This window comes from Marinactinospora thermotolerans DSM 45154 (assembly GCF_900167435.1).
In the GTDB taxonomy this organism is placed as follows: Bacteria; Actinomycetota; Actinomycetes; order Streptosporangiales; family Streptosporangiaceae; genus Marinactinospora; species Marinactinospora thermotolerans.
Window position 1 is genome coordinate 285609 of record NZ_FUWS01000006.1, and the last position, 57671, is coordinate 343279.

A 57671-nucleotide genomic window follows, 5' to 3' on the forward strand; every position below is an offset into this window, starting at 1 on the left:
TGATCGCGTTCGCGCCGTGCCCGGAGGGGAAGGAAACCCCGCCCTCGGAGAAGAACGACGGGTCGTAGGTACGCGGGTGGCTGCGGGCGAGCAGCAGCTTCATCGAGGCGACCAGGCAGATCATGCCGAAGACGCCACCGGCGCCGAGGATGATCGGCCGCCAGGAGCGGTGGTGGTAGGCCAGGTGCAGTGCCACGACGGTCAGCACGGGCAGTGCGACGAATCGCGAGGCGACCGTGTCAGGCCATAGGATCAGGAACACCCTGATCTCATCCCAGAAGGGGCGTGGCAGGGTGTTGATGAAGTTGTCGACAGGGTGCAACGGTCCCGCCGACAGCACCGTCATCGTCACCAGCGCCACGGCCAGGAGGATGGCGATCTTGTCCGACGCCAGTCCCCAGGCGATCTCGCTGACGGTCGGCCAGGTGACCCGCTTGGGTCCGTCCCTGTCGGGACGTGGGCCGTTGGAGATGGTGACGGGACCACCAGAGGGGTACCCGGACCGACGGAACGCGTGGTTGGAATGCCCGGCTCGGTTTGGCGGCTTGGGCCGGATCCGCGATGTGTGCATCATGTGCTCAGTGCTGTCTCACGTGGTGTGGGCTGGCCTGCGGCACGGTCGTGCGTAAGGGGGACGGGCTCGCCGCTGGGTCTGTCTCGGTGGGGTCGTAGGGGTTGGGGAACGGGCGCGCCCTTGTACGCGCCCGCGCAGCCGGGAAATACCGCGTTCCGTCAAGTCGACATGAGGAGCGCCATCGTGACGGCTCCCGGGCGCCACGGCGGACCGTGGCTCCCACCGCGCTCCGGTGACCGTTGTTGGGGGCGGTCCTCCCGAGGCGGCAGCCTGCTTTTCAGAACATTTCCGACAGGAGAGCATAGCGCGCCGGGCCACCTCGACATGCCCCGACCTGTTGAAGTCGGTCCTTCTACCTCGCACTTTCCGCCGCGGACAGCTGCCGGGCGCGCATCGGACGACCAATCGGCGCGACATGTTCATCCAGGTGGCCGGAGGAGAGGGGACACGGGAGGGCGGCCGGCCGCATGCCGGTGAACGCGCCACGATGTGGCACTCTCGTTGATGCCCTCCCCCACCCCGTACTCCGAGCAGAAAGGCCGTCGATGGTCGACCTCCCCGAGAGGCCGGACGACTCCTCCCGGCTGGCCCGTAACCCGTTACGGGAACAGATCCGCCGCGTCCTGGTCGACGGCCTGCTGGCCGGTCGATGGCAGCCCGGGGAGCGCATCGTCGAGCGGCGCATCGCCGCCGAGCTCAACGTGAGCCAGGCGCCCGTGCGCGAGGCGCTGCGCGAACTGGAGACGCTGCGGCTGATCGAGTCGGTGCCGAACAAGGGGGCGCGGGTACGCGACTTCGGCGTCGAGGATATGGCGGAGATCTACCCCGTGCGGGCCGGGCTCGAACTCGTCGCGGCCGAACTCGCGGCGCCGAGGCTGGCCGAGGACATCCGTCCCCTGGAACGCGAGGTCGAGGAGCTCAAGCGGGCGACCGCCAACGGGGACGTCGAGGAGCAGATCAAGCACAGCGTGGACTTCCATCGCGAGATCGTGCGGGCGGCGCGCAACAGCGTGCTGCTGCACACCTGGGAGTCCCTGGGCGTGGAGGTGTGGACGGCGCTGTCGGTGCGCTGGCTGAACATGGAGTTGCACGCCAAAGCCGCCGACCACCACCAGATCACCGAGGCGTTCCGCCGCCGCGACCCCGAGGTGGGCCGGATGCTCAGCGACCACGTGCTCAACTATGTCGAGGCCGCGCTGAAGACACGGGACGCCATCGGGTGATCCGACGGGAGGGAGACCGCCTCCCCTCTCGCATTACCGCCCCTTCTGCGAGGAAAGTCCAGGATCTCCCTTAAAGTCGTATTGATCGATCATCGATCAGTACGTAGAGTGTGCGCGACGAACCTCACATTGAACATCGCAGCCACCCCGCGCGCCCGCCGTTGAGCCCGGTTCCGGCGCGCGGCCCGTGACGAGGCGCCACCGCGCGTCACGGAGCGGCCCCCGGACCCACCGGCCCGGACCGGCCGAGCCCGCACGTAGAAAGGCACCACCATGGCTGACACGGCCAAGCCGAAGGGCGGCGGCACTGCCAGGAGCACTGGCGGCCGCCGGCGGAGCCGCAAGGACACCGCGCCGAACATCGCCGACGAGCAGCCGAAGACGCTGCTGGACTACTACCGGCAGATGCTGCTCATCCGCCGGTTCGAGGAGCGCACCGCGCAGGCCTACACCCAGGCCCGTATCGGCGGCTACTGCCACCTGAACCTGGGCGAGGAGGCCACCATCGTCGGCCTCATGACCGCCCTCCAGGAACGCGACTACCTCTTCACCAACTACCGCGAGCACGGCTACGCCATCGGCAAGGGCATCAGCCCGCGCAGCGTCATGGCCGAGCTCTACGGCCGCTCCACCGGCGTGTCCAAGGGGTGGGGCGGGTCGATGCACATGTTCGACACCCAGACCCGGATGCTCGGCGGCTACGGCATCGTGGGCGGCCAGCTCCCCCTGGCCACCGGCGCCGCGCTCGCCATCTCCTACCGCGGCGGCGACGAGGTCGTCATGTGCCAGATGGGTGACGGCACCACCAACATCGGGGCCTTCCACGAGTCGCTCAACATCGCGGCGCTGTGGAACCTGCCCATCGTGTTCGTGGTCGTCAACAACTTCACCGGCATGGGCACCACCGTGGAGAAGTCCTCGGCCGAGCCCGAGCTCTACAAGCGCGGATCGTCCTACCGGATGGAGGGCGTGCGCGTCGACGGCCAGGACGTGCTCGCCGTCCGCGACGCCGCCACCGACCTCGTCGAGCGTGCGCGCGCCGAGCAGAAGCCGTTCCTGCTCGAGGCGATCAGCTACCGGATGAAGGGCCACTCCGTCGTGGACCCGGCCAAGTACCGCACGGCCGAGCAGGCCGAGGAGGCCAAGGCCAACGACCCGGTCCTCGCGTTCGAGCGCCAGCTCGAAGAGGCCGGCATCCTCACCGAGGAGATCAAGCAGGAGATCGCCGACTCGGTCCGCGACGAGGTGACCGACGCCGCCGACTTCGCCGAGAACAGCCCGCACCCCGAGGTGTCCACGCTGTTCGACTACACCTACGCCACCCCCGTCCCGAACGAGTCGCGCCGCATGCCCGCCGACCCGGTCTTCGCCGAGTAGAGAAGGAGCGGTCATGTCCGTTATCACTTACCGCCAGGCACTGCGCGACACGCTCCGCGCGGAGATGCACCGCGACGAGAACGTCTTCCTCCTCGGTGAGGAGATCGGTGTCTTCGAAGGCTCCTACAAGATCACCGAGGGGCTGCTCAAGGAGTTCGGCGAGCGCCGGGTGCGCGACACCCCGATCGCCGAGGAAGGGTTCGTCGGCGCCGCGATCGGCGCGGCGATGCTGGGCCTGCGCCCGGTCGTCGAGATCATGACGATCAACTTCTCGCTGATCGCGATCGACCAGATCATCAACCACGCCGCGAAGATCTACGGCATGTTCGGCGGTCAGACCAGCGTGCCGATGGTCATCCGGACCCCGGGCGGCGGCGGGCAGCAGCTCGGCGCCACCCACTCGCAGAACATCGAGCTGTTCTACTCCTTCATCCCGGGCCTCAAGGTGCTCGCCCCCAGCACCCCCGCCGAGGCCGCGTCGATGCTGCGGGCCGCCATCCGCGACGACGACCCGGTCCTGTTCCTGGAGAACCTCGGTCTGTACAACACCAAGGGCGAGGTTCCCGACGGTGACGAGAGCGTCGCCGAGATCGGCCGCGCCGCGGTGACCCGCGAGGGCACCGACATCACGCTGATCGGCTACTCGCGGATGGCCATGGTCGCCGGCCAGGTCGCGGAGAAGCTCGCGGCCGAGGGCATCAGCGTGGAGGTCGTCGACCTGCGCAGCCTGCGCCCGCTGGACCGCGACACCATCGTGGAGTCGGTCCGCAAGACCGGCTGCGCCGTCGTCGCCGAGGACGACTGGCTGACCTACGGCATCGGCGCCGAGATCGCGGCCTCGATCCAGGAGGGCGCCTTCGACTACCTGGACGCCCCGGTGCGCCGGGTCGCCATGGCCGAGGTTCCCATGCCCTACGCCAAGCCGCTGGAGACGGCCGCGCTGCCGTCGATCGATTCGATCACCACCGCCGTCAAGGAGACCCTGAGCGCCGTGGGCCGGCGGGTCGGATAAAGGGGATAACCACACGATGTCTGAGATCTACATGCCGCGCCTCTCCGACACCATGGAGGAAGGCGTCATCAGTAGCTGGGTCAAGAAGGTCGGCGACAAGGTGGCCCCCGGCGACGTCCTCGTCGAGATCGAGACCGACAAGGCCGTCATGGAGTACGAGGCCTACGAGGAGGGCTTCCTCGTCAAACAGTCGGTCTCCGAGGGCGAGACCGTGCCGATCGGCGCGGTGATCGGCGTCATCGGCGACAGCCCCGACGCCGTGCCCGACGAGTCCGGCTCCGGCGACGCCGCGCCCGCGCAGGAGGAGGCTCCCGCGGAAGAGCAGCCGAAGGCCGAGGAGAAGGCCGAGCCCAGCGCTGCGACCGGTCCGGCCGACGGCGCGCCGCGTCCGCGTTCCTCCCCGCTGGCCCGCCGGCTGGCCCGCGAGTACGGTCTCAACCTCGACGACATCGAGGGCTCCGGTCCCAAGGGCCGGATCGTCCGCGCCGACATCGAGGCCGCCGCCAAGAAGCAGTCCGCCTCCGCGCCCGCCCAGCAGGAGGCGCCGCGGGAGCAGCCGAAGGCCCCCGCCCCGCAGGCCGCGCCGCAGGAGAAGTACGACGACGGACGCGACTCCGAAGAGGTGCCGGTCAACAACGTCCGCAAGGTGATCGCGCGCCGCCTGCTCCAGAGCAAGCAGGAGGTCCCGCACTTCTACCTGCGGCGGACGATCGACGCCGAAGCGCTCAAGGCGTTCCGCGCCGAGGTCAACGAGCGTCTGGCGGACACCGGCGTCAAGATCAGCTTCAACGACCTCATCGTCAAGGCGGTGGCGACCACGCTGCGCCGCCACCCGGCCGTCAACTCCTCCTGGGTGGACGACCGGCTGCTGCGCCACGGACGCATCAACGTCGGCGTGGCCGTCGCGGTCGACGCTGGACTGGTGGTCCCGGTCCTGCACGACACGGACAAGACCCCGCTGTCGGAGATCTCCACCAAGACCAAGGAGCTCGCCGCCAAGGCGCGCGACGGCAAGCTGAAGCCGCAGGAGATGAGCGGCGGCACGTTCAGCGTCAGCAACCTCGGCATGTTCGGCGTGGACAGCTTCGCCGCCGTCATCAACCCGCCGGAGGCCGCGATCCTGGCGGTGGGCGCGATGAAGCAGGAGGCCGTGGTGCGCGACGGCGAGATCGTCGCCCGCAACACCATCGCGCTGGAGCTGTCGGTGGACCACCGCGCGGTCGACGGCGCGGTCGGCGCGGCCTTCCTCAAGGACCTCGCCGAAACGCTGGAGGAGCCGATGCGGATCATCCTGTAGGACAGGAACCGCTTGGATCACCTCGTCGCCCGCTCCGGCCGCCTGGCGTGCCGGAGCGGGCTTCGTCGTCATGGACCGGCGACCCCGGGTCGACGGTCCGGGGAAACAACCACAGGGAGAACAGCAGTGCCGCTCGATCCGCCCACCCGCCCCGACGCCGATGTCCGCGAGGCGACCACCGACGACCTTCCCGTCATCGCCGACACCCTCGCCGACGCCTTCGCCGACTACCGGTGGACCCGCTGGGTGCTGCCCGCCGACGACTACGAACGCCGACTGCGGGCGGTGCAGCTCTACTACGCCGAACGGGTCGGGCTTCCCCACGGCCGTGTGTGGGTGGCCCGCGACGGTGCCGCCGTGGCCGTGTGGACCCTGCCCGATGTCGCCCTGCCCGAGGAGCTGTTCACCGCTGCGGAACTGGTGGAACTGCACGGCGACCGCGGCGCCGTCATGGCCCGGGCCGAGGAGCTCCTGGCCCCGCACCGCCCGCAGGAGCCCTGCTGGTTCCTCGCCACGGTCGGGGTGCGGCGCGCGGACCAGGGCAGCGGTCTGGGACGCGCCGTCCTGGCCCCGGGGATCGCCGCGGCCGAGGCGAGCGGCCATCCGGCCTTCCTCGAGACCGCGGACGAGGGCAACGTCGGTTTCTACCGGAGCCTCGGCTTCGAGGTGACGGCCGAGGTCGCGCTCCCCGGTGACGCGCCGCGCGTGTGGTGCATGCTGCGGCGACCACGCGCGGACAAGGTCGCCGGATCCCTGGAGGAGCGGTCGCGCGGCGTGTTCTAATGCCGCATGGCCTCCCCGCCCCTCCCCCGTTCCGTCCACGTGGGTTACGGCCTGGGTTCCCTGGTGACGGGTTCCTTCGCCACGGTTCCCGGCCTGGTGCTGCTGTACTACCTCACCGACGTGCTGGCGGTCTCCGCGGGGGTGGCCGCGCTCGTGGTGTTCCTCCCCAAGGCCTGGGACGTCCTCGCCAACCCCTGGATCGGCGGGCTGTCCGACCGCACCCGTTCGCGCCTGGGTCCCCGCCGGCCGTGGCTGCTGGCCGGGGCGCTCACCCTGCCGGTGTCGTTCGCTGCGGTCTTCCTGGCCCCACCGCTGGACGGGACGGGCGCGGCCCTGTACGTGGCGGTGGCCTTCCTGGTCGCGGCGACCGCGTTCGCGGTGTTCCAGGTGCCCTACGTGGCGATGCCCGCGGAGATGACCGACGACCCCGGTGAACGCTCCCTGCTGATGTCGTGGCGCATGGCCTTCCTCGGCGTGGCGATCCTGCTCTCGGGGGCCGTCGCCCCCGCGATCGCGCAGAGCCAGGGCGGAACCGCGGAGGGGTACCGGCTCATGGGGATCGCGGTGGGCGGCCTCCTGCTGGTGGGCACGCTCGCGGCGTTCCTCGGCACCCGCCGCGCCCCCCTGACCGGCCGTCTGGAGTCGGAGGGGCGGCTCCGGGAGCGGATCGCCGCCGCCCGGTCCAACCGCCCCTTCGCCCTCCTGTTCTGCGCGTTCGTCCTCCAGGCGATCCCCGCGGGGATCATGCTGGCCGGCGCGCCCTACTTCGCGACCTACACGCTGGGGGCTGCCTCGGCCGTCACCCCGCTCTTCGTCTGCCTGGTCGGTCCGCTCATCGTGACGATGCCGCTGTGGCTACGCGCCTCCCGCCGGCGTGGAAAACGCTCCTGCCTGTTCGCCGCGGCCGGGTTCTTCCTGGTCGGAGCCGCGGCGATCGCCGCCACCCCGCTTCTCCCCGCCGCCTGGGCGGCCTCCTACGCCTACGGCTGCGTGGCCGTGGTCGGGATCGGTTACGCCGGGACCCAGATGCTGCCGTTCGCGATGTTGACCGACACGCTCGCCCTGGACGCCGCGGTGTCGGGACGGCGCCGCGCCGGCCTGTTCACAGGGCTGTGGACGGCGGGCGAGACGCTGGCCATGGCGGCCGGCAGCGGGATCTACGCCCTCGTCCTCGCGCTCGGCGGGTTCGTCTCCTCCGACGCGGCCGTCCAGGTGCTCCAGTCATCGAGCGCCCTGGCCGGGATCGTCATCGGAATGAGCCTGCTACCGGCCGCCCTGATCGGCGTGAGCCTGCCGTTCGTGCGGTGTTACGACCTCACCGAGGAACGGCTGACCGCCCTTCTGGCCGGCACCCGTGAAGGTTCCACGTGAAACACCGGAGAGCGCCCCATGCCCAGTGACGACGAGATCCTGGCCGAGCTCACCCGCCTACGCGCGCACGACGCCCCGACCCGCGGCGGACGCACGTTCGCCTACGTGTACGAGGCCGGGCTTCCCGGCCTGGACGACCTGGCGGCACGCGCCTACGCGACGTTCGCGACCGTCAACGCCCTCGACATGACCGTGTTCCCCAGCGTGGTCCGGCTGGAGAACGATGTCGTGGCGTTCGCCGCCCGGCTGCTCGGCGGGGACGACGCGACTCGTGGCTCCTTCACCAGCGGTGGCACCGAGTCCATCCTCCTGGCGGTGAAGGCCGCGCGCGACCACGCCCGCGCCACCCGGGGCCTCACCGACCCCGCGATCGTGCTGCCCGCCACCGCGCACGTCGCGTTCCGCAAGGCGGCCCACTACCTCGGACTGCGGGTCGTCACGGTCCCCGTGGACCCCGTGACGCTCACCCCCGACCCCCGCGACATGGCCGGGGCCGTCGGCGAGCGGACCGCGCTCGTGGTCGCCTCGGCCCCCTCCTACGCCCACGGAGTGTTGGACCCGGTCGCCGACATCGCCGCCCTGGCGCGCGAACGCGGTGTGTGGTGCCACGTGGACGCCTGCGTGGGCGGCATGGTCCTGCCCTACCTGCGACGGCTCGGCCGCGACATCGCCCCCTTCGACCTGTCCGTGCCCGGTGTCCACTCCCTCTCCGTCGACCTGCACAAGTACGGTTTCGCCGACAAGGGCGCCTCCGTGGTGCTGTACCGCGACGCCGCGCTGCGGCGCCACCAGTACTTCGCCTCGGCGGCCTGGCCGGGGTATCCCGTCGTGAACCCCACCATCCTGGGAAGCAGGTCGGCCGGGCTGCTGGCCTCGGCCTGGGCGGTACTGCGGCACGTCGGGGACGACGGGTACGCGGACCTGGCCGCCGCCGCGCTGCGCGCCACCGAGGCCGTGGTGGCGGGGGTGGAACGGATCGACGGGCTGCGCGTCCTGGGCAGCCCCGCCTCGACCCTGGTGTGCGTGGCCAGCGACATCACGGACCCCCTGAACGTCGCGGACGAGATGCGGGAGCGCGGCTGGTTCCTCCAGCCGCAGCTGTCCTTCGGCGGGTTGAACCGCACCCTTCACCTGACGGTCACACCGGCCACCGGGCCGCGTGCCGCGGACATGCTCGCCGACCTGGCCGAGGCGGTGCGCGTGGCGGCGGACCTCCCCTCGCCCGACCCCGATCCCGACGTGGCGGAGGCGATCGCCGCGCTGAATCCGGCGGAACTCGGCCCCGAGGACATGGCGGCGGTCCTGGCCGCCGCCGGCATCGTCCCCGGGGAGGGGGTGCCGGCACGATCGGCGCCGGTGTTGGCGCTGCTCGACGCGGCTCCCCAGGAGCTGAAGGAACTCTTCCTGGTGGAGTTCGTCGGCTCCCTCTTCTCGGCCTCGGGCGCCTGAGCCGCCTCCCGGTCCCGGCCCACGCACGCGGACCAGGGATCGGTCCACCGGGCACCGCCGGCGGGACAGGCCCGGAGTGCCCGCGACACAGGCGCGACCAGCGGCGACGTTCACCGTGCCGCGTCGGCCCCGCCCCGGCCGGGTCGGGCATCGGACGGTTGGAATTCCAACGGTGCCCAACCGACCGCGCTTTGTCACCGGCCGCGCGGAGGATCTGGGCACCGGTAACAGCGATCCAGGAGGTCCCCGTGACCCACGGCACCCGACGCACCGCCCCTCCCGACGACGGCCCCGCCAACGGCGAAGAGGGGTCCTCACCCGACGGCTCGGCACCGGACGGTGAGCAGCACGAGACTCCCCCGGCCCTCGCCACCCGCTGGTGGCGGACCCACGACGACGAGCTGGCCTCGGCCCGTTGGACCGGGATGGTCCGAAGACTGCCCACGCTGGTGGGCCAGGCGGTCCGGCTGGCCTGGACGGCCAGTCCCCTCGACACCGCCGCGACCATCGCCCTCAACCTGGCCGCCGGGGTGTTCACCGCGATCGCGCTGGTCGCCACCGCCGGCGTACTGGAGGAGCTGTTCGCCTCCGGCCCCACCCCCGACCGGGTCCGCGCCGCGGCCCCGTCACTGATCCTGGTGGCGGGCTCGGCGGCGTTGCGCGGGGCCCTGTCCTCGGCCGCCGGCTGGACCCAGTCGCGGCTGGAACCCCAGGTCGAGCGGATCGCCGAACTGCGGCTGCTCCGGCTGACCGGACGGATCGACCTGGTCGCCTTCGACGACCCCGCCTTCCACGACGCGGCCCACCGCGCCCGTCTGCGCGGGATCCGCGAGGCCCAGTACGTGGTCTCCCACACCGTGAACGTGCTGACCGGTGTCACCGGTCTCGTCTCGGCCGCCGGCGTCCTGGGCGTGCTGCACCCGGTGCTGCTGCCCCTGCTCCTGCTGGCGGTCCTCCCCGAGGGGTGGGCCGCGGGCAGGGCCGCGCGCATGCGCCACGCCCTGCTCGTCGCGCTGTCGGACCGGCACCGCCGCAAGTGGATGATCTCCGACCTGCTCGCCGAACGCGAGACGGCCGCCGAGGTGCGTTCGTTCACCATGCGCGACCTGCTGCTCGACGACTTCGACCGGGTCGCCCGCTACGAGCGCGACGCCCACCTGCGCCTGGCCCGGCGCCAGGCGCTGGTACGGGCCGGTGGCGAGGCCGCGACCGGCGCGGCGACCGTCGTCGTCTACGTCGCCCTGGCCACGCTGCTGGTCACCGGCGGCATGCCGCTCGCCGTGGCCGGAACCGCCGTGATCGCCATCCGCAGCGGCCAGTCCGCGCTGGCCAGCACGATCGTGGCGATCAACAGCTGTTACGAGTCGGGGCTGTACTTCAACGACTACGTCGAGTTCTGCGCGTCGGCCCGCGCCCACCTCCCCGCACCGGCCTCGCTGACCGCGCCCGCCGAATTCGACCGGATCTCCGTCGAGGACGTCGTCTTCCACTACCCCGGCCAGGACACCCCCGCCCTGGACGGGGTGACCGTCGAGATCCGCCGCGGCGAGGTGATCGCCCTGGTCGGCGAGAACGGATCGGGCAAGACCACCCTGTCCAAGCTGCTCGCCGGCCTCTACTCGCCCCGGTCCGGACGCGTGTGCTGGGACGGCACCGATCTGGCCGACGTCGATCCCGACACGCTGCGCGACCGGATCGCCGTCATCGCCCAGGACCACACCCACTGGCCGATGACGGCACGGCGCAACGTCGTCATGAGCAACGACGACGACCCCGCGCGCCTCGAACGCGCGGCGGCGCTCTCGGGCGCCGACGCGGTGGTCGCCGAGCTTCCCCACGGCTGGCAGACCCTGCTCGACCGCAGGTTCGCCGACGGTCACGAGCTGTCCGGCGGCCAGTGGCAGCGTGTCGCCGCGGCCCGCGGCTTCTACCGTGACGCGCCCCTGCTCATCTGCGACGAGCCGACCGCGGCGCTGGACGCGCGCGCCGAGCACCGTCTGTTCGAGTCGATCGGCCGGCACGTCGCCGCCGATTCCGGGCGCACGGTCGTGCTCATCACCCACCGGCTCGCCTCGGTGCGTCTGGCGGACCGCATCTACGTGCTCGATCACGGCCGTGTCATCGAACAGGGCACACACGAGGAGCTGATGCGCCAAGGTGGGCACTACGCGAGCCTGTACGGATTGCAGGCGAGCGCCTACCACGCCGATATCGACCCGGCGGGCGGCCGGCCGGCCGCTCCCTCGGTCACCCGACCATCGGCCCACCACGAAAGGACGGACTCCTCCGCATGACGGTCGCCTCGAACCAGTCCAGCGAGACCGAGATGATCATGACCGCCGTGGCCATCGTTCCCGGCCCCGACGGGACCCTGACGTTCGTGCTGCAGAACTGCGGCGCCTACATCGGGCACTGGCTGCTGCCCGGCGGGTACATCGACCCCGGTGAGACCCCCGAGCAGGCCGCTCGGCGCGAGGCCGCCGAGGAGGCGGGGGTGGACGCCGGCGCGCTCGCGCCCTGCGGGGTCTACGACCTGTACGGACGCTTCAAGGACGAACCCTACGCGTTCCGGTTGCACGTCTACCGGGCGTCCGAGCCGAGCGTGGTGCGCGAGGGGTTCGCGTTCGACCCCGAGGAGATCTCGGGGATCTGCCAGGCCCGTCCCGACGAGATCCTGCCCCACCCCACCGACATGCGGATCCTCAACGACGTCGGCCTCGCCGACTACGACGAGGAACTGATCGACAAACTGCTCGACACCGACGAGGTCACCATGATCCGCCGGCCTGACCTCCAGGTGCCATGACCCCCGGCGAACCCACCGCCGGCCACGAGGCGACGTGGCCGGCGGGCCGGCCGGAGGGGCCGGTGGTCGACCGCGAGCGGGTCCGCGCCCTGCTGTTCGACGGTCGCGGGTCGGTGGTGCTGTTCCGTCGGGTGATCGCGGACCACCCGGTCTACTGGAGCCTGCCCGGCGGGGGGATCGAGCCCGGCGAGACCCGCCTGGAGGCCCTGCGGCGCGAACTCGACGAGGAGCTGCGGGCGGTCGCCACCCGTTTCACCCCGCTCACCTCCGTCGTGGTCCGCCACGAGGACGGCCGGCTCCACCGGCAGCACCTGTTCGCCTGCCTGCTGCGGGACATGCGTCCCGAGGAGCGCTACGGCCCGGAGTTCCACGCCGGCAACGGACGGCACGAGGTGGTGCACGTGCCGTTCACCGCCGAGGCCATCGAGGGCGTCGACCTTCGGCCGGCGGCGTTGCGCGCGTGGATCGTCGCCAGCGTCGACGAACTCCGCGCGCTGTTCCCTGCCGCCGACACCGCGGCCCCTCCGACGACGCAGTGAGGAGTCGGTGAGCCGACGGGGCCTCCGGTCGCCACCGCCCGCGGAGTGGTTCCACGGCGCGCGGCCGCCGTGGGACTACCCCTCCGCTTCGATCGCGACGACGACGCGCTCGCATAGCTCATGCGTGCGCAGCGCGTCCCGGGCGTCGAGCGGGCGTCCCTCGCGCACCGCGTCGAGGAACACGGAGCACGCCTGCTCGATACCGCGCTGGCGGGCCACCGGGGTCCAGTCGCCGCGCCGTGTCACGGTGGTCCCGCCGTCGTGGTCGATCTCCTCGGCCAGCCCGATCACCACGCGCTTGCGACCGCCGCCGGTGACCTCCAGCCGTTCCTCCTTGGCCCCGCCGAACCGGCTCATGAGGCCGAGCAGTGTGAATCCGTCCCCCGCCAGCCGCAGTGTGACGTGGTGCAGGTCCCCCGCCTCGACCCGCGCCGTGACATCGGCCCGCCGGATCTCCCCCGGCGCCAGGAAGCGCAGCGTGTCGACCACGTGGATGAAGTCGTCGTAGACCACGGTGCGGGGAGAGCCGGGGATACCCGGCTGGTTCTTCTGGAGCACGACGAGGTCGCGCGGTGCCTCCCGGGCCTTGACGTATCCGGGGGCGTACCTGCGGTTGAAGCCGACCATCAGCGTGACGCCGGCCCGTTCGGCACGCTCGACCACGCGCCGTGCCCCCTCCAGGGTCGAGTCGAGCGGTTTGTCGACATAGAGCGCGATCCCCTCGTCGATCAGTCGCTCGGCGATGGACACGTGCTGATCGGTGGGAGCGTGCACGAACGCCGCGTCCAAGGGACGCTCCAACAGCGCGTCCAGGTCGGTGAAGCAGTGGTCCACGGGAACCCGATGGGCCTCGGCGAGACCGGCGAGCTTGGTGGCGTCCCTGGTCATCAGGTACGGGTCGACGCCCGGGCGGGACAGCAGTGTGGGCAGGTAGGCCTTGCGCGCGATGTCGCCCAGCCCGATGATCCCGATCCTCAGCTTGTCCCCGCCGTCCACGATCGCTCCTCGTCACTGGGTGGCCACCGCGGCAGCATACCCGTGGGCCCGTCGGGCGGACGGGGCCGCGCTCCCGTGCCGACGGGCGGAACGGGCCGGGCACCGTCCCGAAGGGGATGGCGAGGCGGGGACGGACCGGCCGGGAGATCCGCGTCATGGCCACGGCGCAGGCCCCGTCCCGCGGCTCCCGGCCACGAGACGGCCGCTTCCCGCCGGCACCGGCGGGGAGCGGTCCGCGTCCAGGGCGTCGCGGTCAGTCCCCCGCGGCGAGTTCGGCGCGCGCCCGCATCAGCGCGAATCCGAGCAGGTTGTCGCCGCGCCACCGGGCCGGATCGGTGGCGCGCTCGTCGTCGGCCGCCAGGCCGATGCCCCACACCCGATCACGCGGGCTCGCCTCGACCAGCACGCGGCTTCCGGTGCCGACCAGGTAGGCGCGTAGCGCGGGGTCGGCGCGGAACTTCTCCACCGAGCCGCGGACGACGATGTCGAACCGGTGCGCGCGCCACGTCTCCTCGTCGAAGCCGCGGACCTGGCGTCCCAGTCGCTTGGCCTCGCCGGGGTGCTTCGCGGCGACGATCCGGCCGGCGGCCTCCTCGTCACCGAACAGCAGGGCCTTGTGCGCCATCATCCAGTGCTCGGCGGTCCGGTACTCGACCCCATCGATCGTGAACGGCGCGGGCCACCACTGGCTCAGCCAGCCGGGGCCGGGACCGCCGTCGCGGGACGGGCGGTGTCCCCAGAAGAGGAGGTAGCGATACGGCTCGCCACTTTCCACTCCCTTCAGAAGGTCAGCGACGGACAGGGGAGGAAGGGAAGCGTCGACCATAGCGGTCATTATGCCCTTAGGGAGTGACTTTCCCCTGGGCGCCCACGGCCCCCTTCCCCTTCTCGACGGCCACCTTGACGTGCGCCGATGACCGAGAGTGGTCATCTGGTATCACTCGTTCCCCTCCATAGGAGCGTTCCCCACTGCTTTACTGGAGATCATGGGTGAGCGTTGGCAGGAACGGTTCCGGGCAGCCAGGATCAGTCTTCCCTCGTGGGCCAAGGAGGCCCCTGACCGCTCCCTCTTCCGCAGCAACTCCAGCGGAACATGGGAGCTCTACACCTGGGACCGGGCCACCGGTGAGCAACGCCAGGTGACCAAGCGCCCCAACGGGACGACGACGGGCGTCCTCGACCCCACCGGCACGCGGGTGTGGTGGTTCGACGACACCGACGGCGACGAGTTCGGCCTGTGGCGCCGCCAGGAGTTCGACGGCGGCGAGCACGAGATCGCCGTCCCCGGACTGGAGCGCTCCTACTTGGGAGGGCTCGCGCTGGGCGCGTCGGGAACCGCCCTGGTGGGCCGCTCGACCGACGACGGCTTCAGCGTGCACCTCGCGCTTCCCGACCGGCCGCCGCGGACGGTGTACTCCCACCGTGAGGAGGGCTGGCTGGCCGCGCTGTCGCGCGACGAGTCGCTGTTCGCCATCGCCCACAGCGAGCACGGCGACAGCCGGCACATGGCGGTCCGGGTGCTGCGCCTGGACACCGCGACCGGCACCGCGCAGACCGTCGCCGACCTGTGGGACGGCCCCGGCAAGAACCTGTCACCGGTCGCCTTCGCCCCCCACGACCACCGGCTGCTGGTCCTGCACGAGCGGCGCGACCGGCTCGAACCGCTCATCTGGGACGCCGTGGCCGGGAGCGAACACGAGATCGCGATCGACCTGCCCGGCGAACTCGCCGCCGACTGGTACCCCGACGGCGACGCCCTCCTCATCTCCCAGGATTTCCGGGCACGGTCGCGGCTGTACCGGTACGACCTCGCCTCCGGCGCGCTCACCGAGCTCCCGGTGCCCCCGGGACTGGTGTCGGCCGCGGCCCCGCGCCCCGACGGCACCGTCGAATACGCCTGGTCCAGCTCGGCCCGGCCCCCGATGATCCGCGACACCAACGGCAGGACCGTCCTGTCCCCGCCCGGACCCGAGGCCCCGTGGTCGGTTCCGGTGGAGGACGCCACCGTAAGCGGCCCGGGCGGCGACATCCACGCCCTGGTGTCGCGCCCCGAGGAGGAGTCGGCGCCCTTCCCGACCGTGTTCCTGGTACACGGTGGTCCCGAGGCCCAGGACTTCGACTCCTTCTCGCCGGACGTCGCGGCGTGGGTCGACCACGGGTTCGCGGTCGTGCGGGTCAACTACCGGGGATCCACCGGGTACGGCAGCCTCTGGCGGGACGCCCTGGAGGGCCGGGTCGGCCTGACCGAACTGGAAGACATCAAGGCGGTGCGCGACTGGGCCGTCGAGTCCGGCCTCGCCGACCCCGACCGCCTCGTCCTCGAAGGCGGCTCCTGGGGAGGCTACCTGGCGCTCCTCGGTGTGGGCGTGTACCCCGACGACTGGAGGGTCGCCATCGCCGCCGTTCCCATCGCCGACTACGCCGCCGCCTACGAGGACGAGATGGAGGCGTTGCGGGCGTTCGACCGTTCACTGTTCGGCGGTTCTCCCCAGGAGGTGCCGGAGTTGTACCAGCGTTCCTCTCCCATCACCTACGTCGGCGACGTCACCGCTCCGGTGCTGATCCTGGCCGGCGAGAACGATCCACGCTGTCCGATCCGCCAGATCGACAACTACATCGAACGCCTCGCCGAGCTGGGCAAGCCGCACGAGGTGTACCGGTTCGACGCCGGCCACGGTTCCCTGGTCGTGGAGGAACGCATCCGCCACATGGCCGCCGAGCTCGACTTCGCGCTCAGAAACACCGGACCGGTCCTGGAGGTGCCTCGCTCCGGGCGTTCCTGACCATGTCCCGGCAACCGCGCTACCTGTGGGTGGCCGAGACGCTGCGACGGCCGATCCTCAGCGGTGAACTGGCCGCGGGGACCCGGCTCCCCTCGCGAGCCCAGCTCGCCCGGCAGTACGAGGTCAGCGAGCAGGTGTCCCGCAACGCGCTGCGGCTGCTCGTCACCGAAGGGCTCGTGGAGAGCCGGCCCGGGTCGGGGTACTACGTCCGGGGGTTGCCCGAGGCGCACCGGTTCTCGCGTACCGACCGCGCGTCGGGGACGGGGGTCGAACCGCTGGACGCCGAACCCGTGGGAACGGTGACGCTCCCGGCCGACCTCTCGCTCGCGCAACGGCTGCGGATCCGCGAGGACGAGCCGCTGTACCGGACGTGCTTCGTGGGGTCCTCCGAGGGCGCGCCGGTCGCCGTCCACACCTCCTGGGAGCCGACGATCCTCACCCACGGCACCTCCCGGGCACCCGGCGAGATGATTCCGCGCCTGGGGGTCATCGACCGGCTCGGCGCGGCGGGGGTCCCCATCGACCGGGTGGTGGAGGAGGTGTCGGTCCGTCCGCTCCGCGAGACCGAGGCCGGACTGCTGCGGCTGACCCCGGGGCTGCCCGTGCTCGTGGTGGAGCGCACCCACTTCTCGGGGCGCCGCCCCGTCGAGACGTCGGACCTGGTGGCCACCCCGGACCGGTGCCGGCTGGTGTACCGGCTCAGCCTGGCCCGCTCCCACGCCGACGTGCGCCGTAACCGCTACCGCTGACCGCTCCGTCCCACCCGCCGCAACGCGAAGGGCACCGCGGGGACCGTCGGGTCCTCGCGGTGCCCGTACGCCGTGCGGGATATCCCCGCTCGAGCGGACACGTCCCGGTGACCGGGATCACGCCGAGTGTCAGTCGACGATGATGCAGTCCAGGGAGTCGCTGGCGTCCTGCTCGCCGACGGCGAGGATGTTGAGGTTGATGGGCAGCTCGATGATCCCGCCCTCAAGCGTGCAGTTGTTGACGTTGTCGTTGTTGTCGTTGTTGCCGCCCTCGTCGCCGCCGGCGAACGCGGCACCGCTGAGGGAGGCCAGCATCGCGCCGGTGGCGATGGCCAGGGAGGCGGACTTCGCGATGAGACGCATTCTCATTTACCTCTTCCACGAACGTTTTCGGATCGGCCGAACCGGAACACAACGTGTTCATTCAGTGACCTGGTGTAACCATAGTTGCTCGACCTCGGAAAACGCGGAAACACGCCAGGCATGTCGCGGCGTGTCCCGTGACCATTCGCGGCTGAGACGACGGTGGGGCGGGGCGCTACGCGCCCCGCCCCACCGTCACCGGTCCGGTGTCGCTCAGCCCTCGGTGAGCTCCTTGGCGACGACCTCGGCGATCTGCGCGGTGTTCAGCGCCGCCCCCTTGCGCAGGTTGTCCCCGCACAGGAAGAGGTCGAGCGAGCGCGGGTCGTCGAGCGAGCGGCGGATACGGCCCACCCACGTCGGGTCGGTGCCCACGACGTCGGCCGGGGTCGGGAACTCACCCCTGGACGGGTCGTCCTGGACGACGACACCGGGCGCCGACGCCAGCGCCTCGCGCGCCGCCGCGGCGTCGACCTCGCGCTCGAAGGTCGCGTGGACCGCGAGCGCGTGGGTGGTGACGACCGGGACGCGCACACAGGTCGCCGACACCTTCAGGTCCGGCAGGCCGAGGATCTTCCGGGACTCGTTGCGGACCTTCAGCTCCTCCGAGGACCAGCCGTCGTCCTTGAGCGACCCCGCCCACGGCACCACGTTCAACGCCAGCGGGGCCGGGAAGGGCCCCAGCTCGCCGACCGCGGCGCGGACGTCACCGGCGCGGCTGCCGAGCGTGCGGTCCGAGGCGACCTTGGCGATCTGGTCGTGCAGGGTGTCGATGCCCTCCTGGCCGGCCCCCGAGGCCGCCTGGTAGGAGGCCACGACCAGCTCGGACAGGCCGTAGGCGCGGTGCAGCGCGCCAAGGGCCACGATCATCGACAGCGTGGTGCAGTTGGGGTTGCTGATGATGCCGCGGGGACGGTTACGGGTCTGCTCGGCGTTGACCTCGGGCACCACGAGCGGGACGTCGGGGTCCATGCGGAACGCGCCGGAGTTGTCGACCGCGATCGCGCCGCGCGCGGCGGCGATCGGCGCCCACTCCTTGGAGACCTCGTCGGGGACGTCGAACATCGCGACGTCCACCCCGTCGAAGACCTCGGGGGCGAGCGCCTGGACCTCGATCTCCTCGCCACGGACGGTGAGGCGCTTGCCGGCCGAGCGCGGGGACGCCACGAGCCGGATCTCGCCCCACACGTTCTCGCGGGTGGAGAGGATGTCGAGCATGACGGTGCCGACGGCGCCGGTGGCACCGACGACGGCCAGGGTGGGAAGACGGGTGCTCATCGGCCGGTACCTCCATAGACGACGGCCTCGACCTGTTCTGCGTCGAGCTGGAACTCGGTGTGCGCGGCGGCGACCGCGGCGTCAACGTCGTCCTGGCCGACGATGACGGAGATGCGGATCTCCGAGGTGGAGATCATCTCGATGTTGATGCCGGCGCTGGCGATGGAGTCGAAGAAGCGCGCGGTGACGCCCGGGTAGGAGCGCATCCCCGCGCCGACCAGCGAGACCTTGCCGATCTGGTCGTCGTAACGCAGCGACTCGAACCCGACCTTGTCCTGGATCTTCTTCAACGCCGACAGCGCCGTCTGGCCCGAGGAGGCCGGAAGCGTGAAGGAGATGTCGGTACGCCCCGTGGAGGCGGCCGAGACGTTCTGCACGATCATGTCGATGTTGATCTCGGCGTCGGCCAGGACCTTGAAGATCGCCGCGGCCTCACCGACGCGGTCGGGGACGCCGACGACCGTGATCTTGGCCTCGCTGCGGTCGTGCGCGACCCCGGAGATGATCGGTTGTTCCATGCCTTCGGTTTCCTCAACTTCCGAGACGACCCAGGTACCGGGCTTCTGACTGAACGACGAGCGGACGTGCAGCGGGATACCGTAACGGCGCGCGTACTCCACGCAGCGCAGGTGCAGGATCTTGGTGCCGCAGGCGGCCATCTCCAGCATCTCCTCGTAGGAGATCTTGGGGATGCGCCGAGCGGTCGGCACGATGCGGGGGTCGGCGGTGAACACGCCGTCGACGTCGCTGTAGATCTCGCAGGCGTCGGCCTCCAGCGCAGCGGCGAGCGCGACCGCGGTGGTGTCGGAACCGCCGCGCCCCAGCGTGGTGATGTCCTTGGTGTCCTGGGACACCCCCTGGAAACCGGCGACGATGCAGATGGCGCCGTCGCTCAGGGCCTCGCGGATGCGGCCGGGCGTGACGTCGATGATCTTGGCGTTACCGTGCAGCCCCGTCGTGATGACGCCGGCCTGCGACCCGGTGAACGACCGGGCCTCGTAGCCGAGGTTGCCGATGGCCATCGCGACCAGCGCCATGGACATGCGCTCGCCCGCGGTCAGGAGCATGTCGAGTTCGCGTCCCGGGGGCAACGGGGAGACCCGCTGGGCGAGGTCGAGGAGTTCGTCGGTGGTGTCGCCCATGGCCGAGACCACCACGACAACGTCATACCCCGCCTTTTTCTGGGCGACGATCCGTTGGGCTACCCGCTTGATGGCTTCCGCGTCAGCCACGGAAGACCCACCGTACTTCTGCACGATTAGAGCCACGGTCGGCGCTCCTGAGGAATTGGGATCAAGGTAATCAACCAGAAGTGTAGCGATTCGGTTTCTTCCGATGCCCTGCCACCTGCGGCGGGAGGCCACCGGCGGCAAGGCATACCCGGAAGACGGCCGGATACGCGCGTTACGGAAAAAACGGGCGTTCAACTGATAGGACGCCGCCGTCCCGCCGACCGCGTCGGAACCGGGACGGATGTGAGGAGTCCGTCAGAACTCCAGGCTGCGGCGCCCCTCGAAGGCGCGCCCCAGCGTGACCTCGTCGGCGTACTCCAGATCGCCGCCGACCGGCAGCCCGCTGGCCAGGCGGGTCACTTTCAGGCCCATGGGTTTGACCAGGCGGGCGAGATAGGTCGCCGTCGCCTCGCCCTCCAGGTTGGGGTCCGTGGCCAGGATCAACTCCGTGATCTGCCCGTCGGACAACCGCGTCATCAGCTCCTTGATGCGCAGGTCGTCGGGGCCGACCCCCTCGATGGGGCTGATCGCCCCGCCCAGGACGTGGTAACGGCCCCGGAACTCGCGGGTCCGCTCGATCGCCACGACGTCCTTGGACTCCTCGACCACGCAGATGACCGCCGCGTCACGACGCGGGTCGCGGCAGATCCGGCACTCGGTCTCCTCGGCGACGTTGCCGCAGATCGCGCAGAACCGCACGCGCTCCTTGACCTCGACGAGCGCGTTCACCAGGCGTTTGACGTCAGCGGTCTCGGCGGAGAGCAGGTGGAAGGCGATACGCTGCGCGCTTTTGGGACCGACGCCGGGCAGTCGCCCGAGTTCGTCGATCAGGTTCTGGACAGCGCCCTCGTACATCGTCTACCCACTTCACTCGCGTCACCCCAACGGTATACGGAGCCGAGCGCGCGGCGCGAACCGGCGCCGCCGGACTGTCGGGGACGGCCGCTAGGGTCACGAGCCGACGCGGGAACCGGCCGCGACGGTCCCGGTGAGAGAACGGAGACGAGGGCCATGACCGACGGACAGCCCACGACGGGACGGCAGTGGTTCGGCCCCCGCCTGGAGGCGTTGGGCGCCGCCCACGCCGCCGTGGCGCTCGAACAGCTCCCCCACTTCAACGACCACCTGCCCGACGGCGACTGGCAGGTCGACGTCGAGGCGAGCGTCTTCACCCAAGGGGGAGTCGATGTCCACATGGCGCCCCTCGGCACCTTCGGCACCGACGGGAGCTGGCTGTGGGCCTGGGCCAACCCGCACATGCACCCGCCGGGGTCGGCCCGGCTCGCCGCCTCCCTCGCCCTGCGGGAGATCGGTGAACGCGACGACATCCCCGAGCTGGTCACCCCGAGGCTGGAGCTGGCGGAGTTCACCGATCCCCGGATGGCGGCCGAGCGGCTCTGCCTGACGGCGATGGGAGTCCTTGGAGGACGCGGCTACGCGGGCGTGACCGCCGACACCGGCGCGCGTTTCTACATGCTCGTGAACGACCCGGCCGTCCCCGTCGCCGGTTTCGACCCCGTCACCCTGCCCAGGATGCTCACCCAGGCCATAGGGGTCTTCCCGCACGACCATCGGGCCACCGCGGCGAACTACCTGGGCAGGCACGGGTTCGCGGGAGGCTTCTCCACTGAGGGCGACGTTCTCGTCGGGGAACGGCCCGACTGCGCGGTTCGCGTCGAGTTCGACGCGCACGACCGGATCTCCGGCATCTCGATCCAGCCGCGCACCGCGTCGGCCCCCGCCTGAGGGAGCCGGCGACGACGGCCCTCCCCCAGCGCGGTGCCCACCGGTGGCCGCACCAGAGCGCGCGGCCACCGGAACGGCTCAGAAACCGGGCAGGCCCGGCATCCCACCGCCACCGAGTCCCTGCGCCAACGGCCCCATCTTCTGCTGCTGAAGCTCGTCGACGGCCCGCTCGGCGTCCCGGATGGCCGCGAGGACCAGATCCGCGACCGTCTGCGCGGTCTCGGCCGGGTCGTCGGCGTCGATCGCCTTGGGGTCGATCCTGATGTCCTCGACCTGCCCCCGGCCACTGACCGTCACCGTGACCAGGCCGCCGCCCGAGGTTCCCTCGACCTTGGACTCCTCCAGCTCCTGCTGGGCCGCCATGAGCTGCTGCTGCATCTGCTGGGCCTGCTGGAGCAGCGCCTGCATGTCCATTCCGCCGCCAGGGTTCACCGGCTCCTCCTTACACGCGATGTCCGTGCCTGCGAGCGTATCCGCTCTTGGCCGACACGGAACGCGCACGACGGCCACGATGACGCCACGTCACGCGGTGTGGTCGATCTCCTCGATGATCTTCCCCCCGAGCTCGCTCTCGATCAGTGAGAAACCCGACGGCGGAGGAGCGTCCTCGGCGTCCAGGTCGTTCTCGGGGTCGGGGATGTCGGGCTCCTCTGGCGGAGGCGGCCCCTGGTCGGCGGATGCCGGCCGGGACGGCGCCGCAGGGCGCACCGGCTCCTGCGGACCGGTCGGCGGACGCTGCGCGTCCGACCGGTCGGCGGAGGGGGGCGCGGGCCGCGCGTCCCAGCCGCCCGGCTCCGGCCGCGGGTCCGGCGCGGGAGCGGGGGCCGGGGCGGAGCGGGGCCGCTGCGGCGCGGCGCCGTTGAGCGGGACCGCCGTCACCCGCAGCTCGACACCGAGCACGTCCTTGATCGCGCCCTGCACCACCTGGTCGCTACCGCTGTTGGAGAAGCCCTTGGCGTCGTTGGGCCGCTCGAAACCGAGCTGGACGATGTTGCCCTCGACGCCCACGACCTGGACGTCGTTGCCGGTGAGGATCATCCAGGTGAAGCGGCGGCGGCGTTTGACCGCTTCGAGGATCTGCGGCCAGGAACCGCCGAGGACTCCCACGTCGATCGCGCCGGGCGCCGCCGGACGTTGCGGCACCGGGGCGGGCGCCGGCGGCTGCGCCGCGCGGTCGGGGACGGGACGGTCCCAGCCGCCCCCCGTGGGCGCGGCCGGTGGCCGGGACGTCTCGGGCGCCGGTTCGGGCGCGGCCGGTCGGGCTTCGACGGGCGTGGGGGGCGCGGGAGGAGGCGGCGCGGGGCGCTGCGGCTCGGATGCCACGGGCGCGGGCCGCTGCGCCGCAGCGGGGGCCGGAGCCGCGACCGGGCCGGCCGCCAGCCGCCGCTCCATCTGGTCCAGCCGGGCCGCCAGCGCCACCGGATCCCCGGCCCCCTCCGTTCCCGGCAGGAGGATCCGGGAGCACATCAGCTCCAGCAGCAGACGGGGCGACGTCGCGCCGCGCATCTCGGTCAGGCCCTTGTTCAGCACCTCGGCCGCGCGGGTCAGCTCGGCCGCGCCCAGCCGGGACGCCTGCTCGCGCATCTGCTCCACGGCGTCGGGGGAGACGTTGATCAGGCCCTTGTCCAGCGCGTCGGGCACGGCCGCGAGCACCACCAGGTCGCGGACGCGTTCCAGGAGGTCGGCCGTGAACCGGCGCGGGTCGTGCCCGCCCTCGACCATCCGGTCGATCAGCCCGAACACGGCGGCACCGTCGCGCGCGCCGAGCGCGTCGACCATCTCGCCGAGCAGTCCCGAATCGGTGTAGCCGAGCAGGGACACCGCGCCCTCACGGGTGATGCCGCGCTCGTCGGAACCGGCGAGGAGCTGGTCCAGGATCGACAGCGAGTCACGCGCCGACCCGGCACCGGCCCGCACCACCAGCGGCAACGCCGCCGGGTCGAAGGGCACCCCCTCCTCGGTGAGGATCTGCTCCATCAGCTCGCGCAGCGTACTGGGCGGGATCAGCCGGAACGGGTAGTGGTGGGTGCGCGAGCGGATGGTACCGATGACCTTCTCGGGCTCGGTCGTCGCGAACACGAACTTCAGGTGGGGCGGCGGCTCCTCGACGAGTTTGAGCAGCGCGTTGAAACCCTCGCGGGTCACCATGTGCGCCTCGTCGATGATGTAGACCTTGTAGCGCGAGTTCACCGGCGCGAAGAAGGCGCGTTCCCGCAGGTCGCGCGCGTCGTCCACACCACCGTGGGAGGCGGCGTCGATCTCGATGACGTCGATGCTGCCGCCGCCGTCGGGCGCCAGCGCCACGCACGACTCGCACACCCCGCACGGGTCGGGCGTGGGCCCCTTCTCACAGTTGAGGGAACGCGCGAGGATGCGCGCGCTCGACGTCTTGCCACACCCGCGCGGACCGCTGAACAGGTAGGCGTGGTTGATCCGGCCGTTGCTCAACGCCTGACGCAGCGGCTCGGTGACGTGCTCCTGCCCGCGCACCTCGCCGAACGTGGCCGGCCGGTACTTGCGATACAGCGCGATGCTCACGGCGCGCTCACTGCTCCCTCCGCGGACCGGCGTCCCGTGGGCGCGGATTCCCCGGTCGCCTCCACGTCACCCATTCAACCCCGTAACCGTGACAGCTCGGGCCGACTTCCGGCAGGGACCGTCACGGCGAGGCGGGAACGACGGTGCTCGGTGGCCCTGCGGCGCGGAGCCCGGCCCCGAAAACGAAAGGACCCCCCGCGCACCCGCCAGAGCTTACTTATCCTTGCTGCCTTCCGGCCCTGGGGAGGTTCATAAGATGACGCCGCACGAGGGGTCTGCCCCCAGTCTATAGGGATCGGGGAGTGCCACGCCAACCCGCGGCGCAGCGCGGCGTCCGGACGGACCGGAGATCTCCGGCGTCGCGCGTGACGGGGCCTCCCACGACGGCTTCGGGGGCGCCCGCCCGAGACGGAGACGCCCCTTGTCCGATGGCGAGGGCGCCGTGGCCGGGGATCCGGAGACGTTCACCCGGTTCCGGGAACGCCACCGCGACGACGGCACACGGCGGATCGGCGACGTGGCCGTCGCGACCACGGCCGTCGCGCGGCGCGGTCCCGCGCGGCCTGGCCGAGCACCCCGAGAGGTGGACTGTGCGGCTGTCGACCGCGCGCGCTTCGAGGCGGTGAGCGAAGACACCGCCCACGGCGGCCCCCGCACCACCGGCTGATCTTCGACGCCGTCGCCGTCGTCCTCAGGCGCCACGTGGATCCGCCCGGACCGCCGGCCTGGAGTCCCGCCCCCGTCCAGCGCCCGCCGGGGCCGGCGCGGCGGGCCGGGTCACGCTCCCGGCCGGGTCCCCCGACGCCTTCCCCGCCAATGGATCCGGCCCGTCCGGAGCGCCCTTCCCCACGCTGTTCCGGGGAGTGCCCCGGGGTGCCCCACGAGCGTTCGCGGCACCCCTCGACGGCATGTAGAGTTGTCCACGGAGGATTCGCCTAGTGGCCTAGGGCGCACGCTTGGAAAGCGTGTTGGGGGCAACCCCTCACGAGTTCGAATCTCGTATCCTCCGCCGGCGGAAGGCCCGGAGCGTTCAACGCTCCGGGCCTTCGTCGTTCGCGGTCTCAGTTGACCTGTTGGAGGCTGGGATCACCCTCCTCTCCGAGCCGGTCGGCCATGGAGGCCCGACGACCAGCCCACGAGCGCCATGACGGCCCGATCGGACACCCACAGGATCAGGAGAACGATCGCGGCGGTGTGCCGGGCGTCGCGCAGACGGGAATCCCGCAATCCGACCTGTTGGAGGATCGCCTTCTCGCGGTAGTCGGTGTTCGGGTTCGGCCTCCCTGGTGGGCGAGGTGAAGACGTACTCCCGATGGCGTGGATCCGACCGCATACCCGATCGGCCGACACAGCGTCCTGTTCACTGAGCAGTTTCGGAGAAGTCTTCGTCCTGGTTGATCGCTAGTGTCGATGTCGTGTTCACCGCCATCACGCAATCGCAGATATACGTCCTCGACCAGGATGAGGCCATCGACTTCTACGTCGGCAAGCTCGGCCTGGAGATCACCGCAGACGTCGACATGGGGTTCATGCGCTGGCTGACCGTCGGCGTACCGGGTCAACCCGATCGGCAGATCCTCCTGGAGAAGCCGGGCGCGCCGGCGATGTCGGAGGAGACGGCGGAGCAGGTGCGCGAGCTGATGACCAAGGGAGCCCTGGGCGGCTGGTTCATCCTCACCACGGACGACTGCCGCAAGACCTACGAGACGCTGCTCAAGAAGGGGGTGGAGTTCACCGAGGAACCCACCGAGCGTCCGTACGGGATCGACTGTGGTCTGCGCGACCCCTTCGGCAACCACATCCGCTTCACCCAGCCGAAGGCCTGAAGCGCTTCGACACCCACGAACGGTCACACCTCGGGCACGGCGTACAGCGCAGAAGTACAGCGACCGCAGCGGCTCGCGGCAGAGCACCGTCACATCTCCCGACCACCGGGAGACCCGCATGACCGGTGTCGAATCATCCGCATCGGACTACGGATCAGAAGGTCACGCGGCTCACGGGACGGCCCAGCCGTCGGCGCGGGGCCGGAACCGCAGTGCCGGTGCCGTCGCCCTGCTCGTCGCGGCGAACGCCGGGCTCCAGGGGCCCTGCTCCACCGTGACCACGATTTCGAACGCGTCGCGGCCACCACGGAGCACCCCCTCCAGTGGTACGGACCCCTGAGCGGACAGTGGACCGCCCTGCGGGGTCACCCGCGTACCGCTTGGAGGGGGTTCGCGACGCCTCCCCAAGTGCCGCCCGCGTCCCGTCCCGTCCCGGCCGGGACGGGACGATCAGGCGTCGCGGCCCCGGCCGCCGCGGTCGACCACGGGGGGCAGCACCGACCAGGGGAAGTTGATCCAGCGATCGGTGTGCTTCCAGACGTACTCGCACTTGACCAACGAACGCGGCTTCTCGTAGATGACCGCGCTGCGCACCTCGGCGACGTGCTCGGCGCAGAAGTCGTGGACGAGCTTGAGCGTCCTGCCGCTGTCGGCCACGTCGTCGGCGACGAGCACCTTCTTGCGGCTCAGGTCGACGGTATTGGGGACCGGGGGCAGCATGACCGGCATGTCGAGGGTCTGGCCGACGCCGGTGTAGAACTCGACGTTCATCACGTGCAGGTTTTTGACGTCGAGCGCGTACCCCAGCCCTCCCGCGACGAAGAGCCCGCCGCGCGCGATCGAGAGGATGATGTCGGGCTCGTACCCGTCATCGGCGATGCGGTGCGCCAGCTCCCGCACGGCGGTGCCGAAGAGCTCGTAGGTCAGGTTCTCGCGCTCGTCGCTCATTGCTTCCCTCTCGATCCGTGTCCGGCGTCCGGGCCGGCGGCGGCCTGCGGTGCCCACCGGCCGGACCGCCCTCCAGTATCGGGGGCGGCGCCCCGCCACGCCCCCTCCCCCTCCGGACACGCGCGGGCCGCGCCGGGAGGGTGTCCCGGCGCGGCCCGCGGTGGAGGGCGTCGCGCGCTCAGCCGCCCATCGCCCGGACGAGACTGCGCGGGCGCAGGTCGGTCCAGCGCTCCTCGATGTGGGCGAGCGCCGCCGGCCTGCTCCCCGCCGGCAGGTCGACCTCCCAGCCCGCGGGAACCTCCGCGAACTCCGGCCACAGGCAGTACTGCCCCTCCTCGTTCACCAGCACCAGGAAGACGCCCTCGGGGTCGTCGAACGGGTTGTCCACGTGTGTCTCCTCTCCTCGATTCAGATGCGCGCGGCCGGGCGGCCGGGCGCGGACCGCGACGCCCTCAGCGCGGCGTCGATCGCCCGGCCCACGCGCGCGGCCGGGCCGGTGTCGAGCAGGCGGTCGTGTTCGGCGTCCACCTCGACGCCTTCGACGCCGCCCGCCGCGTGGGGCAGCCACGCCTCGGCCGTGGGGTCCCCGGGGGCGCGCCCCCGGGCCGCGGTGACGTGCAGCAGCGCCCCGCCGAACCGGCCGGGCCGGAACCGGCCCGCGATGGTGCCGTGGCAGCGCACGACGTGCACCAGGTTGTCCAGGGTCGCCTCGTCCAGCCCGGCCAGCGGTCCGCCCGCCGCGCGGAAGACCTCCAGCAGCCGCGCGGGGGTGAGCCGATCGGCGCCGAGGGAGCGGGGGTCCACCGCCGCCCCCGAGTAGGCGAGCAGGTCGGCGAGGATGTCGTGGTCGTCGGGAACCCGTTCCAGCGGGGTGGGCGGGTAGCCGTCGAGCAGCGCGAGCACGCCGACCTCCCGGCCCTCGCGTTCGGCCTGGACCGCCATCTCGTGGGCGACCAGCGCCCCGAACGACCAGCCGACGAGGTGGATCGGCCCGTCCCCGTACATCCGGCGGACCCGCGCCAGGTAGCGCTCCGCCATCTCGGGGATCCCGGCGGGCGGGTCCGCCGGGGCGGCGATCCCCTCCGCCTGGAGGGCGAGCACCGGATGCGCGGCGTCGATGTGGCCGGCGAGGCGCACGTAGGGCCAGCCGACCCCCACACCGCCGTGGACGCACACGACCGGCGGCGCCGTCCCCCCGCTCCTGATGGGCAGGGCCGGGGCGTAGGCGCCGTCGGCGACACCGACCGGTCCCGCCGTGGCGGGGCGGGCGGGCGCGGCGTCGGCGCCGAGGTGGGGGCGGACCGCGTCGAGGGCGCGCATCCACTCCGCCGCGATCGCCCTCGCCCGCTCGGCGCCGACCAGGCGGGTGGCCCAGCGCAGTTCGGCCACGAGCCGCCGCCCTTCGGGACGCTCCTCGACCCTGGAGGAGACCTCCAGGACGTGTTCGAGCGGCGTCGCGGACGCGGTGTCGGCGTCGAAGGCCGCGCTGTCCTCGGTGACGGTCCAGTCGCCCCGGCCCCCCGCGCCGAGACGGCCCAGGTGGTTGAAGCCGATCTGGGGCCTGGGCGCGTCGGCGAGGAGCGGCGCGGTGCGGGGGTTGAGGTGGCGCAGCAGCCCGAACCCGACCCCCGTCCCGGTGAGCTCGGCCCGGCGCCGGGCGACGCGCGCGGCGGCCCGGGCCAGGGCCGGGCCGTCCTGCGGCGCCGCGGCGGCGACCCGTACCGGGCGCTGGGTGGTGAACCAGCCGACGGTGCGCGAGACGTCCCCCGCGCCGGGGACGGCGTCGCGGCCGTGCCCCTCGACCTCGACGACCACGGCCCCGTCGGAGCCGCCGCCGGGCCGTCCGTGCGCGGCGACCGCGCCGGCCAGGGTGGCGAGCAGGACGTCCTCGACGCCCACGGCGGGGGCGACGGCCAGCCGCTCCAGCAGGTCGCGGGTCGCCTCGGGGGGAAGTTCCACGGTCAGGGAGGCGGAGGTGGCGCGGGTGTCATGCCGCGGATCCGGCCCCTCCGCGGCCGGCAGGACGCCGGCCGGCCCGCTCTCCCCCACCCACATCGGCAGTTCCGCCTCGACCTCGGGGGCCGTGGCCAACCGGTGGAGCTCCCGTGACCAGGCGCGGAAGGAGGTCCCCGGTTCGGAGAGCCGCGGCGCGTCCTCCCCGCGCGCCGCGGCCCGCCACGCCTCCTCCAGGTCCTCGACCAGGACGTGCCAGGAGACGGCGTCCACGGCCAGGTGGTGGACCATGAGGAGGAGCCGGCCCGGTTCGTCGGGGCCGCGGTCGAACCACACCGCGCGCACCATCGCGCCGCCGCGCGGGTCCAGTCCCGCGCGGATCCGGTGCGCGTGCGCCCCGATGGCGGACACGTCGCCGTCCGCGGCGCGCGCCCCCGCGGCGTCGACGCGCTCCAGCACGGGCCGCGGCGCCCCGTCCGGACCGGGCACCTCCAGCGACCACGCCCCGTCCTCGGCGACGTCCAGACGCGCGCGCAGCATGGGGTGGTGGCGGACGAGGGCGTCCAGGGCCACGGCGAGGTCGGCCTCCCGCGCGCCGGCCGGAACCTGGACGACGACGGACTGGTTGACCTGCTCGATCGGCCCCCCGTCCGCGCGCAGCCGGTGCATGATCGGCGTCACCGCGACGGTGCCGGCGCCGTCGTCCCCGGCCGTCCCCGCGCGCGCCACGGTCAGCCGGCGGGCGAGCGCGCGGACCGTGCGGTGGGCGAAGACGTCGGCGGGGGCCAGCGCGAACCCGCGCCGGCGCAGCGCGCCGACGAGCTGGATGGACCGGATGCTGTCACCGCCCAGGGCGAAGAAGTCGGTGCCGACCCCGGGCACGGGGACCCCCAGGACCTCGGCGAACGCCGCGCACAGCGCCCGCTCCTCCCGGCCGCGCGGCGCCCGGTCCGCGACCGGACCGTCGGTGTCGTCGGGGTCGGGCAGGGCGGCGCGGTCGACCTTGCCGTTGGGGGTGGGGGGGAGCGCGTCGACGGTGACCAGGCGCGCGGGCAGCATGTGGGCGGGCAGCACCTCCGCGAGGGCGTCGCGAACGTGGTCGGGCTCCAGGTCGGTGACGACGTGGGCGACCAGGTGGGCGATCCCGCCGGCCGGGGAGCGCGCGGTGACCACCGCCGCGTGCACGCCGTCGATCCCGTGCAGGGCCGCCTCGACCTCGCCCGGTTCGATCCGGTGGCCGCGGATCTTCACCTGGTGGTCCCTGCGCTCCAGGAAGGTCAGCGTCCCGGTGGCGTCCATGACCACCCGGTCGCCGGTGCGGTACATGCGCGCGCCGGGCGGGCCGAACGGGTCGGCGAGGAAGACCCCCGCGGTGCGGGCCGGGTCGCCGACATAGCCACGACCGACGCCGAGGCCGCCGACGTACAGCTCGCCGGCCACCCCCGCCGGAACCGGGGCGAGGTCGTCGCCGAGGACGTAGAGGGCGGTCCCGCGGACCGCGCGGCCGATGGGGACGCGGACCGTGGACGGCGCCGGCGGCGTGTCGAGGACCGCGTGGGTGACGTCGTCGGAGCACTCGGTCGGACCGTAGGCGTTGACCAGGGGGATGTCGGGGAAGCGCGCCAGCCAGCGTCGGCACAGGTCCGGCGGCAGGGCCTCGCCGGTGACCACGAGCCGGCGGATCCGTCCCAGGTCGGGCGGGGCGACCCCCGCGTCCCACAGGTCCAGTGTCGCGCGCAGCAGGGACGGCACCACTTCGAGGATCGTCGCGCCGTGCGCGCCGGCGCGGCCGAACAGGGCGCCGGGGTCGGCCGCGGTGGGACCGTCCACCGCGACGATCCGGCCGCCCGCGGCGAGGGGGGCCAGCGTCTGCCACACCGCGATGTCGAAGGACAGCGGGGCGTTGAGCACGACGGTGTCGTCCTCGCCGAGTCCGAGGTCGTCGAGCTTGGCCCGGAGGTGGTTGACCATCCCGCCCCGGTGGACCATCGCCCCCTTGGGACGTCCGGTGGAGCCCGACGTGAAGATCACGTAGGCCAGGTCGTCGGGGCGTTCCGCGAGCGGGGCCGCGGAGGGGGGTTCGGCCGTCGCGCCGTCCGCCGGGACGGTGATCGCGACGGCGCCGGCCCGTTCGGCCAGCGCGTCGGCGTACCCCCGCTGTCCCGACCCGGCGAGCAGGATCCGCGCGTCGCAGTCGGCGAGCATCGCGGCGGCGCGGGCGGGCGGGGTCGTGGGCTCCACCGGGAGCCAGGCGGCCCCGGCGTCGAGGATCGCCAGCACCGCGGCCACGAACCCCGATCCCCGCTCGGCGCACACGGCGACGACGTCGCCCCGCGCGACCCCGAGGTCGAGGAGCCGGGCCCGCAGCGTGTCGGCGCGCGCGACCAGTCCCCCGTACCCCACGACGGTGCCGTCGGGATCGACCACCGCCGGGCGTTGCGGGTCGCGTTCGGCGACGTCGCGGACGATCCCGCCCAGGGGACGGTGCGCGACGTCGGGCCGGCTCCCCCGTCCCAGGGCGAGGACCCGTTCCCGTTCGTCCCGGTCCAAGATCCCCACCCGTGACAGCGGCGTCTCGGGCGCGTCGAGCAGGGTCTCCAGCAGGTGGACCAGCCGCCGGGCGAGCAGCTCGACCGTGGGGTGGTCGAAGAGGTCGGCGGAGTACTCCACCGCCCCGTCCAGCCCGTCGGGCTCGCCCCGGGGTCCGGTCCGCTCGACCAGTTCGAAGGACAGGTCGAATTTGGCGGTGCGGGTCGTCACCGGAAGGGCCGTCAGCCGGGCGCCGGCCAGCTCGGGCGGCCCGCCCACATCAGGGTGGAGGGTGAGCATCACCTGGAAGAGGGGGTCGCCCGCGCGGGACCTGCCGGGGTCGACGTGCGCCGCGACCTTCTCGAACGGGCAGTCCTGGTGGGCGTGGGCGGCGAGGTCGGCGCGCCGGACGCGCTCCAGGAGGGTGGCCAGGTCGGGGTCGCCCTCCAGTCGCGTGCGCAGCACCAGCGTGTTGACGAACATGCCGACCACGTCCTGGACGGCCTCGTCCGTCCGCCCGGCGACGGGGACGCCGATGGGGATGTCGGTTCCGGCGCCGTGCTTGTGCAGGAGGACGGCCAGGGCCGCCCTGAGCACCATGAACGTGGTGCACGAACGCGAACGCGCGTACGCGGCGATCCTGCGATGCAGCCGCGCCGGGACCGTGAACCCGCACACCCCGCCCCGGCCGGACGGGCGCGCCGGCCGGGGGCGGTCGGCGGGCAGGTCGATGTGGGCGGGGAGGCCGGCGAGCTCCTCGGCCCAGTAGGCGAGCTGGCGTTGCAGCGTGGGCGTGGGATGCTCCCCGCCCAACAGGTCGCGCTGCCACAGGACGTGGTCGACGTAGCCGGGGCCGGGCTCGGGCGGGCGCGGGGACCGCCCCGCCCGGCGGGCCCGGTAGGCCTCGGCGAGGTCCGCGTGGACCCTGGCGAGGGCGTGCCCGTCCGCCGCGATGTGGTGGACGACGAGGAGCAGGACGTGCCGGTCGGGGGCCAGGCGCAACAGCCGGGCTCGCAGGAGCAGGCCCCGGGCGAGGTCGAAGGGCCGGGCGGCGGCCGCGTGAAGCGCCTCGTCCAGTTCCGGTTCGGCGACGTCGGCCGTCTCCAGGGTGATGTCCGTCTCCTCCATCGGGATGGTGACCTGGTGCGGCCCGTGGCCGTGGTCGTGGTGGGCGGTGCGCAGCTGCGGGTGGCGTTCGACCACGTCGCGCAGTGCCGCCTCCAGCGCCGCCGGGTCCAGCGGCCCCTCGACGAGGGCCGCCGAGGGCAGGTTGTAGGTGGCGCCGGGCCCGTGGAGCCGGTCGAGGAACCACAGCCGCGCCTGCGCGGGCGACAGGGGCGCCGGCCCCTCGTGGCCCCGGGGGACGACACGGGGGCGGTGGGCGGCGGGCGCGTCCAGGCGCGCGGCGAGCAGCCGGGGCGTGGGCGCGTCGAACACCGCGCGGACCGGCAGGTCGACGTCGAGCGCGGCGCGGACCCGGGCGGCCAGGCGCGTGGCCAGCAGCGAGTGGCCGCCGGAGGCGAAGAAGTCGTCGTCGGCGCCGATCCCGGGGCGGCCGAGGACGTCGGCGAACAGGCCGCGCAACAGCTCCACCCGCGGATCGTGGGCCGCGGCGGGGGCCGGCCGTGGGGTCTCGCCCCTCCGCCACGGATCGGGCAGGGCCGCGTGGTCGACCTTGCCGCTCGCGGTGAGGGGGAGGCGGTCGATCTCGGCGATCGCCGCGGGCACCATGTGGCGCGGCAGCGCAGCGGCGGCGTGGCGGGTCAGCTCGTCGGTGTCGACCGTCCGCCCCTCGGCCGCCACGACGTGCGCGACCAGGTGGTCGGCGGTGGCCGTGACCACCGCCCGGGACACGTCGGGGTGCCGGTTCAGCACGGCCTCCACCTCGCCCGGTTCGATCCGGAACCCGCGGATCTTGACCTGGCGGTCGGCGCGCCCCAGGTAGTCCAGGCGGCCGTCGGGGCGGCGGCGCACCAGGTCTCCCGTCCGGTACATGCGCCCGCCCGGTGGGCCGAACGGGTCGGCCACGAAACGTTCGGCGGTCAGCGCGGGGCGCGCCGCGTACCCGCGCGCCACCCCGGTCCCCGCCAGGTAGAGCTCGCCGGCGACCCCGTCGGGGACCGGCCGCAGCGCGGCGTCCAGGACGCGCACCCCGGTGCCCGAGACGGGGCGGCCGATGGGCGGCGGGCCCGAGCCGGGCGGTCCGAACTCGGCGACCGTCGCGTAGATGGACGCCTCGGTGGGGCCGTACCCGTTGAAGGCCCGCGCCCCAGCGGAGACGACCCTGTCGGCCAGGTCCGCCCCCACCGCCTCGCCGCCCATGAGGACGCGCACGCCGGCGACGCAGCCGGGGTCGTGCTCGGTCAGCGCGTGCCACAGGCTCGGGGTCGCCTGCACGATGGTGGCTCCGCTGTCGCGGATCGCGCGGCACAGCAGGGCCGCGTCGACGATCGTGTCGGGTTCGGCGACGACCACCTCGGCGCCGGCCAGCAGCGGGACGAGCAGTTCGACGTTGGCGATGTCGAAGCCGAAGGTGGTGACGGCCAGCAGGCGGTCGCCGGGGACCACGCCGAGCCGGTCGCGCATGTCGAGGAGCACGTTGAGCAGGCCCGCGTGGGACACGACGACCCCCTTGGGCCGCCCGGTGGACCCGGAGGTGTGCAGCACGTAGGCGGCGTTGTCGGGCAGGGCCGCGGCGGGGCGCGGCGCCCTCTCCTCCCGCGGCCCCGCGAGGGACGGCGCCACCGTGGGCGTGCCCTGCGGCAGCAGGGCACGGCCGAGCTCGTCGGTGGTGACCACGACGGCCGGCGGCGCGTCCGCCAGGACGGCGCGGACCCGCGCCGGCGGGTGGGCCGGGTCCAGGGGCAGGTAGGCGGCGCCGGTGGCGACGACGGCGAGGAGCGCGACGACCAGGTCGGTGGAGCGGGGCAGCAGGATGCCCACCGTCGTCTCGGGACCGGCACCGCGCGCGGCGAGCTCGCCGGCCAGGGCGGTGGCGCGTTCGCGCAGCTCCCGGTAGGTGAGGGTGTGCCCCGCGCAGGTGACGGCGGGCGCGGCGGGACGCAGCCGGGCCTGTTCGGCGAGCAGGCCCGCGAGCCCGGGGCCGGGGTCGGGCGCGGCCGGCCCCTCCCCGTCGGCGGCGAGCACCGCCCGGCGCCCCCGTGGCAGCGGGTCGATCCGGGCGATGGGGGTGTCGGCGACGGCGGGCAGGTCGGTGAGCAGCCGGGCGGTCGCCTCCGCGAGGTCGCGGGCCGGCCCGTCGGCGACGGCGTCGGGCAGGTGCGAGACCCGCAGGCGCAGGTCGTCGCCGGGGACGACGATCAGGGACAGCGGGTAGTGGGTGGCGTCGCGGACCGCGGCCGACACCAGTTCCAGTCCCCCGGGCAGATCCCGCCCCGCCCGGTCGAGCGGGTAGTTCTCGACCACCACGACGGTGTCGAAGAGCTCCCCCGACCCGACCTCGCGTTGGATGTCGGCCAGGCCGACGTGCAGGTGCGGCAGCAGGTCGGCGGCGCGGTCGTGCAGTCCGGCGAGCAGCTCGGCGGGGGTGCGGCCGGGCCGCGGGCGCGCGCGGACCGGGACCGTGTTGATGAACAGGCCGACCATCGTCTCCACCCCGGGCAGGTCCTCGGGCCGCCCCGAGACCGTGGTGCCGAACACCACGTCGTCGCGTCCGGTCCAGGCGCCGAGCACGATCGCCCACGCACCCTGGACGATCGTGCCGAGGGTCAGTCCGCGCTGCCGGGCGAACGCGGCGAGGCCGCGGGTGGCCTCCCGCCCCAGGCTCACCTCGACGTCGCTGGGCAGCGCCGCGGGGCCGGTGGCGCGCTGCGGGGCGATCCTGGTGGGCTCGGCCGGCCCCGCGAGGTCGGCGCGCCACGCCGCGAGCGCGGCCGGCCGGTCCCGGCCGGCCAGCCGGCGCAGGTACTCGCGGTAGGGCGGGGGCGGTCCGGCCACGTCCGCCCCCGCGTACAGCGCGACGAGGTCGCCCAGCAGGGGGGCCATGGACCAGCCGTCCAGCAGGATGTGGTGGCAGGTGAGCACGATGTGGGCGGAGTCGGGGGTCTCCCGGATGAGGGAGAGCCGCATCAGGGGCGGGCGGGCCATGTCGAAGCGTTCGAGGCGGTCGGCGTCGACGATCCGCTCCACCTCGGCGGCGCGCCGCTCCTCGGGCAGGTCGCCGAGGTCGTGCTCACGCCACGGCATGCGCACCGCGGTGGGCAGCAACTGCACCGGACGTCCGTCCCCGCGGAACCGGAAGGCCGCGCGCAGGTTGGCGTGGCGGGCCAGCAGGGCGTCGCCGGCCGCCCGCAGGGCGCGCGCGTCCACCGCGCCCCGCACCCGCAGCAGCATCTGCACGTTGTAGACGTCGAGGTCGCCGGTGTCGTAGCCGGCGAGGAACAGCAGCCCCTCTTGGAGCGGCGTGAGCGGGAGCACGTCGCTCAACGACGAGCGTGTCACCGGGATACCTCCTGGTCGGCGAAGTCGTCCAGCAACTCGTCCTCGAACGAGTCGATGTCTTCCTGGGTGATCTCGGGGATCGCCCCGGTATCGCGCGGGGCCTCGGCCAGCTCGGCGAGGACGCCCTCCCACGTCCGGACGATCCCGTCGGCGTCGGTGTCGGAGACGACCGCCGGGTCCCACCGCCACAGCGCGGTCAGGCGCGGCCCGTCCGCGTGCTCCTCGACCAGCACGTCGAGTGACAACGGGTGCGGGATCGGCATGTCCGGGTCGGCGAAGGCGTCGTCGGGCAGTTCCCCGAGAAGAGGGGTCCAGGGCTCCCCCGACCGTCCGGGCAGGCGGCCCAGGTGGTTGAAGGCGATCTGGGGGGCCGGGGCGCCGGCGAGCCCGGGCGCGTGGTCGGGGTGCAGGTGGCGCAGTACCCCGTAGCCGATGCCGTGCTCGGGGACCGACGCCAGGATCTCCTCGTTGCGCGCCCGCGCCACCCCGCCGGCGCCGCCCTCCAACAGCACCGGGTGCAGCGTGGTGAACCAGCCGACCGTCCGCCCCGGGTCCAGCCCGGATCCGGGGAGGGGGCGGCGCCCGTGCCCCTCGACGTCGACCGCCACCCGGCGCGGGACGGGGCCGCCCCGTTCGCGCGCCCACGCGGTCATCGTCAGGGCGAGCGCGCCCAGCAGGACGTCGCCGAGCCCGCCCCCGCGGCCGGCCGCCGCCCCGTCGAGCAGGACGGAGGTCAGGTCGGCAGGGGTCTGCGTGCGCCGGCGATGCGCGTCGGCCATCCTCGTGGCGCCGGGCGGCGCGGGGAAGAACGGCTCGATCCCCGCGGCCACCTCCTCCCAGTAGGCCGCCTCTCCCCGGTGGCGGTCCAGCGCCGCGGTGCCGGACTGGTGGAGCGCCCAACGGCGCAGCGACGTGGGCACCGGCGCGAGGTCGGGCGCGCGCCCGGCGGCGACCGCCTCCCAGGCCGCCGCGAGGTCGGGCAGCAGGATCCGCCAGGAGACGCCGTCGACCGCCAGGTGGTGGACCACGAGCAGGAGACGCCCGCGACGCGGTTCGGGGGCGGCCAGCCAGACCGCCTGCACGAGCCCGCCCTCCTCGGGGGACAGCCGCGCGCGGGCCCGCGCCGCCTCGGCCTCCTGGGCCGCCCGCGCGGCCTCGCGCGGCTGGGGCAGTTCGGTCCGGCGCAGCAGGTCGCCGGCGCGGACCGTCCCGGGTTCGGCGATCTCCATCCGCCATTCGCCGTCGCACACCAGGCGGGCCCGCAGCGCGTCGTGGTGGTCCAGGACCGCCTGGAGCGCCGCGGTCAGCTCGGCCTCCCCGATTCCTCGCGGCAGGTCGACCAGCACCGACTGGTTGAAGCCGCTCGTGCGACCGCCCAGTCCGCGCAGCCAGTGCCCGATGGGGGTGAGGGGGAAGGCGCCCACGCCCTCGGGGTCGTGTTCGCGCGCGGTGACGGGGACGCACGCGGCGGCCACCGCCTCCAACGTGCGGTGCCGGAACAGGTCCTGGACGCTCAGCTCGTGCCCCGCCTCGCGCAGCCGCCCGGCCACCTGGATGGCGAGAATGCTGTCACCGCCCAACGCGAAGAAGTCGTCCTGTGGGGCCGCCCGCACCCCGAGGACCTCCTCGCAGACGCGGACGAGGGCGCGTTCGGCCGGGGTCGCGGCCCCACGGCCCCGCCCCGACTCGACGAGCGGCTCGGGCAGGGCCGCGGTGTCGAGTTTCCCGTTGGGCAGGACAGGCAGGGCGGCCAGCTCCACGACCGCCGAGGGGACCATGTGGTCGGGAAGCCGCCGGGCCAGGCGCGTCCGCACCGCGGCCGTATCAAGGGGGGCGCCGTCGGCGGGGACCGCGTAGGCGACGAGGCGGCGGACGCCGGGACGGTCCTCGCGGACCCGGACGGCCGCCTGCCCCACCTCGGGCAGGGCGGTCAGGGCGGACTCGACCTCGCCCGGCTCGATCCGGAACCCGCGCAGCTTCACCTGCGCGTCCGAACGGCCGAGGTGGTGGAGCCGGCCCCGACCGTCCCAGCGGGCGAGGTCCCCCGAACGGTACATCCGGGATCCCGCGGGCCCGAAGGGGTCGGCGACGAACCGTTCCGCGGTGCCCGCCGGGGCCCGCAGGTATCCTCGGGCGACCCCGTCGCCGCCGATGTAGATCTCGCCGACCTCTCCCGGGGCGACCGGGCGCAGGTAGCGGTCCAGGACGTAGACCCTGGCCCGGGCCAGCGGCCGGCCGATGGGCGGCGTCCCCTCCCCCGGGTCGAGGGGGTCGCTCATGGAGGCGCACACCGTCGCCTCGGTCGGGCCGTAGGCGTTGATCATCCGCCGTCCGCCGGCCCACCTGCGCACCAGTCCGGCGGCGCAGGACTCTCCCGCGACCACCAGGGTCATGTCCCCGGGAAGGTCCACCCCGTCGGGGAGCGCGGCGAGGACGGTGGGGGGCAGGCAGAGCATGCCGACACGTTCGCGCCGCAGGAAGGCGGCCAGTTCCGCGCCCCCCGCGCGCTCCCCGGGGGAGGGCACGACCAGCGTCGCCCCCGACAGCAACGTCAGGACCGTCTCCCAGGCGGCGGCGTCGAAGCTCAGCGCGGCGAACTGGGCGACGCCGACCCCCTCGGCGAGGCCGAGGCGTTCGATCTGGTCCCGGGCCAGGGCGGTGACACCGTGGTGCGGGACCACGACCCCCTTGGGCCGTCCGGTGGAACCGGAGGTGTAGATGACGTAGGCGGGGTGGTCCGGGTGCAGCGGCGCGGCGCGCTCGGCGTCGGTGACGGGACGCTCGTCCAGCGCGTCCACCAGCGCGGCGGTGCCCGGATCGTCCAGGCGCACGACGTGCACGCCGGTGGGGACCTGCCCGGCCCCGGCGGCGTCGGTGATGACGGCGACCGGGCGCGCGTCCTCCACCATGTGGGCGACGCGCTCGCGCGGGTAGTCGGGGTCCACGGGCAGGTAGGCCGCGCCCGCCTTGAGCACGGCGAGTTGCGCGACGACGACGTCGGCCGAGCGGGGCAGCAGGGTCGCCACGACGTCCTCGGGACCGACACCGGACCCGATCAGGTGGCGCGCCAGCCGGTTGGCCCGGCGGTCGAGCCGCGCGTAGTCCAGCTCCGTCCGCGCGTCGCGCAGCGCCGGCGCGTGCGGCGACGCCGCGACCCGCTGTTCGAACGCCGCGGGCAGGGTGAGGGACGGCTCCCGCCCCCATGTCCCGTTCCACTCCTCGACCACCGTGTGGCGGAGGGAGGCGTCGAGCAGCTCGAACCGGGACACGCGCGCGCTCGGATCGGCGACCGCGGCGTCGATGACCCGCAGCAGCCGGTCGGCCATCCCCTCGACCGTGGCGCGGTCGAACACGTCGCGGTCGTACTCGACGGCGAGGTCGACGCCTTCGGCGGCCCCGTCGCGGCCGTGCCGCTCGGTGAACTCGAAGGCGAGGTCGAACTTGGCCGCTCCGGTGGGGGCCCGGACCGGTTCCACGCCGATCCCGGGCAGCTCCAGCCGCCCGGTCCCGTTGTTGTGCACCACCAGCATGACCTGGAAGAGCTCGCGCTCCCGGGTGCCGTGCTCGGCGGTGACGGCGTCGACCACCCAGTCGTAGGGGACGTCCTGGTGGGCGTAGGCGTCCAGGTCGGTCGCGCGCAGCCGGTCCAGCAGTTCGGTGAAGGAGGGGTCGCCGTGGACGTCGCCGCGCAGGACGAGGGTGTTGACGAAGAAGCCGACGAGCCCTTCGAGCGCGGCGTCGGAGCGTCCGGCGACCGGTGTGCCCACCTGGACGTCGGTGCCGGCGCCGCCGCGGTGCAGCAGCACGGTCAGGGCCGCGTGCACCACCATGAAGGGGGTCGTCCCGGTGCTCCTGGCCAGCGCGACGATCCCGCGGTGGGTGGCGGCGGGGACCTCGCGCTCCACCGTCGCGCCCCTGCGGGTGGCCGTCGCCGGCCGCGGCCGGTCGCCGCGGATCCGGTCCGGCGTGGGCGACAGGGTCCGTTTCCAGTAGGCGAGCCGGTCCGCGGCCAACGGCCCGGGCTCGCGGGCGCCGCCCAGGGCCTCCTCCTGCCACAGGGCGTAGTCGGCGTAGTGGAGGGGAGGCTCGGGCCAGTCCGGCGCGGCACCGGACAACCGGGCGGTGTAGGCGTCGGACAGGTCGCGGGTGAGCGGGACGAGCGACCAGCCGTCGGCCGCGATGTGGTGGGCGACGCACACCAGGACGTGTTCCCGGGCTCCCAGGCGGAACAGCTCCATCCGCAGCGGGGCCTCGCGTTCCAGGTCGAAGGGGCGCGACGCCACCTCGGCGAGCCGGCCGTCCACCTCACCGGGGGCGACCTCGTGGACCGCCAGCCGCACCCCGGCCTCCCGGGGCCCCAGCACCCGTTGCCAGGGCACGCCCGCGGTGTCGGGGTAGACGGTGCGCAGGATCTCGTGGCGCGCCACGACGTCCTCCAGCGCGGCCGCCAGGGCGGCGATGTCCAGCGGGCCCGTGAGCCGCACCGCGTAGGGAAGGTTGTAGGCGGCGTCGGGGCCGTGCATCCGGTGCAGCGCCCACAGCCGGCGCTGGGCCGCCGACAGGGGGACGCGCGCGGGACGGGGCCGCCGGCGCGGCTCCGGCAGCGCGGGCTCCCCCTCCCCCAGCCGGGGGGCCAGGCGGGCGACGGTGGGCGCCTCGAAGACGGTGCGGACCCGGATGCGTACGCCCATGGCCTGCTGGATGCGCGCGCACAGCCGAACGGCCGACAGCGAGTGGCCGCCCAGTTCGAAGAACCCGTCGTCGATACCGACCGGGGGCAGGCCGAGCACCTCGCCGAACAGCGCGCACAGGCGGGCCTCCACGGCGTCGCGGGGCCCGCGCGTCGCCGTGGGGGCCCGGTCTGCGGCGGTGGGCGCGGGCAGCGCCTTGCGGTCCACCTTGCCGTTGGGGGTGAGGGGCAGCCGCTCGTGGCGCACCACGGTCGAGGGGATCATGTGCGCGGGCAGCAGCCGCGCCAGCCCGTCGTCGAGGTCCGCGGTGGCGATGGCCCCGGTGACGTGGGCGACGAGCGTGTACCTGCCCGGCTCCTCCTCATGCGCGACGACGGCGGCGTCGCCGACTCCCGGCAACGCGCGCAGCGCCGCCTCGACCTCACCGAGCTCCACGCGCTGGCCGCGCACCTTCACCTGGTCGTCGCGCCGGCCCAGGAAGTCCAGCCGCCCGTCCCCGCGCCGGCGGACCCGGTCGCCGGTGCGGTACATGCGCGTCCCGGGCGGGCCGAACGGGTCGGCGACGAAGGTCTGCGCGGTGCGTCCCGGCGCGCCGACATAGCCGAGGCCGACCCCGGCCCCGGCGACGTAGAGCTCCCCCTCCACCTGGGGCGGCAGCGGTCTGAGGTTGGCGTCGAGGACGTAGAGCCGGGTGTTGCGCACCGGGGAGCCGATGGGGACGCCCTCGGCGAGCCCGTCGTCCCAGCGGGGGATCACCTCGTGGGTGACGTCGTCGGAGCACTCGGTGGGACCGTAGGCGTTGACCACCGGGACGCCGGGGAACCGCTCCGTCCAGCGGCGGACCAGGTCGGGGGGCAGCCGTTCCCCCGTCACCAGGAGCACCCGCAGCGCCCCCGGGTCGGGACGGTCCAGCCCCGCGTCCCAGGCGTCGAGGGCGGCCCGGAGGAAGGACGGCACGACCTCGACCACCGTGGCGCGCCGCCGACCGGCGACGCCGAACAGCTCACCCGGGTCCGCCGCGGTCGCCCGGTCCACGGCGACGACCGTGCCGCCCACGGCCAGCGGCGCGAGGATCTGCCAGACGCTGACGTCGAAGGTCAGCGGCGCGTTGTGGACGACCACGTCGGCGGAGGTGAGCCCGAGGTCCTCGATCTTGGCGAGGAGGTGGTTGTGCATCCCCGGACGGTGCACGATCACCCCCTTGGGCCGGCCGGTGGAGCCCGAGGTGAACATGACGTAGGCGGGCAGGCCCGCCACCGGCCGGGGGCGCCGGTCGGTCCACGCGGCGGGGCCGTCGTGGCGTCCCCGGCGCGCGTCGACCTGCGCCACCGGCACCGCGGCCGCCGCGGCCAGGTCCGCCGCCGCTTCGGCGTGGTCGGCCGTGGTGAGCAGGAGCGCGGCGGCGGCGTCGGCCAGCGCCGCGGCGTTGCGCCCCACCGGCGCGTCCGGATCCAGCGGCAGCCACCAGGCCCCCGCGTCCACGACGCCCAGCAGGGCGGCGGTGTAGTCCGCGCCCGGTCCCATCAGCAGGGCGACCGTCCTGCCCCGGGCGCCCCTGGCCTCCACCAGGTCACGGACGCGGGCCAGCGCGCCGGCGAGCGCGCCGTAGCCGACGGGTCCGGCCGGGTCGACGACCGCGGTCGCGTCCGGGCGTTCCCGTGCCGTCCGGCGGAGCAGGTCGGGCAGGTGTGCCAGCCCGCCCTCTCCCGTCACGGGCCCTTCGGGGCCCCGCAGCACGTGGTCGCGTTCCGCCGGGTGCAGGACCGACAGCCGGGCGAGCGTCGTCCCGGCCTCGCTCAGCTGCCCGAGCAGGTGGGCCAGCCGGTCGGCGTGGGCGCCGGCCTCGGCCCGCTCGTACAGCAGGGGGTTGGCGTCCACGTGCAGGGCCACCCCGCCGTCGTCGAGGTCCTCGAACAGGAACTGCACGTCCTCCACCGGCCCGGTGGACAGGTTGCGGACGACGGCCCGCGCGGCGCCGAACCGCATCGGCTCGCCGGGCGGCAGGACGTTGACCGTGGGGCCGAACGGCCGGATGTCGTCTCCGGGGACACCGATGTCGCGCCGGACGCGTTCGCCCCGGTAGAGCTGGTGGCGCAGGCTCGCGCGGACCTCTGCCGCGACGTGCCGCACCAGGTCGTCGCGCGCCATCGACGGGCGGATCCGCAACGGCAGGGGGAGGAAGTTGGCCCGCATCCCCGGGATCGCGCGGGCGTCACGGCCGCTGCGCCCGGTCACCGGCAACGTCAACAGGATGTCGCGCAGCCCGGTCACGCGCTGGGTGTAGACCCCGGCGGCCGCGATCGCCAGGACCGACCAGCTGGTCCGGGCCGCGCGGGCGACCTCGCGCAGGCGTCCGGCGGTGTCCGGGTCGATCCTGCGGGTGTGCCGGTGGGCCCGGGCCGAGGCGACCGGTTCGGCGGAGCCCCCCTCGCCGGAGAATCCGGTGAGCTCCGGGGGGTGCGGGAAACGCGCGGTCCAGAACTCCCGGTCGGTGTCGATGCGGCCGGAGGCGCGGTAGGCGAGCTCGTCCTCGACCAGGAGCCGCAGCGGCGGAAGCGCCGGCCCCGGGTCGGCGTCCGCGTCGCCGAGGGCGTCGTGGAGCGCGGTGATGCGCGCGTAGAAGAGGGTCCGCGCGTAACCGTCCATGACGGCGTGGTGGGCGCGCATGAACAGCCGGTGGTTGCGCGCGTCCAGCCGGAGCAGGGCGAAGTCGAAGAGGGGGCCGTCCGTGAGGTCGAAGGGCCGGTCCAGGCGCGCGCGCGTCCAGTGGTCGGCCTCCCCCGCCGGGTCGGCCGCCCCGGCGAGGTCGAGGAGCGGCAGCTCCCAGTCGGCGGGCAGGTCGACGACGGCCTGCACGATCTCGCCGGCCTCCTCGCGGAACCGGACCCGCATGGTCTCGCACTCCCGCAGGGCGGCGGCCACCGCGGCGCGCAGCCGTCCGACGTCGAGGTCTCCACGGATGTCGATGTGGTCGGCGATGGTCCAGGCGGGACTGCGCGGGTCCGCCTGCTGCGCCCGCAACATCTCCACCTGGGCGGCGGCGACCGGGAGCGTCGTGTCGGTGAGGGCGTGCATGTGCTGGCTCCTGATGCGTTCATCCGTGGGAACGGCCGTGGGACCACGGCCGGGGGCGGGGGCGGGCACCGGCGGCCGGTGCCGGGAGACGCGCGAGCACCCGCGCGCCGGGGTCACACCGCGGGGATCCCGGTTTCCCGGGGCATGCCGTCGCGCACCACGTCGTCGAGGACGCCGGGGTGGACCTCGCGCAGCCAGTGGTCGTGGTAGACGGTGTCCAGGTACCTCTCGCCGAGGTCGGGGGAGATGGCCACGGCCGTCATCCGGTCCTGCGGATCGTGTTCGGCCAGCCAGCGCGCCGCGCCCGCCACGACCGTGCCCGTTGACCCGCCGAACAGGAAGCCGCCCCGGACGAGCCGGTGGCAGAACCGCAGCGTCTCCGCCTCGGGGACCATGACGACGTCGTCGATCCAGCGCTCGTCCAGCAGGGGCGGCCGTACCCCCGCGCCCAGCCCGGGGATGGTGCGCCGGGACGGCGGGCCGCCGAAGGTCACCGATCCCACGCTGTCCACACCGACCACGGTGACGGGACGGTGGAAGGAGCGGAAGAAGCGGGCGCAGCCCATGAGGGTGCCGGTGGTGCCCGCCCCCACGAACACGACGTCGACCCCGGGGAACTGACGCGCGATCTCCTCGGCCGTCGTCGCGTGATGCGCCCGCCAGTTGCCGGGGTTGGCGTACTGGTTGAGCCACACCATCCGCTCGCCGGAGTCGGCCAGCGACCGGACCAGGGCGATGCGGGCGGCCAGGAAACCCCCCTCGTCGTGAGGGCGGTCGACGACGCGGACCTCACCGCCCAGGGCCTTCACGAGCCGGCGGGTCGCCAGGTTGCACCGGGGGTCGGTGACGCAGACGAAGCGGTACCCCCGGGCGGCCGCGATGACGCTGAGGGCGACCCCGAGGTTTCCCGAGGAGGACTCGACGATCGTGTCCCCCGGTCGCAGGAGACCGCGCTCCTCCGCGTCGCGGACCATGGCCGAGGCCGCCTTGAGCTTGACGGAACCCGCGAAGTTGAAGCCCTCGCACTTGAGGTAGAGCGGGACACCGAGGCAGCGCCGCAGGTCGACGTAGAGGTCGGAGACGTTGAACTCGGCGGGCGTCTGGATCACGGGCACGGCGGCTACCTCCGGGGCTGCGCTGTGGACGTGGCGGGCGGCCGGTTGCCCGCGTTCCCGTGCCGGTCGAGGTCGTGGAAGAAGTCCGGCACCACCACGGCCTCCCCCTCGGCGGTGACCCGGTCGTAGACGTGACGGCCCACCGCCAGGTCGAGGATCCCCAGGCCGAAGGGGGAGAAGACCAACGGCCGGTCGGGGGCCGGGGCGATCCGGCCGAGCAGGATGTCGGCGAGCGTGCCGGTGATGAAGTCGCGGTTGCCGGTCCGTTGCTCGACCAGGTGGGGGGAGGTCTGCGCCTTCAGGCAGTGGTCGAGGTCGTCGACGATGTTGTCGGCGGCCAGGATCACCTCCTCGCCCAGGTCGCGGAGGGACAGGTGGAGGACGATCGGGGCGTGGTCGAACCATTCGGGCCGGTGGACGTGGGGTGTCGCGGCGACGGTGGCGAAGACGACGAGGTCGCTGGAGCGGATGAGGGCCTCGGCGTCGGCGTGGACGGTGACGTCGGCCTGTTCCCCGGCACCGCGCAGGTAGCCGCGGAAGCCCCGCGCGTGCTCGGCGGACAGGTCGAACAGTCCCACCTCGTCGAAGGACCACCCGGTCGCGGCCAGGTAGGTGTGAACGTAGCGGGCGATCAGCCCGGTCCCGACGAAGCCGACCCGCCGGGGACGTCCGCGGCGCCGTGACAGGTGGTCGGCGGCCAGCGCGGCGGAGGCCGCCGTCCGCGCGGCGCTGATGATGGAGCTCTCCAGGCAGGCCAGGGGGTAGCCGGTGGCGGGGTCGTTGAGGACGAGCACGGCGGAGGCCCGCGGGATCCCCTTGTCGACGTTCTCGGGGAAGCTGGATATCCACTTCAGGCCGTCGACGCCGAACCGTCCGCCGATGGAGGCCGGAAGGGCGATGATCCGCGCCGAGGGGCGGTCGGCGAACCTGAGGAAGTACGACGGGGGGTTGTTCGACGCTCCCGCGTCGTGCAGCAGATACGCCTCTTCGACAATGCCGACGACCTTTTCCACGGAGGCCGAGAGAACGGATTCGACCTGGGATCCGGTTATCACGGAAAAGGAAGGAATCAATTCTGGTTCCGGCATGGCAATCCCCCTCGCGCACTAAGAGACCACAGCGGTGACCCCGCGCCGGATCGGCGCAGGGCAGACACTACATGCGCTTTCTCGGCCTCTCCCCGCGGAGAATGATCACCGCCACGCTTCCGTATTTGTCTTCGCGTCACACATCTGGTAAAAAATTACTAAGTTTCTTCAAACAAGACATAAGCCAACAAAGCAACACAGAGCCGGATATGAATTCATCCACCATCGGTGGTCCGCATATCGACGCATCGCTCCTATTGCCGGCAGCACCCCGATCCCTCCTGTCCGGAAACGGCCAGAAGGGGCGGGACACGCTCAACGACTTAAGCGACATTCCACTTAGACCATCACAGACTTCCCAGTGGCACCTTGACCGGCCCCTCCGCACACCGGAATCGGCGAGGAGACCCACCGTCCGATCAGGCGGGACCGGACTCCCACATCCCGCATGGACGGCCCCACGAGAACGTCGGCACACCGCCCTCGACACCGACGCGAACAACACTCCCCACCCACGGAAACCATCACTCCGGAACTCGCACACGCGCCTGACGCGGTGCGGGACCGGCACCACCCGGGAAAAGGCTCGCCCGGCTTTCCACCGCGCCATCCCACGGGCGAAGATCCGGTCGGTGCGATAAACCGCGCTTTCAAACGTCCGCATATCCACGTCCGCTTTGCCGGGCAACGCCGACTTCGACGTGTGCATAGAATCCGAAGCGTCCGAGGTTGAGCATCGAGAAAAGGCGCCCTATGGAGCATGATGTCGAGGCGGAACATCTGGTCAAACGTTTCGGCGAGCACACCGCCGTACGCGATGTCAGCTTGCGGGTTCCGGCCGGCAGCGTTCTCGGGCTGCTGGGCCCCAACGGCGCCGGAAAGACGACCACGGTACGCATGCTCGCCACCTTGGTCGAGCCCGATTCCGGCACCGCCCGCGTGGCCGGCCTGGACGTGGTGGCCGACGCCCGGCGCGTCCGCCGCCACATCGGGCTGACCGGACAGTACGCCACCGTCGACGGGCTGCTGACCGGGCGCCAGAACCTCGTCCTGCTGGGCCGGCTGCTGCGCCTGGGACGGCGCGGCGCGGCGCGGCGGGCCGCGGAGCTGCTCGAACGGTTCCAGCTCACCCAGGCGGCCGACCGTCCCGTCGGCACGTACTCGGGCGGCATGCGCCGCCGGCTCGACCTGGCGACCTGCCTCATCGGCGAACCCCGGGTGATCTTCCTGGACGAGCCGACCACCGGACTCGACCCCACCAGCCGTGTCCTGCTGTGGCAGACCATCCGGGAACAGGTGGCCGCGGGCACCACCATCCTGCTCACCACGCAGTACCTCGAAGAGGCCGACCAGCTCTCGGACCACATCGTGGTCATCGACCGCGGCCGGGTCATCGCCGAGGGGACCCCCGACCAGTTGAAGGACAGCGTGGGCCGGGAACAGGTCGAGATCCGCCTCGCCGACCCCGGCCACGCCGAGACCGCCGCCGCCGTCCTGCGCCGCCAGGGCGGGGAGCCGGCCCTTGAGCAGGGCGGCCGGAGGGTGACCGCCACCCTCTCCGGGAACCTGCCCATGATCTCCCGGGTGACCGCGGACCTGGCCGAGGCCGGCGTGGCCGTCACCGAGGTCACCCTGCGCCGTCCGTCGCTGGACGAGGTCTTCTTCCAGTTGACCGGCGCGACCGCGCAGTCCACCGGCCCGGCCCCGCGGAAGGAGCAGGCATGAGCCGTACCGCCCCGATCCCCGACGACGGCCCGCTCCTGCGGCTCGCCCACGCCGTCCACGACGGGTTCGTCCTCGCCGGCCGGCACCTGACCCACCTGGGACGCACCCCGGAGAAGATCGTCACCGGGACCCTGACCCCCGCGGTGATCGCGGTGGCGCTGGGCTACCTGTTCGACGGCGTCGTGACGGTCGGCGCCGTGCCCGACTACACCGCCTTCATCATGCCCGGCGTACTCGCCCAGGTCGCCCTGTACGGCATCGGGACGACCGCGCTGGGGGTGGTGGCCGACCTGGACAACGGCATCACCGACCGCTTCCGCTCCCTGCCGATCTCGCGCTCCTCGGTGCTGGTCGGCCACACCCTGGCCGACCTGGTGGTGACCGCGGTCAACCTGGTCCTGGTCGCCCTCGTGGGGTTCGCCATCGGCTGGCGGATCGACGCCCCCGCCGCGCACGTTCTCGCCGCGCTCGGCCTGCTGCTGCTCTTCGGGTACGCGATGCTGTGGGTCGGCGTCCTGCTGGGCCTGGCGCTGCGCACGCCCGACACCGTCAACTCCGTGTCGGGACTGGTCCTGGTGGTGTTCTCGTTCCTGTCCACGTCCTTCATCCCCGTGGAGGCGCTGCCCTCCGGAGTGGCCCAGGTCGCCGCCTGGAACCCGGTCACCGCGCTGGTCACGGCGGTGCGCGACCTGCTCGGCGGGCCCGGGGGCGTGGTGGCGGCCGATCCCCCGCTGCCGGTGGAGCACCCCCTGCCCGTGCTGTTCGCGGCCGTCGCGCTGGTGCTGGTGGTGGCCGTCCCGATCGGCACCCGCGCCCACCACCGCGCCGCCGCCCGCTGAGGGCGAGGGGGGCGGCGCCGTTCTCGGGCGCCGCCCCCGTCCGCTCACGGCCGCCTCCCTCCGGTCCGGCGAGCGGGTTCCCCTCGGGCCACGGGGCGGGGCAGGGGGGTATCGGCGCCGCGGTCGCGGTCGAGGTAGGCCAGGACGGCGCGGACCCGCCGGTTGTCGTCGTCGGAGACCGGCAGGTCCAGTTTCATGAAGATGTTCGCGGTGTGCTTGGCCACCGCCCGTTCCGTGATGACCAGGTGTTTGGAGATCGCGCTGTTGGACCGCCCCTCGGCCATGAGGGACAGCACCTCGCGTTCGCGCGGGGTCAGCTCCGCGATCGGGTCGTCGGTCCGATGGCGGCGCAGGAGCTTGGCGATCACCTCGGGGTCCATGACCGTGCCGCCCTCGGCGATCCGCCGCACCGCCTCGACGAACTGGGCGGAGTCGGTCACCCGCTCCTTGAGCAGGTAGCCGATCGCGCCGCTGCCGTCGGCCAGCAGTTCCGAGGCGTAGATCTGCTCGACGTATTGCGACAGGACCAGGATCGGCAGCCGGGGGACGCGCTCGCGTACCCGAAGCGCCGCCCGGATCCCCTCGTCGGTGAAGGTCGGCGGCAGGCGGACGTCGACGATGGCCACGTCCGGCCGGTGTTCGAGCAGCGCGCGTTCCAGCTCCGCCCCGTCCTCCACCGCGGCGACGATCGTGAAGCCGAACGCCTCCAGCATCCGGACCAGGCCGTCGCGCAGGAGGAAGAGGTCTTCGGCTAGGACAACGCGCACGGGACCTCCATCGTGACGACCGTGGGGCCGCCCTCGGGACTGATCAGGGCGAGTATCCCGTCGAACGTGGCCAGCCGGCGGGTGATGCCCTCGATGCCACCGCCCCGGCCGGGGTCGGCCCCGCCACGCCCGTCGTCGGTGACGACCGCCCGCAGCACCCCGTCGGCGTGGCCGACGTCGATCCAGACGCCGCGCGCCTCACTGTGCTTGGCGGCGTTGGCCAGGGCCTCGCAGATCCCGAAGTACACGGCGGCCTCGACGGGCGCCGGAGGGCGGGCGTCCGGCAGGTCGACGTCCACCTCGACCCGCAGGGGGCTCTCCAGGGCGATCGTGCGCACGGCGTCGCCCAGCCCGCGGTCGGCGAGGATCGGCGGATGGATGCCCCGGACGAGATCGCGTAGTTCGGAGAGCGCCTTGCCCGAGGCCGCGCGCGCCTCCTTGAGCATGGCGCGGGCCGCCTGGACGTCGTGGTCGAGGAGCTGCTCGGCGGTGTCCAGGGTCATCCCCACGGCGACGAAGCGGGCCTGGGCGCCGTCGTGCAGGTCGCGTTCGATGCGCCGCAGTTCGGCGGCGGAGGTGTCCACCGCGTCCTCGCGGGTGCGCTGGAGCAGGTCCACCCGGTGGCCGAGGCGGGCACGCTGGTCGGGGCCCAGGAGCAGGGCCGCGAAACGGGCGTCGGCGTCGACGAGCGCGCTCCCGTATCGGGCCAGGACGGGGATCGTCCACAGCGTCAGGGGCAGCGCGACGAGGGCGTGGACCTGGTTGCCCACCGGAACGAAGAGGAACCAGGTCCCTCCCCCGGCCATGGCGAGCGACGGCCAGACGAACTGGTAGACGACCCCCCACACCGGCGCCAGGAGCAGCGCCGCGGGCAGCAGCGTCACCACACCGCCGACCACCGGCGCGGTCAGCAGCCACAGCGCGTCGCGCCAGGTGGCCCGGTCCCCGAGCGTCCAGGCGACCTGGCGGATCCGGCCGGCCGCGCCGGAGCCGAAACCCGGTTCGGCCTGGTAGGGGGCTGGTATGCGCAGCCCCGACCAGCGTTCGGCCAGGTCGCGCCGTAGGCCGGTGTGGGAGCGGATCGCGGCGATCGCCCAGGGGGTGGTGAACAGGCCGATCCCCACGGGGATCAACGCGATCGAGCACAGCAGGAACACCAGGAGCACGACCCCCAACAGGAAGGAGGAGAAGAGCAGGAGCCCCCGGCCGGCCGCGCGCAGCCCCGAACCCGGTGCCGGCGCGGTCCGTCGCGCCGTGCGCGCGCCGGTGCGGTTCTCCCCGGTCATCGTCTCCCCTCTCCTGCGAACGGTCCTGTCACCGCCGTGTACCGACGGTGAACGGTTGGATCGCTACAAGTATCGAAGGGCGGTCGCCGCCGCGTCAGCGGCTTTCCTCCCGAAACGGGGGTGTATCCAGGTACACCCCCGGTCCGGGTTCCACCCCCATTCCGGTTCTGACCGGCGCTTTCTAGGCTCTCGATGCCATCGGCCACCTCCGGCCAACGGTCCATCCAAGGAGCAGGAATGCGACGCCCCGAAAATCGCGCCGCCGCGCTGGGCATGTGGAGTGCCCGGCACCGCTGGACAGCGGTCCTCGGCTGGACGGCGTTCGTCGTCGCCGCCGTGCTGGTCGGCTCATGGCTGCCGCAGCAGGAACTGACGGACACCGACCTCGGCACGGGCGACTCCGGGGCCGCCGCGCAGATCCTGGCCGACGCCGGCATCGAGGAGCCCGCCGGCGAGACGGTGATCGTCCACGACGACCAGCTCACAGCGGCCGACCCGGCCTTCTCCCGCGCGGTCGACGACCTGGTGGACGCCCTGGCCGCCGAGGAGGCGGTGCGCGACGTCGTGGACCCCCGGGACAGCGGGGCCGTCTCCGCCGACGGACACTCGGTCCTCGTCGTGGCCACCCTCACGGGCGACCCCGACACCGCGCACGAACGGGTCGGACCCGTGATCCGGGCCGTCGACGAGGTCGCCGCCGACCATCCCGGCCTGGAGATCGGGCAGCTCGGCGCGGCCAGCGCCACGAAGATGGCCGACGACTTCATGGCCGGCGACTTCACCCGGGCCGAGTGGACCGCGGTCCCCCTCGCCCTGGGCATCCTGCTGGTCGCCTTCGGCGCGTTCGCGGCGGCGCTGCTGCCCGTCGCGCTCGCCTTCACCGCCTTCCTCGCGGCGGTCGGCCTGCTGGCCGTGTTCAGCCACCTGCTCCCCGTGGACAGCGGTGCCGCGCAGGTCATGCTGGCGATGGGGCTGGCCGTGGGGGTGGACTACTGCCTGTTCTACCTGCACCGCGAGCGGCGGGAGCGGGCGGCGGGACGCGACGGGCGGACGGCGCTGCGCGTGGCCGCGGCGACGTCGGGCCACTCCGTCCTCGTGTCGGGGGTGACCGTGGCCGTCGCGGCGTCGGGCATGTTCCTGTCCGGCCTGGTCAAGCTGGAGGGGTACGCGATGAGCGTGATCATCGTCGTGCTCGTGTCCATGCTGGGGTCGGTGACGGTGCTGCCCGCCCTGCTGTCCCTCCTCGGCGAGCGGGTCGAGTGGGGCCGCGTTCCGCTGCGCCGGCGCGCGCGCCGCTTCGGACGGGCCTCGACCGTCCTCGCCCGGCTGCTCGACCTGGCGCTGTCCCGCCCGGGCGTGTCCGCGCTCGTCACGACGGCGTTCCTGCTGGTCCTGGTCGCCCCGGTGGGCGACATGCGCACCGAGCAGCTCCCCATGGACGAGCAGGTCCCGGCCGACTCCGCGTTGGCGGTCTCCTACCGCCTCATCGAGGACGCCTTCCCCGGGCAGGGGTCCGCGGCCAGGGTCGTCGTCACCGCGGACGACGTCACCTCGCCCCCGGTGCGCGCGGCCGTGACCGATTTCGTCGCCGCCGCGCAGGACGGGCTGGCCTCGGGGCCGCCCCAGGTCACCGAGCACCCGGCCGAGGGGGTCGTCGTCATCGACGTTCCCGTCCCCGGTTCCGGGAGCGTGGAACGCGCCGAGGAGGCGATCTCGACCCTGCGTTCGACGACCGTCCCCGACACGCTGGGGGCGGCGGCCGGCGTCGAGCGCGCCGTGGTCGGCGGCCCCACGGCGGCCTCGATGGACTTCAACGCCGAGCTGCGCGAGGCGGTCCCGCCGGTGTTCCTGTTCGTCCTGGGCACGGCCTTCCTGTTGATGCTCGCCTCGTTCCGGTCGCTGCCGATCGCGGTCATCTCGGTGGCGCTCAACCTGCTGTCCATCGGCGCCGCCTACGGCGTCATGGTCGCGGTCTTCCAGTACGGCTGGGGCGCCTCGCTGATCGGGGCCGAACCGGTCGGGGCGATCGAGTCCTGGCTGCCCCTGTTCGTCTTCGTGGTCCTGTTCGCGTTGTCGATGGACTACCACGTCTTCGTCGTGGCCCGCATCCACGAGGCGCGCCTGCGCGGATGCGGCACCGTCGAGGCCGTGCGGGAGGGCATCTCGGCGACGGCGGGCGCCGTCACCGCCGCCGCGGTCATCATGGTCGCCGTCTTCGCGATCTTCGGGTCGCTGTCGGTACAGCAGTTCAAGCAGATGGGGGTGGGCCTGGCCGCCGCGGTCGTCTTGGACGCCACGGTCATCAGGGTCGGGCTGCTGCCCGCGGCGATGGCGCTGTTCGGCGAGCGGGTCTGGTACCTGCCACGCTGGCTGGCCTGGTTGCCGCGGGTCTCCCACGGCGCGCCGGCCGACGCCGCGGAGGGGTCCCCGGCCGACGCGCGGCCCCGCGCCGACGCGCTGTCCCCCCGCTGACCCTGCCCCGCCGGTCCCTACGGGCCGCCTGTGGACCGGCCCCGCCCCGGCACCGTAGGCTCCCAGCGGGCGGCATCGGAGGGACTGGGCACATGGTCGCGAGACCGAGGAACTGGGCGGGCAACATCGAGTTCACAGCGCGGCGGCTGGAGGAGCCCGACTCCCTCGACCGGCTGCGCGAGATCGTCACCGGCCACGACCGGGTGCGCGTGCTGGGCACCGGGCACTCCTTCAACCGCATCGCCGACACCACCGGCGTCCTGGTCTCGCTGCGGTCGCTGCCCCGGGTCGCCGACCTCGATCCCGCCCGCGGAACGGTCCGCGTCGACGGTGGGACGCGGTTGGACGAGCTGTGCGCGTTCCTGCGGCGCCACGGTCTGGCCCTGCCCGACCTCCCCTCCTCGCCGCACTTCACCGTCGCCGGGGCCTGCGCCACCGGGACGCACGGGTCGGCGCACGCGACCGGCACCCTGGCCTCCTTCGTGACCTCCGTCGAGCTGCTGACCTGGGACGGTTCCACCGTCGTGCTGACCCACGGGGACGCCGACTTCGGCGGGGCGGTGACGTCGCTGGGCGCCCTGGGGGTGGTCACCGCGCTGTCCCTGCGGCCCTGTTCCGGCTTCGAGGTCGAGCAGCGGGTGTATGAGGAGGTCGGTTGGGACGTGCTGACCGACCGGTTCACCGACGTCTTCACGGCCGCCCACGCCGTCAGCGCGTTCACCGACTGGTCCGCCCCCGTCCGCCTGTGGGTCAAACACCGCGTCGGCGCGCCCCGGGACGATCTGGGCTGGACGGGAGCGCGGGCCGCCGACGCCCCCCGGCACCCCATCGCGGGAATGCCCGCCGGCAACGCCACGGAGCAGTTGGGGACGGCCGGGCCGTGGGACGAGCGTCTCCCCCACTTCCGCGCCGGCTCGATGCCCAGCGCGGGCGCCGAGTTGCAGTCGGAGTACTTCGTCCCGCTCGCGGCGGCGGCGCCGGCGGTAGAGGCGCTGCGCGAGGCCGGCGCGGAGATCTCCCCCATGATCCAGACGGCCGAGATCCGCGTCGTCGCCGCCGACGACTGCTGGCTGAGCCCGTCCCACGGGCGGGACAGCGTCGCCTTCCATTTCACCTGGGTCCCCGAGCCTCGCGCGGTGGCCTCCGTCATCGCCCGGGTCGAGGAGGCGCTCGCCCCGTTCGATCCGCGCCCCCACTGGGGCAAGCTCTCCGCGCTCCCCCCGGAGGGGCTGCGGGCCTCCTATGAGTACTGGGACGACTTCCGTCGGCTGGTGGACCGGCTGGATCCGGTGGGAAGGTTCCGCAACGCGCTGATCGACCACTACTTCCCCGCGCCCTCGGGGCCGGCGCGCTGACGGCGCGTCCCGACGATCGCGACAACCGCGAGGAGGAGCATGACCAGGTACGCGGTGGTGCTGCGCGGGATCAACGTCGGTGGTCACCGCACGGTGCGGATGGCCGCGTTGCGGGAGCTGGTCGGCCGACTCGGCTACACCCGGGTCTCGACGCTGCTCCAAAGCGGCAATGTCGTGTTCGACGCGGCCGAGGGGGACCGGGAGGCGGTCGGCGCGGCCGTCGAGGCGCGCATCGCCACCGAGCTCGGCCTGGCCGTGGACGTCATGGTGCGCACCGTCGAGGACCTGCGCGGGATCGTGGCGGGCCTGCCCTTCCCGGACGCCACCGCGGCCACGTGCGCGGTGGCCTTCCTCCGTGGTCCCGTCGACAAAGCGGCCCTGGCCGGCCTCGCCCCGGGCTCCTTCGCCCCCGAGGAGATGGCCGTGGGCGAGCGTGAGCTCTACCTCCGCCTTCCTGCCGGCCTGGGGCGGGCCCGGCTGCCGGGGCTCGTGCAACGCCGGCTGGGGGTGCCGATGACGATTCGCAACTGGAGTACCACGGAGCGGCTTCTCGCTCTCGCCGAGGAGTAGCCCCGTCCCGTTGTGGCGGTCTCCCGGTTCCGGCGCGATCCCGCCGCGGGCGGATTCTCCACCCCTGTAGGCGATTGGGCTTTACGTGGCTTTTTTCATACTTTCATGTTGTTTTGCCGGTTTCGTTCGGGGCATGAGTGCCGCTTCGGAAAAAATCCCGACCGTCTCCGGAGAACCCCCGTGGCAGAATCCGCCCCACCGATCGAGGACGAACCCACCGGCCGAACAGAACCCCGACCCCCCACCGACGCCTCCTTCCTCGGCCATCCGCGCGGCCTGAGGTCCCTGTTCGGCCTGGAACTGTGGGAACGCTTCTCCTACCTGGGCATGCAGGCCATCCTGGTGCTCTACTTCGCCGACACCGTGCTCAACGGCGGCCTCGGACTCGCCCCCTCCACCGCCGCCTCCCTCACCGCCGCCTACGGCACCCTGGTCTACCTCGTCTCGGTCGCCGGCGGCTGGCTCGCCGACCGCGTCCTCGGCTCCTACCGCTCCGTCCTGTGGGGCGGAATCCTCATCGCCGCCGGCCACTACACGATGGCCGTCCCCACCGGCGCGGCGACGTGGGCCGGACTCGCCCTGATCATCGCCGGCACCGGCCTGCTCAAGCCGAACGTCTCCACCATGGTGGGCAAGCTCTACGCCACCGACGACGAACGGCGCGACGCCGGCTTCGCCATCTACTACACGGGCATCAACATCGGCGCCTTCCTCGGCCCGCTCGTCACCGGATTCCTCGGTCAAAAGATCGGCTACCACTGGGGCTTCTCCGCCGCCGCGATCGGCATGACCCTCGGCCTCGTCCAGTACGTCCTGGGGCGGCGCCACCTCGCCGGCCGCCGCGAGGGCGCCGAGTACCCCCTGCCGGCCCACGCCCTGCGCCGCGCCCTGTGGACGATCGGCGGCTGCGCGGGCGCGGTGGCCGTCGCCGCGGCCGTCGCCGGGGCCCTCGGCGCGCTCACCCTGGACCGCGTCGTCGACCTGGTCTCCCTCGCCTCGGTGGTCGCCCCCGTCGTCTACTTCGCGGTCATGTTCCGCAGCCCGCGGGTGACCCGCCCGGAACGGGCGCGGCTGCGCCCCTACGTGGTGCTGTTCGCCGCCTCCGTGGTCTTCAACATGATCCTGTTCCAGGCCTACTCGGTGCTGACCCTGCTCGCCTCCGACCACGCGCGCACCGACGTGTTCGGCTGGGACTTCCCCTCGACCTGGTACGGCTCCGTCCTGGGCGTCGTGGAGGTCGTGGGAGGGCCGCTCATCGCCGCGCTGTGGGTCGCGTTGGGGCGCCGCCAGCCGCACGCCTCGGCCAAGATCGCCACGGGTGTGATCCTGGGCGGCCTGTCCTTCCTCGTGCTGGTCCCGGCGACGGCCGGGCGGACCGGGGAGTGGGAGATGGCCGCCTGGTGGCTCATCGCCTCCTTCGCCCTGCTCGGCATCGGTGACGTCATCCTCCAGACCACGGGCATGTCGGCCACGACCAAGCTCGCCCCCGCCGCCTTCGCCGGACAGACCATGGCCCTGTGGTTCCTCTCCCTGGCCCTGGCCAACGGCATCCAGGCCCAGGTCGTCCGCTTCTACGGCGAGGTCCCCGACCCCGTCTACTTCGGTGTCACCGGCGCCGTCGCCGTCGTCGCCGGGATCGCCATGATCGCCGCCGGCCCCTGGCTGCGCCGCACGATGCACCCCGTCCACTGAAGACCGATCGGAACGTCCCTGACATGCGCCTTCGCACCGACTTCCCGTACGAGACCACCCGCTCGGACGTCTGGATCCCGCTGCCGGACGGCACCCGGCTGTACGCGCGGATCTGGCGTCCCGTCACCGACACGCCCGTCCCGGCGCTGCTGGAGTACCTGCCCTACCGGCTCGGCGACTGGACCGCACCCCGCGACGCCCAACGCCACCCCTGGTACGCGGGCCACGGCTACGCCTCCGTCCGCGTGGACGTGCGCGGCCACGGCGACTCCGAGGGCCTGCCCGGCGACGAGTACTCCGACACCGAGATCGACGACGGTGTCGCCGTCGTCGAATGGCTGGCCGCCCAACCCTGGTGCAACGGCCGCGTCGGCATGTTCGGGATCTCCTGGGGCGGCTTCAACAGCCTCCAGATCGCCGCGCGGGCGCCCGAACCGCTGAAGGCGATCGTCACCGTCTGCTCCGCCGACGACCGCTACGACAACGACGTCCACTACATGGGCGGCTCGGTGCTCGCCGTGGACATGCACGCCTGGGCGGCGACCATGCTCGCCTTCGTCTCCCGGCCGCCGGACCCGACCCGGGTGGGCGCGCGCTGGCGGCAGATGTGGCTGGACCGTCTCGAAGCGGTCGAGCCGTTCAGCCACACCTGGCTGGCCCACCAGTCCCGTGACGACTACTGGCGGCGCGGCAGCGTCTGCGAGGACTACTCCGCCATCACCGCGGCGGTGCTCGCGGTCGGCGGATGGCACGACCCCTACCGCGACACGGTGCTGCGGCTCGTCGAGCACCTCGACGCGCCGGTGCGCGGGCTCATCGGCCCGTGGTCCCACCAGTACCCCGACCGTGGGCTGCCGCCCGGTCCCGCGATCGGTTTCCTCCAGGAGACGCTGCGCTGGTGGGACCGCTGGTTGAAGGAGCCGGCCGAGCGGGGGGCGGACGCGGCCGAGCGGCCCGACGTCATGTCCGAACCGCTGCTGCGCTCCTGGATCAGCGAGTCGCACCCTCCGGCCACCACCTACCCGGTCCTTCCCGGACGCTGGGTCGGCGACGACACGTGGCCGTCGCCCGCGGTCACGATGACGCCCTTTGGACTCGGCCGCGAGCTGGCACCGGGCGCGCCCGTCACCGCCGACGGCACGATCCCGGTCGTCTCGCCGCAGCAC

At 73.2% G+C, this 57671-nt stretch carries 40 protein-coding genes, 1 tRNA gene and 1 other RNA gene (2 of these 42 cut by a window edge); 23 read left to right on the plus strand and 19 right to left on the minus strand.

The genetic code is table 11. The features are described 5' to 3' along the window. Window positions 1-574, minus strand: partial view of a phosphatase PAP2 family protein gene (locus tag B5D66_RS12910; protein WP_235000963.1) — the 5' portion only. Its footprint begins 284 nt before the window's first position; the window shows 574 of its 858 coding nt (coding positions 1-574); the start codon lies at window positions 572-574; its stop codon lies off the left edge, out of view. 545 nt (window positions 575-1119) lie between these two features. Between B5D66_RS12910 and B5D66_RS12915 the strand changes: the two genes are divergently transcribed. From B5D66_RS12915 to B5D66_RS12960, 10 genes are all read left to right on the plus strand, one after another. After that, the gene (locus tag B5D66_RS12915) at window positions 1120-1797 is read left to right on the plus strand and encodes a GntR family transcriptional regulator (RefSeq protein WP_078761947.1); all 678 of its coding nucleotides are present in this window, start codon (window positions 1120-1122) and stop codon (window positions 1795-1797) included. A gap of 273 nt (window positions 1798-2070) precedes the next feature. Beyond that, window positions 2071-3174 carry a pyruvate dehydrogenase (acetyl-transferring) E1 component subunit alpha gene (pdhA, locus tag B5D66_RS12920; protein WP_078761948.1) on the plus strand — a complete coding sequence of 368 codons (1104 nt, stop codon included), beginning with the start codon at window positions 2071-2073 and terminating at the stop codon, window positions 3172-3174. Between the two features lie 13 nt (window positions 3175-3187). Then, on the plus strand, window positions 3188-4186 hold the full coding sequence (locus B5D66_RS12925; protein ID WP_078761949.1) for an alpha-ketoacid dehydrogenase subunit beta: 999 nt from the start codon (window positions 3188-3190) through the stop codon (window positions 4184-4186). A 16-nt stretch (window positions 4187-4202) separates the two neighbouring features. Continuing rightward, window positions 4203-5483: a dihydrolipoamide acetyltransferase family protein gene (locus B5D66_RS12930; protein ID WP_078761950.1), complete on the plus strand. Its 1281-nt coding sequence runs from the start codon at window positions 4203-4205 to the stop codon at window positions 5481-5483. Between the two features lie 126 nt (window positions 5484-5609). Beyond that, window positions 5610-6266, plus strand: a complete 657-nt coding sequence (locus B5D66_RS12935; RefSeq protein WP_078761951.1) for a GNAT family N-acetyltransferase — start codon at window positions 5610-5612, stop codon at window positions 6264-6266. Between the two features lie 6 nt (window positions 6267-6272). Next, window positions 6273-7637 carry an MFS transporter gene (locus B5D66_RS12940; protein WP_078761952.1) on the plus strand — a complete coding sequence of 455 codons (1365 nt, stop codon included), beginning with the start codon at window positions 6273-6275 and terminating at the stop codon, window positions 7635-7637. Window positions 7638-7655: 18 nt separating this feature from the next. After that, entirely contained in the window at window positions 7656-9086 is a 1431-nt protein-coding gene (locus B5D66_RS12945; RefSeq protein WP_078761953.1) for a pyridoxal phosphate-dependent decarboxylase family protein, read from the plus strand. A gap of 425 nt (window positions 9087-9511) precedes the next feature. After that, entirely contained in the window at window positions 9512-11380 is a 1869-nt protein-coding gene (locus B5D66_RS12950; RefSeq protein WP_078762074.1) for an ABC transporter ATP-binding protein, read from the plus strand. After that, window positions 11377-11892 (plus strand): NUDIX hydrolase, encoded by a 516-nt coding sequence (locus B5D66_RS12955; RefSeq protein WP_078761954.1) that lies wholly within the window; start codon window positions 11377-11379, stop codon window positions 11890-11892. Before B5D66_RS12950 ends, B5D66_RS12955 begins: the two co-directional genes overlap by 4 nt. Then, window positions 11889-12431: an NUDIX domain-containing protein gene (locus tag B5D66_RS12960; RefSeq protein ID WP_078761955.1), complete on the plus strand. Its 543-nt coding sequence runs from the start codon at window positions 11889-11891 to the stop codon at window positions 12429-12431. Before B5D66_RS12955 ends, B5D66_RS12960 begins: the two co-directional genes overlap by 4 nt. Window positions 12432-12506: 75 nt before the next feature. Here the strand turns inward: B5D66_RS12960 and B5D66_RS12965 are convergent, their stop codons facing one another. Both B5D66_RS12965 and B5D66_RS12970 read right to left on the minus strand, forming a co-directional pair. Beyond that, entirely contained in the window at window positions 12507-13427 is a 921-nt protein-coding gene (locus tag B5D66_RS12965) for a Gfo/Idh/MocA family protein (RefSeq protein ID WP_235000964.1), read from the minus strand. 253 nt (window positions 13428-13680) lie between these two features. Continuing rightward, window positions 13681-14253 carry an NADAR family protein gene (locus B5D66_RS12970; protein ID WP_078761956.1) on the minus strand — a complete coding sequence of 191 codons (573 nt, stop codon included), beginning with the start codon at window positions 14251-14253 and terminating at the stop codon, window positions 13681-13683. Between the two features lie 160 nt (window positions 14254-14413). On the opposite strand from B5D66_RS12970, the gene B5D66_RS12975 reads away from it, so the two are divergent. Both B5D66_RS12975 and B5D66_RS12980 read left to right on the plus strand, forming a co-directional pair. Next, a complete protein-coding gene (locus B5D66_RS12975) occupies window positions 14414-16210 on the plus strand; it encodes a S9 family peptidase (protein ID WP_078761957.1) in 1797 nt (598 codons plus the stop codon). A 2-nt stretch (window positions 16211-16212) separates the two neighbouring features. Continuing rightward, window positions 16213-16959 (plus strand): GntR family transcriptional regulator, encoded by a 747-nt coding sequence (locus B5D66_RS12980; RefSeq protein ID WP_078761958.1) that lies wholly within the window; start codon window positions 16213-16215, stop codon window positions 16957-16959. Window positions 16960-17088: 129 nt separating this feature from the next. Here the strand turns inward: B5D66_RS12980 and B5D66_RS12985 are convergent, their stop codons facing one another. The 4 genes from B5D66_RS12985 to recR form a co-directional block, all read right to left on the minus strand. Then, complete coding sequence (locus B5D66_RS12985) at window positions 17089-17328, minus strand: hypothetical protein (protein WP_144390106.1); 240 nt, start codon at window positions 17326-17328, stop codon at window positions 17089-17091. Window positions 17329-17535: 207 nt separating this feature from the next. After that, window positions 17536-18597, minus strand: a complete 1062-nt coding sequence (locus tag B5D66_RS12990; protein ID WP_078761960.1) for an aspartate-semialdehyde dehydrogenase — start codon at window positions 18595-18597, stop codon at window positions 17536-17538. After that, window positions 18594-19865 carry an aspartate kinase gene (locus B5D66_RS12995; RefSeq protein ID WP_078761961.1) on the minus strand — a complete coding sequence of 424 codons (1272 nt, stop codon included), beginning with the start codon at window positions 19863-19865 and terminating at the stop codon, window positions 18594-18596. Before B5D66_RS12995 ends, B5D66_RS12990 begins: the two co-directional genes overlap by 4 nt. Window positions 19866-20084: 219 nt before the next feature. Further along, the gene (gene recR, locus B5D66_RS13000; RefSeq protein WP_078761962.1) at window positions 20085-20684 is read right to left on the minus strand and encodes a recombination mediator RecR; all 600 of its coding nucleotides are present in this window, start codon (window positions 20682-20684) and stop codon (window positions 20085-20087) included. A gap of 156 nt (window positions 20685-20840) precedes the next feature. Here recR and B5D66_RS13005 point away from each other — a divergent pair, with 156 nt between their 5' ends. Continuing rightward, the gene (locus tag B5D66_RS13005) at window positions 20841-21575 is read left to right on the plus strand and encodes a DUF6882 domain-containing protein (protein WP_078761963.1); all 735 of its coding nucleotides are present in this window, start codon (window positions 20841-20843) and stop codon (window positions 21573-21575) included. Window positions 21576-21653: 78 nt separating this feature from the next. Here the strand turns inward: B5D66_RS13005 and B5D66_RS13010 are convergent, their stop codons facing one another. The 3 genes from B5D66_RS13010 to ffs form a co-directional block, all read right to left on the minus strand. Next, entirely contained in the window at window positions 21654-21989 is a 336-nt protein-coding gene (locus tag B5D66_RS13010; protein WP_078761964.1) for a YbaB/EbfC family nucleoid-associated protein, read from the minus strand. A gap of 108 nt (window positions 21990-22097) precedes the next feature. Beyond that, window positions 22098-24113 (minus strand): DNA polymerase III subunit gamma and tau, encoded by a 2016-nt coding sequence (locus tag B5D66_RS13015; protein WP_078761965.1) that lies wholly within the window; start codon window positions 24111-24113, stop codon window positions 22098-22100. Between the two features lie 183 nt (window positions 24114-24296). Next, an RNA gene (gene ffs, locus B5D66_RS13020) (signal recognition particle sRNA small type) lies at window positions 24297-24392 on the minus strand. Window positions 24393-24534: 142 nt separating this feature from the next. On the opposite strand from ffs, the gene B5D66_RS13025 reads away from it, so the two are divergent. The 3 genes from B5D66_RS13025 to B5D66_RS13040 all read left to right on the plus strand — a co-directional run bounded on the left by B5D66_RS13025 (window position 24535) and on the right by B5D66_RS13040 (window position 25939). After that, entirely contained in the window at window positions 24535-24780 is a 246-nt protein-coding gene (locus tag B5D66_RS13025; protein WP_078761966.1) for a hypothetical protein, read from the plus strand. A gap of 257 nt (window positions 24781-25037) precedes the next feature. After that, window positions 25038-25122, plus strand: a tRNA-Ser gene (locus tag B5D66_RS13030). Window positions 25123-25528: 406 nt separating this feature from the next. Next, window positions 25529-25939 carry a VOC family protein gene (locus B5D66_RS13040; protein ID WP_078761968.1) on the plus strand — a complete coding sequence of 137 codons (411 nt, stop codon included), beginning with the start codon at window positions 25529-25531 and terminating at the stop codon, window positions 25937-25939. 171 nt (window positions 25940-26110) lie between these two features. Here the strand turns inward: B5D66_RS13040 and B5D66_RS25085 are convergent, their stop codons facing one another. The 7 genes from B5D66_RS25085 to sbnB form a co-directional block, all read right to left on the minus strand. Continuing rightward, a complete protein-coding gene (locus B5D66_RS25085) occupies window positions 26111-26308 on the minus strand; it encodes a hypothetical protein (RefSeq protein WP_144390107.1) in 198 nt (65 codons plus the stop codon). Between the two features lie 81 nt (window positions 26309-26389). Next, window positions 26390-26887 carry a phosphoribosyltransferase gene (locus B5D66_RS13045; RefSeq protein WP_078761969.1) on the minus strand — a complete coding sequence of 166 codons (498 nt, stop codon included), beginning with the start codon at window positions 26885-26887 and terminating at the stop codon, window positions 26390-26392. Between the two features lie 178 nt (window positions 26888-27065). Beyond that, a complete protein-coding gene (locus tag B5D66_RS13050; RefSeq protein WP_078761970.1) occupies window positions 27066-27275 on the minus strand; it encodes an MbtH family protein in 210 nt (69 codons plus the stop codon). 20 nt (window positions 27276-27295) lie between these two features. Beyond that, a complete protein-coding gene (locus B5D66_RS13055; protein ID WP_159457263.1) occupies window positions 27296-35830 on the minus strand; it encodes a non-ribosomal peptide synthetase in 8535 nt (2844 codons plus the stop codon). After that, window positions 35827-43596 carry a non-ribosomal peptide synthetase gene (locus B5D66_RS13060; protein WP_078761972.1) on the minus strand — a complete coding sequence of 2590 codons (7770 nt, stop codon included), beginning with the start codon at window positions 43594-43596 and terminating at the stop codon, window positions 35827-35829. Before B5D66_RS13060 ends, B5D66_RS13055 begins: the two co-directional genes overlap by 4 nt. A 113-nt stretch (window positions 43597-43709) precedes the next feature. Beyond that, complete coding sequence (gene sbnA / locus B5D66_RS13065; protein WP_078761973.1) at window positions 43710-44711, minus strand: 2,3-diaminopropionate biosynthesis protein SbnA; 1002 nt, start codon at window positions 44709-44711, stop codon at window positions 43710-43712. A 5-nt stretch (window positions 44712-44716) separates the two neighbouring features. Then, complete coding sequence (sbnB, locus tag B5D66_RS13070) at window positions 44717-45799, minus strand: 2,3-diaminopropionate biosynthesis protein SbnB (protein WP_078761974.1); 1083 nt, start codon at window positions 45797-45799, stop codon at window positions 44717-44719. Window positions 45800-46552: 753 nt separating this feature from the next. On the opposite strand from sbnB, the gene B5D66_RS13075 reads away from it, so the two are divergent. Both B5D66_RS13075 and B5D66_RS13080 read left to right on the plus strand, forming a co-directional pair. After that, complete coding sequence (locus tag B5D66_RS13075; RefSeq protein WP_078761975.1) at window positions 46553-47524, plus strand: ATP-binding cassette domain-containing protein; 972 nt, start codon at window positions 46553-46555, stop codon at window positions 47522-47524. Further along, complete coding sequence (locus B5D66_RS13080; protein WP_078761976.1) at window positions 47521-48363, plus strand: ABC transporter permease; 843 nt, start codon at window positions 47521-47523, stop codon at window positions 48361-48363. The genes B5D66_RS13075 and B5D66_RS13080 overlap by 4 nt, the downstream gene beginning before the upstream one ends. Before the next feature lie 44 nt (window positions 48364-48407). Here the strand turns inward: B5D66_RS13080 and B5D66_RS13085 are convergent, their stop codons facing one another. Both B5D66_RS13085 and B5D66_RS13090 read right to left on the minus strand, forming a co-directional pair. After that, on the minus strand, window positions 48408-49130 hold the full coding sequence (locus B5D66_RS13085; protein WP_078761977.1) for a response regulator: 723 nt from the start codon (window positions 49128-49130) through the stop codon (window positions 48408-48410). Then, the gene (locus B5D66_RS13090; protein WP_078761978.1) at window positions 49115-50416 is read right to left on the minus strand and encodes a sensor histidine kinase; all 1302 of its coding nucleotides are present in this window, start codon (window positions 50414-50416) and stop codon (window positions 49115-49117) included. Before B5D66_RS13090 ends, B5D66_RS13085 begins: the two co-directional genes overlap by 16 nt. Window positions 50417-50653: 237 nt before the next feature. On the opposite strand from B5D66_RS13090, the gene B5D66_RS13095 reads away from it, so the two are divergent. From B5D66_RS13095 to B5D66_RS13115, 5 genes are all read left to right on the plus strand, one after another. Continuing rightward, on the plus strand, window positions 50654-52888 hold the full coding sequence (locus tag B5D66_RS13095) for an MMPL family transporter (RefSeq protein WP_078761979.1): 2235 nt from the start codon (window positions 50654-50656) through the stop codon (window positions 52886-52888). Between the two features lie 92 nt (window positions 52889-52980). Next, a complete protein-coding gene (locus B5D66_RS13100) occupies window positions 52981-54243 on the plus strand; it encodes an FAD-binding protein (RefSeq protein ID WP_078761980.1) in 1263 nt (420 codons plus the stop codon). Between the two features lie 39 nt (window positions 54244-54282). Further along, on the plus strand, window positions 54283-54813 hold the full coding sequence (locus tag B5D66_RS13105; protein WP_078761981.1) for a DUF1697 domain-containing protein: 531 nt from the start codon (window positions 54283-54285) through the stop codon (window positions 54811-54813). A 180-nt stretch (window positions 54814-54993) separates the two neighbouring features. Next, window positions 54994-56505 carry a peptide MFS transporter gene (locus B5D66_RS13110; RefSeq protein ID WP_235000966.1) on the plus strand — a complete coding sequence of 504 codons (1512 nt, stop codon included), beginning with the start codon at window positions 54994-54996 and terminating at the stop codon, window positions 56503-56505. Between the two features lie 23 nt (window positions 56506-56528). Then, window positions 56529-57671 carry the 5' portion of a CocE/NonD family hydrolase gene (locus tag B5D66_RS13115; protein WP_078761983.1) on the plus strand. 915 nt of this gene lie beyond the right edge of the window, so only the first 1143 of its 2058 coding nucleotides appear in the window; it begins with the start codon at window positions 56529-56531; the stop codon falls past the right edge of the window.

Coding starts and splice junctions, on each gene's coding strand:
- B5D66_RS12915 (WP_078761947.1), top strand. CDS start 1,120: ATGGTCGACCTCCCCGAGAGGCCGGACGACTCCTCCCGGCTGGCCCGT.
- pdhA (WP_078761948.1), top strand. CDS start 2,071: ATGGCTGACACGGCCAAGCCGAAGGGCGGCGGCACTGCCAGGAGCACT.
- B5D66_RS12925 (WP_078761949.1), top strand. CDS start 3,188: ATGTCCGTTATCACTTACCGCCAGGCACTGCGCGACACGCTCCGCGCG.
- B5D66_RS12930 (WP_078761950.1), top strand. CDS start 4,203: ATGTCTGAGATCTACATGCCGCGCCTCTCCGACACCATGGAGGAAGGC.
- B5D66_RS12940 (WP_078761952.1), top strand. CDS start 6,273: ATGGCCTCCCCGCCCCTCCCCCGTTCCGTCCACGTGGGTTACGGCCTG.
- B5D66_RS12945 (WP_078761953.1), top strand. CDS start 7,656: ATGCCCAGTGACGACGAGATCCTGGCCGAGCTCACCCGCCTACGCGCG.
- B5D66_RS12950 (WP_078762074.1), top strand. CDS start 9,512: ATGGTCCGAAGACTGCCCACGCTGGTGGGCCAGGCGGTCCGGCTGGCC.
- B5D66_RS12955 (WP_078761954.1), top strand. CDS start 11,377: ATGACGGTCGCCTCGAACCAGTCCAGCGAGACCGAGATGATCATGACC.
- B5D66_RS12960 (WP_078761955.1), top strand. CDS start 11,889: ATGACCCCCGGCGAACCCACCGCCGGCCACGAGGCGACGTGGCCGGCG.
- B5D66_RS12970 (WP_078761956.1), bottom strand. CDS start 14,253: ATGGTCGACGCTTCCCTTCCTCCCCTGTCCGTCGCTGACCTTCTGAAG.
- B5D66_RS12975 (WP_078761957.1), top strand. CDS start 14,414: ATGGGTGAGCGTTGGCAGGAACGGTTCCGGGCAGCCAGGATCAGTCTT.
- B5D66_RS12980 (WP_078761958.1), top strand. CDS start 16,213: ATGTCCCGGCAACCGCGCTACCTGTGGGTGGCCGAGACGCTGCGACGG.
- B5D66_RS12985 (WP_144390106.1), bottom strand. CDS start 17,328: ATGAGAATGCGTCTCATCGCGAAGTCCGCCTCCCTGGCCATCGCCACC.
- B5D66_RS12990 (WP_078761960.1), bottom strand. CDS start 18,597: ATGAGCACCCGTCTTCCCACCCTGGCCGTCGTCGGTGCCACCGGCGCC.
- recR (WP_078761962.1), bottom strand. CDS start 20,684: ATGTACGAGGGCGCTGTCCAGAACCTGATCGACGAACTCGGGCGACTG.
- B5D66_RS13005 (WP_078761963.1), top strand. CDS start 20,841: ATGACCGACGGACAGCCCACGACGGGACGGCAGTGGTTCGGCCCCCGC.
- B5D66_RS13010 (WP_078761964.1), bottom strand. CDS start 21,989: ATGGACATGCAGGCGCTGCTCCAGCAGGCCCAGCAGATGCAGCAGCAG.
- B5D66_RS13045 (WP_078761969.1), bottom strand. CDS start 26,887: ATGAGCGACGAGCGCGAGAACCTGACCTACGAGCTCTTCGGCACCGCC.
- B5D66_RS13060 (WP_078761972.1), bottom strand. CDS start 43,596: ATGCACGCCCTCACCGACACGACGCTCCCGGTCGCCGCCGCCCAGGTG.
- sbnB (WP_078761974.1), bottom strand. CDS start 45,799: ATGCCGGAACCAGAATTGATTCCTTCCTTTTCCGTGATAACCGGATCC.
- B5D66_RS13075 (WP_078761975.1), top strand. CDS start 46,553: ATGGAGCATGATGTCGAGGCGGAACATCTGGTCAAACGTTTCGGCGAG.
- B5D66_RS13080 (WP_078761976.1), top strand. CDS start 47,521: ATGAGCCGTACCGCCCCGATCCCCGACGACGGCCCGCTCCTGCGGCTC.
- B5D66_RS13090 (WP_078761978.1), bottom strand. CDS start 50,416: ATGACCGGGGAGAACCGCACCGGCGCGCGCACGGCGCGACGGACCGCG.
- B5D66_RS13095 (WP_078761979.1), top strand. CDS start 50,654: ATGCGACGCCCCGAAAATCGCGCCGCCGCGCTGGGCATGTGGAGTGCC.
- B5D66_RS13100 (WP_078761980.1), top strand. CDS start 52,981: ATGGTCGCGAGACCGAGGAACTGGGCGGGCAACATCGAGTTCACAGCG.
- B5D66_RS13105 (WP_078761981.1), top strand. CDS start 54,283: ATGACCAGGTACGCGGTGGTGCTGCGCGGGATCAACGTCGGTGGTCAC.